The sequence below is a fragment of the Maribacter zhoushanensis genome (assembly GCF_029350975.1).
GTDB classification, from domain to species: domain Bacteria; phylum Bacteroidota; class Bacteroidia; order Flavobacteriales; family Flavobacteriaceae; genus Maribacter; species Maribacter zhoushanensis.
On record NZ_JARKMR010000003.1, the window covers coordinates 451,540 to 509,210 of the forward strand.

The 57,671-nt window shown below is 35.2% G+C and carries 51 protein-coding genes (2 of these 51 only partly in view); 24 read left to right on the forward strand and 27 right to left on the reverse strand.

The features are described 5' to 3' along the window. The 5 genes from mreC to PXD56_RS12370 form a co-directional block, all read right to left on the reverse strand. Nucleotides 1–129 carry the 5' portion of a rod shape-determining protein MreC gene (gene mreC / locus PXD56_RS12350; protein WP_276493653.1) on the reverse strand. It extends 693 nt beyond the left edge of the window, so only the first 129 of its 822 coding nucleotides appear in the window; the start codon lies at nt 127–129; the stop codon falls past the left edge of the window. A gap of 166 nt (nt 130–295) precedes the next feature. Then, nucleotides 296–1,324 (reverse strand): rod shape-determining protein, encoded by a 1,029-nt coding sequence (locus tag PXD56_RS12355; RefSeq protein WP_027066022.1) that lies wholly within the window; start codon nt 1,322–1,324, stop codon nt 296–298. Between the two features lie 56 nt (nt 1,325–1,380). Continuing rightward, nucleotides 1,381–2,913: a bifunctional phosphoribosylaminoimidazolecarboxamide formyltransferase/IMP cyclohydrolase gene (purH, locus tag PXD56_RS12360; RefSeq protein WP_276493654.1), complete on the reverse strand. Its 1,533-nt coding sequence runs from the start codon at nt 2,911–2,913 to the stop codon at nt 1,381–1,383. A 92-nt stretch (nt 2,914–3,005) separates the two neighbouring features. Next, on the reverse strand, nt 3,006–3,455 hold the full coding sequence (locus PXD56_RS12365; protein WP_276493655.1) for a GAF domain-containing protein: 450 nt from the start codon (nt 3,453–3,455) through the stop codon (nt 3,006–3,008). Between the two features lie 112 nt (nt 3,456–3,567). After that, the gene (locus tag PXD56_RS12370; RefSeq protein WP_276493656.1) at nt 3,568–4,668 is read right to left on the reverse strand and encodes a hypothetical protein; all 1,101 of its coding nucleotides are present in this window, start codon (nt 4,666–4,668) and stop codon (nt 3,568–3,570) included. Nucleotides 4,669–4,857: 189 nt separating this feature from the next. Here PXD56_RS12370 and PXD56_RS12375 point away from each other — a divergent pair, with 189 nt between their 5' ends. The 4 genes from PXD56_RS12375 to PXD56_RS12390 all read left to right on the forward strand — a co-directional run bounded on the left by PXD56_RS12375 (nt 4,858) and on the right by PXD56_RS12390 (nt 10,634). Further along, nucleotides 4,858–5,271, forward strand: a complete 414-nt coding sequence (locus tag PXD56_RS12375; RefSeq protein ID WP_276493657.1) for an HYC_CC_PP family protein — start codon at nt 4,858–4,860, stop codon at nt 5,269–5,271. Nucleotides 5,272–5,467: 196 nt separating this feature from the next. Continuing rightward, nucleotides 5,468–7,963 (forward strand): heavy metal translocating P-type ATPase, encoded by a 2,496-nt coding sequence (locus PXD56_RS12380; RefSeq protein WP_276493658.1) that lies wholly within the window; start codon nt 5,468–5,470, stop codon nt 7,961–7,963. 16 nt (nt 7,964–7,979) lie between these two features. Then, nucleotides 7,980–10,241 carry a TonB-dependent receptor gene (locus tag PXD56_RS12385; protein WP_276493659.1) on the forward strand — a complete coding sequence of 754 codons (2,262 nt, stop codon included), beginning with the start codon at nt 7,980–7,982 and terminating at the stop codon, nt 10,239–10,241. Nucleotides 10,242–10,265: 24 nt separating this feature from the next. Beyond that, nucleotides 10,266–10,634 (forward strand): heavy-metal-associated domain-containing protein, encoded by a 369-nt coding sequence (locus PXD56_RS12390; RefSeq protein ID WP_276493660.1) that lies wholly within the window; start codon nt 10,266–10,268, stop codon nt 10,632–10,634. A 231-nt stretch (nt 10,635–10,865) separates the two neighbouring features. Here the strand turns inward: PXD56_RS12390 and groL are convergent, their stop codons facing one another. From groL to miaB, 7 genes are all read right to left on the reverse strand, one after another. Next, on the reverse strand, nt 10,866–12,500 hold the full coding sequence (gene groL / locus PXD56_RS12395) for a chaperonin GroEL (RefSeq protein ID WP_276493661.1): 1,635 nt from the start codon (nt 12,498–12,500) through the stop codon (nt 10,866–10,868). A gap of 118 nt (nt 12,501–12,618) precedes the next feature. Continuing rightward, complete coding sequence (locus tag PXD56_RS12400) at nt 12,619–12,897, reverse strand: co-chaperone GroES (RefSeq protein ID WP_036156781.1); 279 nt, start codon at nt 12,895–12,897, stop codon at nt 12,619–12,621. Nucleotides 12,898–13,040: 143 nt separating this feature from the next. Beyond that, a complete protein-coding gene (gene secG, locus PXD56_RS12405) occupies nt 13,041–13,400 on the reverse strand; it encodes a preprotein translocase subunit SecG (RefSeq protein WP_276493662.1) in 360 nt (119 codons plus the stop codon). A gap of 6 nt (nt 13,401–13,406) precedes the next feature. Next, nucleotides 13,407–14,513 (reverse strand): hypothetical protein, encoded by a 1,107-nt coding sequence (locus PXD56_RS12410; RefSeq protein WP_276493663.1) that lies wholly within the window; start codon nt 14,511–14,513, stop codon nt 13,407–13,409. A 5-nt stretch (nt 14,514–14,518) separates the two neighbouring features. Beyond that, nucleotides 14,519–15,040, reverse strand: a complete 522-nt coding sequence (locus PXD56_RS12415) for an LptE family protein (RefSeq protein ID WP_276493664.1) — start codon at nt 15,038–15,040, stop codon at nt 14,519–14,521. Between the two features lie 22 nt (nt 15,041–15,062). Further along, entirely contained in the window at nt 15,063–16,349 is a 1,287-nt protein-coding gene (locus tag PXD56_RS12420; RefSeq protein ID WP_276493665.1) for a sigma-54 interaction domain-containing protein, read from the reverse strand. Nucleotides 16,350–16,369: 20 nt separating this feature from the next. Continuing rightward, a complete protein-coding gene (gene miaB, locus PXD56_RS12425) occupies nt 16,370–17,815 on the reverse strand; it encodes a tRNA (N6-isopentenyl adenosine(37)-C2)-methylthiotransferase MiaB (RefSeq protein WP_276493666.1) in 1,446 nt (481 codons plus the stop codon). Nucleotides 17,816–17,963: 148 nt separating this feature from the next. Between miaB and PXD56_RS12430 the strand changes: the two genes are divergently transcribed. The 9 genes from PXD56_RS12430 (at nt 17,964) to PXD56_RS12470 (ending at nt 29,902) form a co-directional block, all read left to right on the forward strand. Further along, the gene (locus PXD56_RS12430; RefSeq protein ID WP_276493667.1) at nt 17,964–18,707 is read left to right on the forward strand and encodes a hypothetical protein; all 744 of its coding nucleotides are present in this window, start codon (nt 17,964–17,966) and stop codon (nt 18,705–18,707) included. A gap of 58 nt (nt 18,708–18,765) precedes the next feature. Next, on the forward strand, nt 18,766–20,031 hold the full coding sequence (locus PXD56_RS12435; protein ID WP_276493668.1) for an LVIVD repeat-containing protein: 1,266 nt from the start codon (nt 18,766–18,768) through the stop codon (nt 20,029–20,031). A 212-nt stretch (nt 20,032–20,243) separates the two neighbouring features. Further along, nucleotides 20,244–22,748 carry a type I DNA topoisomerase gene (gene topA, locus PXD56_RS12440; RefSeq protein ID WP_276493669.1) on the forward strand — a complete coding sequence of 835 codons (2,505 nt, stop codon included), beginning with the start codon at nt 20,244–20,246 and terminating at the stop codon, nt 22,746–22,748. A 60-nt stretch (nt 22,749–22,808) separates the two neighbouring features. Further along, nucleotides 22,809–23,966, forward strand: coding sequence for a formimidoylglutamase (locus PXD56_RS12445; RefSeq protein ID WP_276493670.1), 1,158 nt, complete (start codon nt 22,809–22,811; stop codon nt 23,964–23,966). A gap of 121 nt (nt 23,967–24,087) precedes the next feature. Continuing rightward, nucleotides 24,088–25,452 (forward strand): T9SS ring complex lipoprotein PorK/GldK, encoded by a 1,365-nt coding sequence (gene porK, locus PXD56_RS12450; RefSeq protein WP_276493671.1) that lies wholly within the window; start codon nt 24,088–24,090, stop codon nt 25,450–25,452. 83 nt (nt 25,453–25,535) lie between these two features. Continuing rightward, nucleotides 25,536–26,192 (forward strand): type IX secretion system motor protein PorL/GldL, encoded by a 657-nt coding sequence (porL, locus tag PXD56_RS12455; protein WP_276493672.1) that lies wholly within the window; start codon nt 25,536–25,538, stop codon nt 26,190–26,192. Between the two features lie 55 nt (nt 26,193–26,247). Then, nucleotides 26,248–27,807, forward strand: coding sequence for a type IX secretion system motor protein PorM/GldM (porM, locus tag PXD56_RS12460; RefSeq protein ID WP_276493673.1), 1,560 nt, complete (start codon nt 26,248–26,250; stop codon nt 27,805–27,807). 64 nt (nt 27,808–27,871) lie between these two features. Further along, nucleotides 27,872–28,759, forward strand: coding sequence for a type IX secretion system ring subunit PorN/GldN (gene porN / locus PXD56_RS12465; RefSeq protein WP_276493674.1), 888 nt, complete (start codon nt 27,872–27,874; stop codon nt 28,757–28,759). A gap of 99 nt (nt 28,760–28,858) precedes the next feature. Next, nucleotides 28,859–29,902 carry an NAD(P)/FAD-dependent oxidoreductase gene (locus tag PXD56_RS12470; RefSeq protein WP_276493675.1) on the forward strand — a complete coding sequence of 348 codons (1,044 nt, stop codon included), beginning with the start codon at nt 28,859–28,861 and terminating at the stop codon, nt 29,900–29,902. Here PXD56_RS12470 and PXD56_RS12475 read toward each other — a convergent pair. Then, a complete protein-coding gene (locus PXD56_RS12475; protein ID WP_276493676.1) occupies nt 29,889–30,287 on the reverse strand; it encodes a DUF983 domain-containing protein in 399 nt (132 codons plus the stop codon). The two genes, PXD56_RS12470 and PXD56_RS12475, sit on opposite strands and share 14 nt — an antisense overlap. A gap of 137 nt (nt 30,288–30,424) precedes the next feature. Between PXD56_RS12475 and PXD56_RS12480 the strand changes: the two genes are divergently transcribed. From PXD56_RS12480 to PXD56_RS12515, 8 genes are all read left to right on the forward strand, one after another. Continuing rightward, nucleotides 30,425–32,335, forward strand: a complete 1,911-nt coding sequence (locus tag PXD56_RS12480) for an ABC-F family ATP-binding cassette domain-containing protein (protein ID WP_276493677.1) — start codon at nt 30,425–30,427, stop codon at nt 32,333–32,335. A gap of 160 nt (nt 32,336–32,495) precedes the next feature. Continuing rightward, nucleotides 32,496–33,371 carry a leucine-rich repeat domain-containing protein gene (locus tag PXD56_RS12485; RefSeq protein WP_276493678.1) on the forward strand — a complete coding sequence of 292 codons (876 nt, stop codon included), beginning with the start codon at nt 32,496–32,498 and terminating at the stop codon, nt 33,369–33,371. A gap of 212 nt (nt 33,372–33,583) precedes the next feature. Continuing rightward, the gene (locus PXD56_RS12490; RefSeq protein ID WP_276493679.1) at nt 33,584–34,468 is read left to right on the forward strand and encodes a leucine-rich repeat domain-containing protein; all 885 of its coding nucleotides are present in this window, start codon (nt 33,584–33,586) and stop codon (nt 34,466–34,468) included. Nucleotides 34,469–34,895: 427 nt separating this feature from the next. Next, the gene (locus tag PXD56_RS12495; RefSeq protein ID WP_276493680.1) at nt 34,896–36,026 is read left to right on the forward strand and encodes an efflux RND transporter periplasmic adaptor subunit; all 1,131 of its coding nucleotides are present in this window, start codon (nt 34,896–34,898) and stop codon (nt 36,024–36,026) included. Further along, nucleotides 36,026–39,313: an efflux RND transporter permease subunit gene (locus PXD56_RS12500; RefSeq protein WP_276493681.1), complete on the forward strand. Its 3,288-nt coding sequence runs from the start codon at nt 36,026–36,028 to the stop codon at nt 39,311–39,313. The genes PXD56_RS12495 and PXD56_RS12500 overlap by 1 nt, the downstream gene beginning before the upstream one ends. Next, nucleotides 39,313–40,677 carry a TolC family protein gene (locus PXD56_RS12505; RefSeq protein WP_276493682.1) on the forward strand — a complete coding sequence of 455 codons (1,365 nt, stop codon included), beginning with the start codon at nt 39,313–39,315 and terminating at the stop codon, nt 40,675–40,677. Before PXD56_RS12500 ends, PXD56_RS12505 begins: the two co-directional genes overlap by 1 nt. Nucleotides 40,678–40,730: 53 nt before the next feature. Continuing rightward, the gene (locus PXD56_RS12510) at nt 40,731–41,399 is read left to right on the forward strand and encodes a hypothetical protein (protein WP_276493683.1); all 669 of its coding nucleotides are present in this window, start codon (nt 40,731–40,733) and stop codon (nt 41,397–41,399) included. Between the two features lie 9 nt (nt 41,400–41,408). Continuing rightward, nucleotides 41,409–41,591, forward strand: a complete 183-nt coding sequence (locus PXD56_RS12515; RefSeq protein ID WP_276493684.1) for a CPXCG motif-containing cysteine-rich protein — start codon at nt 41,409–41,411, stop codon at nt 41,589–41,591. Here the strand turns inward: PXD56_RS12515 and PXD56_RS12520 are convergent, their stop codons facing one another. Further along, entirely contained in the window at nt 41,592–42,272 is a 681-nt protein-coding gene (locus PXD56_RS12520) for a head GIN domain-containing protein (RefSeq protein WP_276493685.1), read from the reverse strand. It lies immediately after the preceding gene. A gap of 461 nt (nt 42,273–42,733) precedes the next feature. Here PXD56_RS12520 and PXD56_RS12525 point away from each other — a divergent pair, with 461 nt between their 5' ends. The 3 genes from PXD56_RS12525 (at nt 42,734) to PXD56_RS12535 (ending at nt 47,111) form a co-directional block, all read left to right on the forward strand. Continuing rightward, on the forward strand, nt 42,734–45,049 hold the full coding sequence (locus tag PXD56_RS12525; protein ID WP_276493686.1) for a glycoside hydrolase family 113: 2,316 nt from the start codon (nt 42,734–42,736) through the stop codon (nt 45,047–45,049). A 269-nt stretch (nt 45,050–45,318) separates the two neighbouring features. Next, the gene (locus PXD56_RS12530) at nt 45,319–46,353 is read left to right on the forward strand and encodes a sensor histidine kinase (protein ID WP_276493687.1); all 1,035 of its coding nucleotides are present in this window, start codon (nt 45,319–45,321) and stop codon (nt 46,351–46,353) included. Then, on the forward strand, nt 46,350–47,111 hold the full coding sequence (locus PXD56_RS12535; RefSeq protein ID WP_276493688.1) for a LytR/AlgR family response regulator transcription factor: 762 nt from the start codon (nt 46,350–46,352) through the stop codon (nt 47,109–47,111). The genes PXD56_RS12530 and PXD56_RS12535 overlap by 4 nt, the downstream gene beginning before the upstream one ends. Nucleotides 47,112–47,122: 11 nt before the next feature. On the opposite strand, the gene PXD56_RS12540 is transcribed toward PXD56_RS12535, so the two are convergent. From PXD56_RS12540 to PXD56_RS12600, 13 genes are all read right to left on the reverse strand, one after another. Then, on the reverse strand, nt 47,123–47,644 hold the full coding sequence (locus PXD56_RS12540) for a conotoxin (RefSeq protein ID WP_276493689.1): 522 nt from the start codon (nt 47,642–47,644) through the stop codon (nt 47,123–47,125). Between the two features lie 383 nt (nt 47,645–48,027). Beyond that, nucleotides 48,028–49,266, reverse strand: coding sequence for a DUF2130 domain-containing protein (locus PXD56_RS12545; RefSeq protein WP_276493690.1), 1,239 nt, complete (start codon nt 49,264–49,266; stop codon nt 48,028–48,030). 317 nt (nt 49,267–49,583) lie between these two features. Next, nucleotides 49,584–50,120, reverse strand: coding sequence for a DinB family protein (locus PXD56_RS12550; RefSeq protein ID WP_276493691.1), 537 nt, complete (start codon nt 50,118–50,120; stop codon nt 49,584–49,586). A gap of 29 nt (nt 50,121–50,149) precedes the next feature. Continuing rightward, nucleotides 50,150–51,367 (reverse strand): alginate lyase family protein, encoded by a 1,218-nt coding sequence (locus PXD56_RS12555; RefSeq protein ID WP_276493692.1) that lies wholly within the window; start codon nt 51,365–51,367, stop codon nt 50,150–50,152. Nucleotides 51,368–51,439: 72 nt separating this feature from the next. Then, a complete protein-coding gene (locus PXD56_RS12560) occupies nt 51,440–51,625 on the reverse strand; it encodes a hypothetical protein (protein ID WP_276493693.1) in 186 nt (61 codons plus the stop codon). 137 nt (nt 51,626–51,762) lie between these two features. Beyond that, entirely contained in the window at nt 51,763–52,779 is a 1,017-nt protein-coding gene (locus PXD56_RS12565) for a tetratricopeptide repeat protein (protein ID WP_276493694.1), read from the reverse strand. A 169-nt stretch (nt 52,780–52,948) separates the two neighbouring features. Further along, entirely contained in the window at nt 52,949–53,929 is a 981-nt protein-coding gene (locus tag PXD56_RS12570; protein WP_276493695.1) for a hypothetical protein, read from the reverse strand. A 95-nt stretch (nt 53,930–54,024) separates the two neighbouring features. Further along, on the reverse strand, nt 54,025–54,543 hold the full coding sequence (locus PXD56_RS12575; RefSeq protein WP_276493696.1) for a DUF4365 domain-containing protein: 519 nt from the start codon (nt 54,541–54,543) through the stop codon (nt 54,025–54,027). 341 nt (nt 54,544–54,884) lie between these two features. Beyond that, complete coding sequence (locus PXD56_RS12580; protein ID WP_276493697.1) at nt 54,885–55,028, reverse strand: hypothetical protein; 144 nt, start codon at nt 55,026–55,028, stop codon at nt 54,885–54,887. A 110-nt stretch (nt 55,029–55,138) separates the two neighbouring features. After that, nucleotides 55,139–55,417, reverse strand: coding sequence for a membrane protein insertion efficiency factor YidD (yidD, locus tag PXD56_RS12585; protein WP_276493698.1), 279 nt, complete (start codon nt 55,415–55,417; stop codon nt 55,139–55,141). Beyond that, nucleotides 55,418–55,648 (reverse strand): hypothetical protein, encoded by a 231-nt coding sequence (locus tag PXD56_RS12590; RefSeq protein ID WP_276493699.1) that lies wholly within the window; start codon nt 55,646–55,648, stop codon nt 55,418–55,420. Nucleotides 55,649–56,236: 588 nt separating this feature from the next. Beyond that, entirely contained in the window at nt 56,237–57,601 is a 1,365-nt protein-coding gene (locus PXD56_RS12595; RefSeq protein ID WP_276493700.1) for a serine hydrolase, read from the reverse strand. Beyond that, nucleotides 57,598–57,671: the 3' end of a serine hydrolase domain-containing protein gene (locus PXD56_RS12600; protein WP_276493701.1), read on the reverse strand. It continues 328 nt past the right edge of the window; 74 of the gene's 402 nt are visible here — the last part of the coding sequence; the start codon falls outside the window, past its right edge; it ends in the stop codon at nt 57,598–57,600. Before PXD56_RS12600 ends, PXD56_RS12595 begins: the two co-directional genes overlap by 4 nt.

Sequence of the window (57,671 nt, forward strand, 5' to 3'; positions counted from 1 at the left end):
AGAAGAATTTAAAAATTTAGATTGATGGTACGAGTGCGACTGAAACGTGAAAATGCAGGAAATCAATAATAGAAAAAGGTAAAGTAAGAATATCTTATACCTAATTAAAAAATTTATGATCTGTTGCATTCACCCCTATATTTTTACTCGATAATAGTGTTTTAACAAGCCGCCTTTAGATAATTTTTTTTGAGACTAGCCCAGTAATTCTATCGATAATTATTAATAAATGGCTCTTGAATTTTATCCAAGGCTATCAATATTAAGTAAGAAGCCGTTCGTTAAAAAAAGCTTCTTACTTAATTAATATGCTCTTGTAGCGTTCTAAGTTTTTAAGTGCAATACCGGTACCACGTACTACGGCGCGTAATGGATCTTCAGCAATGTAAACTGGTAAGTCGGTTTTTTGAGACAACCTTCTGTCCAATCCGCGTAACATAGAACCACCACCTGCAAGATAGATACCTGTATTATAAATATCGGCAGCTAATTCTGGGGGAGTTTGAGATAATGTTTCCATAACCGCATCTTCAACACGCAGAATAGATTTATCTAAAGCCTTCGCTATTTCTCTATAAGATATTTGAACTTGTTTTGGTTTTCCTGTTAACAAATCACGCCCTTGTACAGATTTTTCATCTGGTGGAGATTGTAAATCTTCTGTTGCGGAACCTATTTCAATTTTAATTGCTTCAGCTGTACTCTCGCCAACATATAAGTTGTGCTGAGTACGCATGTAATAAATAATGTCATTTGTAAATACATCACCTGCAATCTTTACAGATTTATCACAAACGATACCACCTAATGCTATAACGGCAATTTCAGTAGTACCACCACCTATATCAACGATCATGTTTCCTTTTGGTTGCATAATGTCTAAACCAATACCAATAGCTGCGGCCATTGGTTCGTGAATAAGATACACCTCTTTACCGTTAACACGTTCTGCAGATTCCTTTACCGCACGCATTTCAACTTCTGTAATACCAGAAGGTATACAGATAACCAAACGCAATGCTGGTGGAAACCATTTTTTCTTTAGTGCAGGAATATTCTTGATGAACATCATCAACATCTTTTCAGATGCGTCAAAATCAGCAATTACACCATCTTTCAATGGTCTAATTGTTTTTATGTTCTCATGGGTTTTACCTTGCATCATGTTGGCTTCTTTACCAACTGCAATGATTTTTCCGCTAATTCTATCTCTGGCAACGATGGAAGGGCTATCAACAACTACCTTGTCATTATGAATGATAAGAGTGTTAGCTGTACCTAAATCTATAGCTATTTCCTCGGTCAAGAAATCAAAAAATCCCATATGTGATGTTTAAATTTTAGATAAAAGGGTGTATTTCATCGACAAAAGTAATGAAATTAATGCTTGAAATGACGTGTACCTGTCATCACCATTGAAATTTTGTGTTCGTTGCAATAATCAACACTTAATTGGTCTTTAATAGATCCGCCCGGTTGAATTACACTGGTGATACCTGCTTTGTCCGCAATCTCCACACAATCAGGGAAAGGGAAGAAAGCATCACTGGCCATAACCGCTCCTTTAAGGTCAAAATTGAAGGTTTGCGCTTTGTGTATTGCTTGGTTTAAAGCATCAACTCTACTGGTCTGCCCAGTGCCACTTGCACAAAGTTGTTTGTTTTTGGCAAGTACGATAGTGTTAGACTTTGTATGCTTACAAAGTTTAGATGCAAAAATTAGATCTTCTAATTCTTGATCTGTTGGGTTTGTGTTGGTTGCATTGGTAAGGTCGGCAACTGTATCTGTTTTATGATCTTTTTCCTGAAGAAGCATACCGTTTAAACAAGTTCTAACTTGCATCTCTGGCATTTCAACTTCATTTTGTATAAGGATAATTCTATTTTTCTTTCCTTTTAAAACCTCAAGAGCTTCAGCATTATAACTAGGTGCTATAACAACTTCACAAAATAATTTATGAATTTCTTCTGCGGTAGCCATGTCGATTTCTTTATTGCTAATTAGAACTCCACCAAAAGCAGAAACAGGATCACCGGCCAAAGCATCAACATAAGCTTGGTGTAAAGTTTCTCTTTGTGCTAAACCACAAGCATTGTTGTGTTTTAGAATAGCAAAAGTGGGAGCATCATTTTTAAATTCTAACATTAAGTTAACGGCAGCATCAACATCTAATAAATTGTTGTATGATAGTTCTTTACCGTGTAATTTTGAGAACATAGCGTCAAAATCTCCAAAGAAAAATCCTTTTTGGTGTGGATTTTCTCCGTAACGTAAAACTTTGCCTTGAGTTTCGCTTACTTTTAAAGCAGCTAATTCATGATTTTTGTTGAAGTAGTTGAAAATAGCAGTGTCATAATGAGAAGAAACGTTAAAAGACTTTGCTGCAAAACGTTTTCTGTCTTCAAGGCTAATATTACCGTTGTCTGCAGATATAACTTCAAGAAAATCTGCATAGTCTTCCATTGAAGAAACACAGGTAACATCTTTAAAGTTTTTGGCTGCGGCACGAATAAGAGAGATTCCGCCTATATCGATTTTTTCAATAATATCTTGTTCAGAAGCACCACTAGCAACCGTTTTTTCAAAAGGATATAAATCAACAATAACGATATCTATTTGTGGAATTTCAAATTCAGCTAATTGGGCAACATCGCTTTCGTTGTCCTGTCTGTTTAAAATACCGCCAAATACTTTTGGGTGTAAAGTTTTTACTCTTCCTCCTAAAATAGAAGGGTAGCTAGTAACATCTTCTACAGGAACCACGTCGATCCCTAAATCAGTTATGAATTTTTCGGTTCCTCCGGTGGAGTAAATAGTGATTCCTAATTCTTGAAATTTTCTTACTATTGGCTCTAATCCGTCTTTATGAAAAACTGAAATTAAGGCTGAAGATGCTTTTTTTACACTGCTCATTGTATGATGCTTAAATGTTTTTAATAAGCAAGCAAAAGTAATTTTTTTGCAGTTATAAAATGAGCTAGTTTATCAACAAAAAGCCTAAAGTTTTAAAGAATTTTGGCTACTTCAAAATTTACGAATTCTAAAAATGTCTCATCTGCCTTTGTAAAAGGGTCTGGAGTATTAGAATCGATATCTATTTGACCAATGTTTTCACCGTTCACGAATAAGGGCACAACAATCTCTGCTTTCACTGTAATACTACACGCTATGTAGTTGTCTTGAGCTTGAACATCTGGTACAACAAAATTCTCGTTGCTTTCCGCTACTTGTCCGCAAATGCCTTTTCCAAAGGGAATTATAGTATGGTCTGTTGGTGCACCTGCATAAGAACCTAATTTAAGTTCTCTCTTGTCGCCATTCTTAAAATAAAAACCTACCCAATCATAATGTGGTACTTCTGCTTTTAAAAGCTCGCAGATATCCTGCATTTTGGCATCTGGGGTTTTATTAGAATCAATAATAGAACTTACTTGAGGGCGTAGCGCTTCTAACATAGCTTTTTTTTACAAAAATACATATTGTTGCAATGTAACAGTGTGCGCTAAAACAAAAAAAAGAGGATGTTTTTAAACATCCTCTTTTTGTACTATATATTGTATGTTGAGATTATGGTTGAATCTTAACATCGAATTCAATAAAATCGGCATTACCAAATCCTGGTTGAATAGCGGTAACTTTAATTAAACCTTTCTTACCATAGTTGTCAACGAACTCAATAACATCACCTACGCTAAGGTTGGTTATTTTTTGTGAACTTGAACTTGCTATAAAATCTAATTCACCATTTAAGGTGATAGCATCAAAAGCAGCAACATCTATAGTTGCAGAAGTTGAAAAGAACATTTGGTTCAATGTTTCTGTTGCAGCATTTTCTTCATCTGCACCAGGCTCTAATCCTTCTACTGGAAATCCAAAAGAAGCATCATATTGTTCTGTTGAAGCAAAAGAGGCATTGTCATTTGCAGAATCACCAGAAGCGCCATAGTAATATCCAAAATCCCAGAAAGCTCTAAATTCAGGTCCTACATTAATTTTATAAACGGTTTCATTTAATAGTGAGAAGAATGTTTCCGTGTTACCATTTACATCTGGAGCAAAAAGTTTTATATCCGTAAACTCTCTAACCGCTGCGACAGGGTTGGCACCTGTACCTACGGTAACCGTAATTTGACCTACACCTAACGCCAATCTTTTTTCGCTATCTCTAAAGTCACCCTTACCGGTAGTTGTCCAAAAAGAGTATACAATTTCTCCGTTTTCAATATCCGGAACTGGAAGTGGAAAAGAAAAATCGATTTCTTTCTTAGTGGCACCATCTAAATCTATAGAACCATCAGCTTTTAAAGCTTTAGTTAAGTCGTCACTTACCAAATCAAAAGAACTAAAAGGCATTTCTCCTTGTCCTAAATAGTTTTGGGTAATGTACATTCTACGTTGTGTTGTAGCATCAGACGTAAAAATAACTCTACCTGTAACGTTCGTACCTGCTTCACCGCTTGCAGATGCCATTGTTATATTTGAAGAAGGAACAGCTTCATTGAAAACTATTGTTGCCACTTCTGGCTCATCAGAATCATCTGCACCATCATCTCCTGTGGTATCATCTGGTAATGGAGTGTCAAAAATTGACCCGTCGTCAGAACTACAACTGCCTATAAATAGGGCAATGGTGCATATTAAGAAGACCTGTTTAATTTGTTTTTTCATAATTTTTAATTTTGATGATTAGTGTTTATTAATTGCTATTTGTTAATGTGTTAACTCTTTTAACTTAAAAATTTTAAGAATCGTATATTTTATACTTTGTTTATTTTGTAGGATAATTCTTAAATAAAAATTTAGTTAAAGAAATGCACTAAACATACTTGGCTATTCAATATTTTGTAATTTTACAATGTGAAACAATTGCTACATAAACTATTTTCGGTGTTCATGGCAATGCTATTGTTACTGTCTACTATTTCTTGGACGGTAGAAAAGCATTTGTGCATGGGGCGTGTTATGGATGTAGCTTTGTTTGATCATGCCGAAGATTGTGGAATGAAGGCTGGTTTGGCTTTGTTGGAAGATGCATCTTCGGTTAAAAAACATTGTTGTGCTGATCAGGCTTTTACCATGCAGGGTCAAGATGATTTGACGCGCGATTTTTCAAAATTCGATTTTTCACAACAGGTATTTCTGGTTTCTTTTACAAATGCATACTTAGATTTATTTAAGGATTCAGTTGAAAATAATATTTCTTTTAATTCATATCCGCCGCCAACACTGGCTGAGGATTTGAATATTCTACACCAAGTTTTCTTGATTTGATTTTAGCACTGCCTACCGGCTTTAGTTCGTAAATGCAGTTTAATCAAAAACTACTTTTATTTAGTATCTCTTTTCTTTAATTCTATTGTAAACTATAAATAGCTTTTAAAAGTTTTAGTTGCGATTATAGATTTTTGAAAATATAACAAGAAAGTAGATACAGTTCTGAGTAACTGTTAGAAATTATAATCTCATAATGAAACATACATATACTATAAGTGGTATGACCTGCAATGGCTGCAGATCTCATGTGGAGCACACTTTGTCTACTGTAGAGGGAGTGTCTAATGCCACGGTGAATTTAGAGAAAGCAGAAGCGGTTTTGGAGATGGACAAAGAATTGTCATTGAAGAAGTTGCAGGATGTTATGAAAGCAGATGGCGGTCATTATTCTATTCATGAGTTAGGAGGGCATCATCACAAAGAAGTGAAACCTAAGAAAGTAGAAAATGGCAATGGTACTTTTTATTGCCCCATGCATTGCGAAGGAGATAAAACCTATACAGAGCCTGGCGATTGCCCGGTTTGTGGTATGGATTTGGTAGAAGAGGCAAGTGCCTCGATTCATAAAGGTCAGGAATATACGTGCCCAATGCATCCTGAGGTGGTTCGAGATGAACCGGGTGATTGTCCTATTTGTGGTATGGATTTAGTGCCAAAGCAAGCTGATGTTTCTGCTGAAGAGAAAAGTTATAATAAGCTTTTAAAAAAGTTTAAAATAGCGGTGGCTTTTACGTTGCCCATTTTTATTATAGCAATGTTTGAGATGATTCCTAATAATCCGCTTCATAATATTTTGAGCTTAAGAAACTGGAATTGGGTGCAGTTTGCACTATCAATTCCTGTTGTGTTTTATGCAACTTGGATGTTTTTTGAGAGAGCCTATCGTTCTGTAAAAACATGGAACTTGAATATGTTTACGTTGATTGGTATTGGAGCAGGTGTAGCGTGGTTATTTAGTGTATTTGCTATTTTGGTCCCAGATTTTTTTCCTCCACAGTTTAAGACAGACCAAGGCACGGTTCACGTGTATTTTGAGGCAGCTACGGTTATATTGACTCTAGTCTTGTTCGGGCAGTTATTAGAGGCTCGTGCACATAGTAAAACTAATTCTGCGGTAAAGGAACTTTTAAAACTAGCTCCAAATAAAGCGATTCGCATTGTTGATGGGAAAGAGGAAACAATTGCAATAGATAACATAGTAAAAGGAGATTTGCTTAGGGTAAAGCCAGGGGATAAAATACCTGTTGATGGAAGCGTGCATGAAGGCGAAAGTACGGTAGATGAATCAATGATAACGGGTGAGCCTGTTCCGGTTCAAAAAGTAGAGGGTGATACTGTAAATTCTGGGACAATTAATGGTAAGCGTTCTTTTGTGATGATAGCAGAGAAAGTTGGTTCAGATACGTTGCTCTCCCAGATTATTGACATGGTGAACAAGGCAAGTCGTAGTCAGGCACCAATTCAAAAATTAGCAGATAAAATCTCTAGTTATTTTGTACCTGCCGTGGTGTTCATTTCCGTTATAACGTTTATTGTTTGGGTCATTTTTGGTCCAGAACCTGCTTATGTATATGCTTTGGTCAATGCTATTGCTGTATTGATAATAGCATGTCCATGCGCCCTAGGTTTGGCTACGCCAATGTCCGTTATGGTGGGTGTAGGTAAAGGAGCGCAATCTGGTGTGCTGATAAAGAATGCAGAAGCTTTAGAACGAATGGATAAAATTGACACGCTAATTGTAGATAAGACTGGTACAATTACGGAAGGAAAACCATCTGTAGAAAAGGTGGGTAGTATCTCTGAGATTAATCAGGAAAAGGTATTGCAATATATTGTTTCATTAAATCAGCAAAGTGAGCACCCATTGGCAGATGCAACTGTAAAGTATGGAAAGGCGAATAATGTAAATGTTTTAAAAGTTGAAGATTTTAATTCGGTTACAGGTATGGGCGTCACTGGGAAAATAAATGGTGAATTTATTGCCTTGGGTAATGAGAAGATGATGAATGAGGTTCAAGTATCCATATTAGATAGTTTAAAGGCAGATGTAGTTTCTAATCAAAAACTTGGAAAAACAGTTTCTTACTTGGCAATTGATGATAAGGCGGTTGGTTTTGTTGCAATCGGAGATAAAATTAAGGAGACGAGCAAAAAAGCTATTGCAGAGTTGCAGAAAGCCGGTATTGCGGTGATAATGCTTACCGGAGATAATCATGATACGGCAAAAGCGGTAGCGGAACAATTAAGTCTGGCGGATTTTAAGGCAGGTATGTTACCACAGGATAAATTGGCTGAAGTAGAGCGTTTACAATCTGAAGGAAGAAAGGTTGCTGTTGCAGGAGATGGTATCAATGATGCGCCTGCTTTGGCAAAAAGTGATGTAGGTATTGCTATGGGTACGGGAACGGATGTCGCCATTGAAAGTGCTGCAATTACTTTGGTGAAAGGAGATTTACATGGAATTGTAAAAGCATATAACCTTAGTAATGCGGTTATGAAGAATATAAAACAGAATTTATTTTTCGCATTAATATATAATTCGGTAGGTATACCAATTGCGGCGGGAGTGCTGTATCCTGTTTTCGGGATGTTGCTTTCGCCTATGATAGCCGCTTTGGCTATGAGTTTTAGTTCTGTTTCGGTCATTGCAAATGCATTACGACTACGAACAGTAAATATTGATAAATAAAATTGAATAAAAATAAATGAACAAATATATAATAGTAATACTAATGACTTTGCTGTCTGGACTTGCTTTTTCGCAAGAGAAAGTAGAGGGTGTAGTGCTGGATTCTGAAGGTGCAAATGCCTTGAGTCTTTCAGGGGCAAATGTTTACTGGCAAGATTCTCAAACGGGAGTAGTTACAGATTTTGATGGTAAGTTTTCAATTCCATATCTGAAAGAGTTCAATAGATTGATCATTAGTTATGTTGGTTTTGAGTCTGATACGTTAACCATTAACGAACCTAAAACAATACGGGTTAGTCTAAAGCCATCTAATGAATTAGATGAGGTAGTTGTTCAGCAGCAAAGAGATGCTATACAAAAAACGTATTTCAGTCCGCAGAACGTGATTACGGTAAACAGTGATGAGTTGTTAAAAGCCGCTTGCTGTAATCTGGCAGAAAGTTTTGAAACCAATCCGGCAATTGATGTAAATCTTTCTGATGGATTAACAGGTACGAAACAAATACAGATGTTGGGTTTAACCAGTCCGTATTTATTAATAACTCAAGAAAACATTCCTATGGTTCGTGGGGCATCACAGGCATACGGATTAACATTTACACCTGGTACTTGGATAGAGAGTATTCAAATTACCAAAGGTGCAGGTAGTGTGGTTAACGGCTATGAAAGTATATCTGGACAAATTAATACCGAGCTAGTGAAACCATTAACGGATAATGCAGTTTTTGTAAATGGTTATGCCAACCAAAACGGGCGTTATGAGTTGAATACACATTTCAATAGAAAGTTAACGGAAAAGTGGAGTACAGGATTGTATATACACGGAAACAAACGGACGCAGATAGAAGATGATAATGAAGACGGATTTTTAGATGCGCCGTTAGGCGAGCAGTTAAATGTAATGAACCGTTGGCAATATCAAGATGCGGAAAAAGGATTTGTCAGCTTCTTTAATGTTCGTTTTTTAAATGATGAAAAACAAGTGGGGCAAGTAGATTTTAATCCTGATACATATAGAGTAGATGTAGGTAATAGGTCATTGAGCGGAGCCGAAGTGTGGGGAAGTGAAATTAATACCCGCAGGTTTGATACGTCATTGAAACTAGGTTATGTATTTCCTGAATTGCCTTTTCAGAGTTTTGGTTTTCAAACTTCTTACAGTTATCATAAGCAAGATTCTTATTTTGGTTTTAGAACCTATGATATCAATCATGAGAGTTTGTATAGTAATCTTATATTCAATTCAATCATAGGCGATACTAGAAACAAGTTTAAAACCGGAATTACTTTTGCGTATGATGGTTACGATGAAATAGTAACGGCTACTGATTATTCTCGTGTAGATAATTCTGTTGGTGCCTTTTTTGAATATAGCTATGAAAATCTGGAAAAAGTAAGTCTCACCGCTGGTTTACGGGTAGATAATCATAATAGATTGGGAACTTTTGTAACACCAAGATTCCATATTAGGTATACCCCTTGGGACAAGGGAAGTTTACGAGGTTCGTTTGGTAGAGGTAAAAGAGCTGCCAATATTTTTGCCGAGAATCAGCAGTTGTTTGCATCGGCCAGAACCATCAATATCGCAGATTCGGGTGGTAGTGTTTACGGTCTAGAACCGGAGGATGCATGGAATTACGGAGTCAGTTTTTTGCAAGGGTTTAATTTCTTGAATAGAAAAGGTGATATATCCTTAGATTATTACATTACTGATTTTGAAAACCAGATTGTAGTGGACTGGGAGACTCCTCAAGAAGTTTCGTTCTATAATTTAGATGGAGATAGTAGTGCTAAAAGTTTTCAGATAGAATTGAACTATGAGCTTTTAAAACGATTGAACTTTAGAACATCCTACAAGTTTTATGATGTATCTACAGATTACAAGAGTGGTAGTTTGCAAAAGCCTTTACTAGCGCAAGATCGGTTTTTTATTAATTTAGGGTATGAAACAGAAGCTAAGGAAAATGGTTCACAGTGGAAGTTTGATTATACCTTACACAGCATGGGAAAAAAACGGTTGCCAGATACCAGTAGTAATCCTGTTGAATATCAGCTAGCGGAGTTTTCTTCGCCATATAACCATATGAATGCTCAGATAACAAAAGTGTTCTCAAAGAATATAGAGGTTTATTTGGGAGCTGAAAACCTATCTGATATACAGCAAAGCAATCCGGTTTTAGGTGCTAACGATCCCTTTGGTCCAAATTTTGATACAACAATAGTGTTTGCGCCAATAATGGGGAGAATGTTCTATGGCGGATTCAGATTTAAAATTTAAAACATAACAATTAATATACTAAGAATGAAAACAACAATTTTATCAGTAGCTATGATGCTAATTGCGGTACTTACCTATGCGCAAGACAAGAACAAAAAAATGACTTTTGATGTAAATGGTAAATGTGCTATGTGTAAAGAGCGTATTGAGGAAGCTGCATTGAACGTTAAAGGGGTAAAGTATGCCAATTGGAGTATACCAACCCATCAGTTGGATATTATTATGGATGAAAGAAAAACCGATGCAATGAAAATTAAAATGGCTATCGTTGAAGTAGGTCATGATACTAAAGAACTAAAAGCAACAGATGAGGCTTATAATAGTGTTCATCCTTGTTGTTTATATAGGGAAGATAATTCTGATGATGGACAACATCATGGAAACAAGCAGTAATTTGATTCTGTTGTAAGCTATAGTAAAAGTTCAAGGGACTTATTGAGAAAACCTGTTGCATAATAGTCAGGTTGTAGCTTTGTAAGTTGAAACCGTTTAAAGGACAAAACCACCTTCTTTAATATTCAGAAGGTGGTTTTTTTGTTGCTCATATTTGAAATAAAAAAAACCGCTCTTGACATTTCAAGAGCGGTTTAAATTTTAAAGTCCCCTTTGGGGATTTAGGGGCTTTTACATCATGCCTGGCATACCGCCACCGCCGCCCATAGGAGGCATTGCCGGAGCATCTTCTTTAATGTCTGTTAAAGCACATTCAGTAGTTAAGATCATACCTGCAACAGAAGCTGCATTTTCCAATGCTACTCTAGTTACTTTCTTAGGATCGATAATACCGGCTTTCATCATTTCAACATACTTTTCAGACTTAGCATCGTAACCGTAGTCACCTTTACCTTCGAGTATTTTTGCGATAACTACAGAACCTTCACCACCAGCGTTAGAAACGATAGTTCTTAAAGGCGCTTCAATAGCACGGGCAACAATTTGTAGACCTGTACCTTCATCTTCATTTTCAGTAGTAACTTTTGCAAGAACAGATTTAGCTCTTACCAATGCCACGCCACCACCAGCAACGATACCTTCTTCAACGGCAGCTCTTGTAGCGTGTAATGCATCATCAACACGATCTTTTTTCTCTTTCATTTCAACTTCAGAAGCTGCGCCTACGTAAAGAACTGCAACACCACCGGCTAATTTAGCCAAACGCTCTTGAAGTTTTTCTTTGTCATAGTCAGACGTTGTAGTCTCAATTTGAGATTTGATCTGGTTAACTCTTGTTTTTATGTCTTTAGCAACACCACCACCGTTAACAACAGTAGTATTGTCTTTGTCTATTTGTACTTTTTCACAAGTACCTAACATGTCTAAAGTAGTGTTATCTAAAGAGAAACCTCTTTCTTCAGAAATAACGGTACCACCAGTTAAGATTGCGATATCTTCTAACATTGCTTTTCTACGGTCACCAAAACCTGGAGCCTTAACAGCAGCAATTTTTAAGGAACCTCTTAATTTGTTTACTACCAATGTAGCCAATGCTTCACCATCAACATCTTCAGCAATAATCAATAAAGGTTTGCCTGACTGAGCAACTGGCTCTAATACAGGAAGTAAATCTTTCATTGAAGAGATTTTCTTGTCAAATAACAAGATATATGGGCTTTCTAATTCAGAAACCATCTTTTCAGAATCGGTAACGAAATATGGAGAAAGGTAACCTCTGTCAAACTGCATACCTTCAACAACGTCAACGTACGTATCGGTACCTTTAGCTTCTTCAACGGTGATAACACCTTCTTTACCAACTTTACCGAAAGCTTGAGCGATTAAATCACCAATAGTTTCGTCGTTGTTAGCAGAGATAGAAGCAACTTGCTTAATTTTCTCAGAAGAATCACCTACTTTTTTAGCTTGTTTAGCTAAATCCGCAACGATAGCTTCAACAGCTTTGTCGATACCTCTTTTTAAATCCATTGGGTTTGCACCAGCAGCAACGTTTTTCAAACCTTCTTTTACGATAGCTTGAGCTAGAACAGTAGCTGTAGTAGTACCGTCACCTGCAAGATCATTGGTTTTAGAAGCAACTTCTTTCACCATTTGTGCGCCCATGTTTTCTAATGGGTTCTCTAATTCAATTTCTTTTGCAACGGTAACACCATCTTTAGTTACTTGTGGAGCACCAAATGATTTGCTGATGATTACGTTTCTACCTTTTGGTCCTAATGTTACTTTTACAGCATTTGCCAATGCGTCAACACCTCTTTTAAGGCCGTCTCTTGCATCTATATCAAACTTAATATCTTTTGCCATTTTTAATTTTATTTTGATTTATGACTTTTTACACTGAGTATAAAGTCAAGAAGATTATTAATTTTTAAATAAAAACTTATAAGCTAATGGCTAAAAGCCAGCAGCTAATTGCTAGTTATTAGATAATAGCAAGAATATCACTTTCTCTCATCATCAAATAATCGGTACCTTCTAATTTTAATTCAGTACCAGCATACTTTCCGTAAAGAACTGTATCACCAACTTTAACGGTAACACTGTCATCTTTTGTTCCAGGACCTACGGCAACAACTTTACCTTTCTGAGGTTTCTCTTTTGCGGTATCAGGAATATATAGTCCAGATGCAGTTTTAGTTTCAGCTGCCATTGGCTCGATAAGAACTCGGTCTGCCAATGGTTTGATATTAACTTTAGCCATAATTATTAATTTTTAAAATTGATTTTTAGTTTCGTGGGTATGCAAAGGCAGAAATTATGCCATTGCCTATTTCCTGACAAATTGTAAACAAAAAATGCCAGCTTATGACAAGCTGGCATTTAAAATATATTGTAGTAGTATTTTTATAAACTATCCGACGGTGTAGCCTCGTTAGTTACAGGTGGTGTTACTGTTTCTGGCAGAGCTTCTGGTACTACGGTTTCAATATCATCACCTTGTAATAATTTTGAATCTGCATCACCAAAGTTACCTTTAAGGGCAACGTTAGATGCTAAGATTAAAACTATTAACAAACCTGCAAGAGTCCACGTACTTTTATCTAAAAAGTCACCTGTTTTTTTAACGCCACCAACAACTTGGTTGCCTCCTCCACCAAAAGAAGAAGAAAGTCCGCCACCTTTTGGATTTTGTACCATGATCACTAATACTAACAATAAGCAAACGACAATGATAAGTATTAGGAAAATTGAAAATGTACTCATTCTAAATTATTTATTATCTTTTCGTAATTTTTCTACCGTCTTAATTCGGTCTGCAAAGAAACTACTTTTTTCTGGATATTTCAAACTTAAAATTTTGTAAGCTTGAATTGCATTTTTATACTTTTTTTGTTCCAGGTAAACCCTTGCTAAAGTCTCTGTCATCAGCTCGTTATGGTCAATTTTAGAAGAGCTTGAGATATCTATGACCGCACTCTGTTCTGTCGGTACAATTTTAGGGTTAGAAGCTATAAACTTATCTATACGGTCGTATTTCTTTTTAATTGCTTCACTTTTAACCTTGGGTTCTCTAATTGGTTTTGGGGTAACTTTTTGTTCTTGTGACTTAGAGATGGATTTTTCAATTTTGCTTTCTTTTACCTCAGCTTCGGTCTCAATAATTTCTTCGTGAACTTCCTCTGCAATATTATCTTCAGATTTTTCTAAAGGTTTCTTTGATGCGAGACTAAGCCATTCAGAAAAAGAATATTTTTCTTTAGCATCAAAAGTTAATGGTTTGCCTATGTCAAGAGCATTTTCATCTTCGGTATTGGCAGGGTTTTTAGATTGAAATAATGCTGGGTCTAGAATTTTGTCGGCATCTTCTTCGTTTTGTGGTAATGGTTTATCATCAGATGGAGCTATAAGAGAGGCAGTAGTAGCTGCAACAATAATATCTGATACATCAGGTTCTAAAGTTTCAATTTCTTGAACTTCTACTGCTTCAGTAGATTTATCTGTTGTAATAGGAGATTCCTCTTTTTCAACAATTTCAATTTGGTCTGCCGTAGGTGTTTCTTCAATCTCCTCTGTTATTTCAATTTCTTTGCTTTCTTCAATTTCGGCAATGGTACTTTTGGTAGGGTCAAATTGTAAGAAATCTTTAGATGTTATAAATTCAAAAAGAACATCTCTATCTGTAGTATAAGCTGCAGTTGCTTTAAGCGCCTTGTTGTATTTATAGCTATTTAGATTTTTTAATCCTTTTAAGTGTAATGCTCGTGCAGCTTGAAAATAAGGATATTCATCAATAATATCTTCTAGATGTTTTGTATGTATGGGTTCTACCACTTTGGTAGGATGTTCTAGAAAATATGTAAAGTCCTTAACGTTCATGTCATTTACCAATCTGCCAATGAGGCGTTGAAAATATCTTGAGTCAATCGTTCAAAAATGATTTCATGAGCTTCGCTCTTTACGGTTGCTAACTGTGTATCCGCATCATAATCGTAGAAGAAAGAAAAACTCTGGTCAAAAGCGGCATCTTCTTTTAATTGATTGTAAAATCGTACTTTAACTCTAATAGATAATCTGTTCTGGGCAGCTGTTTGAGCTGCTGTTGCAGACATAGGGGAAATTTTATATTCGGTTATTTCACCTTCATATAATAAATCTGGATTACCGGAACTAATTAAATCTAGGCTAGTCTGGTTTTGAATTCTGTCTTGTAATGCCAATGTAAAATCTCTGTCAACGCCAGGCTCGAAAGTAGAACCCGGACTCTGGGTTGCATAGTTTTGAAAATAGCTTACTTTAAAAGTTTTGGCTTCACCAACATTACCACCAGTAAAATTATATGCACCGCAACTAAATAGAAAGATAACGGGCAATATAAATAATATAGATTTTTTAAGGTATTTCATTGAAATGAGGTTCATGTTTAGATTAAAGGTCGTACTGTTTTATTTTACGGTAAAGTGTTCGTTCAGAAATACCTAATTCTGTTGCTGCAGCCTTTCTTTTTCCGCGGTTACGTTCTAAAGATTTTTTGATCAACTCTACTTCCTTCTCCTGTAAAGATAGGGTTTCTTCTTCTTGAATTTCTTCGGCAAAATGATATTTGTCTTCGTAAGATTCTTGAATGATAGAAGCTTCTTCTTGTTTAGGTTCAGGTAAGTGTAAGAGGTTCATTGAAGAATCTTCTTGTGTATCATGTTCAATATCGGCATCTTCTTCATCGTCAGTTCCATAAATTTTACGAATCAGGTTTTCGTTGTCTTTTTGAACCTTTTCAGAATCATTGTTTTTCAACAATTCCATCGTCAACTTTTTAAGGTCGTTGAGGTCACCTTTCATATCGAACAATACCTTGTATAATATTTCTCTTTCGTTACTGAAATCGCTTTCAGATTTAGTGCTGGAGACTACTGCGGGTAAATTGTTTGTAGTGTTATGCGGCAGGTAACCATTTAAAGTAGCAGCGGTAATAGCTCTGTTTTCTTCCAAGACCGAAACCTGCTCAGCTATATTTCTTAACTGACGAATGTTACCTGGCCATCTATACTTTGTTAACAACGATACAGCTTGCTCATCTAATCGAATAGTAGGCATTTTGTATTTCTGACTAAAGTCAGATGCAAATTTTCTGAACAATAAATGAATATCACCTTGGCGTTCACGTAATGGCGGTATGTTAATTTCAACTGTACTTAGCCTGTAATAAAGATCTTCTCTAAAACGCTCTTTTTTAATCGCTTCGAACATATTTACATTCGTAGCGGCAACAATACGAACATCAGTTTTTTGTACTTGTGAAGAACCTACTTTTAAGAACTCACCGTTTTCGAGTACACGTAAAAGGCGTACTTGAGTAGTCAATGGCAATTCACCTACTTCATCTAAAAATATGGTACCACCATCGGCAACTTCAAAATAACCACTTCTTGTTTGTGTAGCCCCTGTAAAAGCACCTTTCTCGTGACCGAAAAGTTCACTGTCAATAGTACCCTCAGGTATGGCGCCACAGTTAACGGCAATATATTTTGCATGTTTTCTATGAGAAAGAGAATGAATGATTTTTGGAATAGACTCTTTTCCAACACCACTTTCACCAGTAACCAGAACAGAAATGTCTGTTGCGGCAACTTGCATTGCTTTTTCTAGCGCACGATTTAATTTTGGGTCTTGCCCAATAATTTCAAAACGTTGTTTTATGCTTTGTATACTTTCCATATAAAATGGCTACTATAAAGTTAGTTATTGTCAGAATACCCAACTGCAACACCTTTTAAAGTAGCAGAAGTGCAATCGTTAATTTGTACGTTTACAAAGTCGCCCACCTTGTAATTTTCTTTTGGGAACACCACAACGGTACTTTGGCTATTTCTGCCCATCCATTCCTGTTCAGATTTTTTTGAGGTTCCTTCAATTAAGACCTCTTGTACCTTGCCAACATGTTTTTCGGTTCTATATTGACAGTGGCTTCTCTGTAAGGCAATAATTTCAGAAAGGCGTCTCTTTTTTGTAGCCTCTGGTACATCATCTTCCATTTTTCTACCGGCCATAGTTCCCGGTCTTTCTGAATATGCGTACATATAACCGAAATCATATTTTACATGTTCTAAGGCTCTAAGCGTAGCAGCGTGGTCTTCTTCTGTTTCTGTAGGGAAACCCGTTATGATATCTTGAGAAATAGAGCAGCCAGGTAAAATTTTTCTAATTTCATCCGTCAGTTCAAAATACTCTTCAATAGTGTGTAGACGATTCATTTCCTTTAAAATGCGATTGCTTCCGCTTTGCACAGGTAAATGTATGTGATTACAGATATTCTTGTGCTTGGCCATGGTTCTGATCACGTCCAAGGTCATGTCTTGCGGGTTAGATGTTGAAAACCGAATACGCATTTTAGGATTTGCCAGAGCTACCATTTCTAATAATTTAGAAAAATTGGTAGCGGTTGCTTTTTGCATATCCGTAGCGTTTACGAAATTTTTCTTCAATCCGCCGCCATACCATAGGTAACTGTCTACATTCTGCCCAAGTAGTGTAATTTCTTTAAATCCTTTTTCAGAAAGTTCGCTGATCTCTGCTAAAATAGATTGTGGGTCTCTACTACGTTCACGACCTCTTGTAAAAGGCACAACGCAAAATGTACACATATTGTCACAACCTCTGGTAATAGAAACAAATGCGGTTACCCCGTTAGTATTTAATCGTACGGGCGCAATATCACCGTAAGTTTCATCTTTTGATAAAATTACGTTTACGGCATCTCTACCAGAATCTACTTCTTTAATTAAATTGGGTAAATCTTTATAGGCATCTGGTCCAACGACCATATCCACTATTTTTTCCTCGTCTAAAAGTTTGTCTTTCAGGCGTTCTGCCATACAGCCAAGAACACCAACCTTTAAATGCGGTCTAGATTTTTTTACCTTATTATATTCGGTTAATCTTTTACGAATGGTCTGTTCGGCTTTATCACGAATAGAACATGTGTTTACAAGTACTAAATCAGCATCTTCTAACGTTTGGGTGGTTTTAAAACCTTCGGTCGCTAAGATAGATGCAACAATTTCACTGTCGGCAAAGTTCATGGCGCAACCGTAACTCTCTATATAAAGATTACGCTTGTTCATCTCTTTACCTTCAACTACCAAAGTTGTGCCCTGCACATTTTCGTCTATGGTTTTCTCCATTTTGTAATACGTTGCAATAAAATATTTTGGATGGCAAAGATACTATTATAATCAAAAATATGACAAGATGACATGATTATTTAGGGTTTGTTTAGGCTTTACACATTAAAATTATTTAGATTTATCACCAATTATAACCACCATACTTATGAACTTAGAAAACTTAACACAACACATTAAAACGAAACCAGATTTAGATTTTGGTGCCATTTTCAGTAGGTCAATAGAACTATTTAAAAAAGTATGGTTGCAGGGCTTTATCATTTTGCTCTTGACCTTCGTTCTAATGCTGCCGTTTTATATTGTTTTGTATATACCTATGATTGCTTTGGGTATAACAGATCCAGATTCGCTCCAACATAATGAGTTACCGCCTATGGCCGCTATTGCTATGACTATTCTTATGCCGGTTTTTATAATAGGGGTAACTACATTTGCTTTGGGATTAAATGCCGCGTTCCTGAAAATATGTAGAGAAAAAGATTTAGGAAAAGAATCTAGTGATGACTACTTCTTTTTCTTTAAAGAAGGGCGTTTAGGTAAGGTGTTCATTCTTGCTTTGTATACATTTGGGCTCTCAATTGCAGGGGCTATGGCATGTGGTGTGGGTATGTTCTATGTCATGGTGCCGGTTTCGTTGATTCCTGCTTTTTTGGCTTTTTCAAATCATTTGTCTCCACTGGAAATGGTGAAGGCTAGCTTTACGCTAGGTAATAAAAACTGGTTGGTCATATTTGGTTTAATACTGGTTTCTGCTTTTGTTGCGCAACTTGGCTTTATTTTGTGTTGTGTAGGTGTATTATTTACTGCTATGTTAGGTAAAGTTCCTGTATATTATATGTATAAAGATGGTGTAGGTTTCAATGAAGTGGAAGAAATTTCAAGCTTTTGATTACGCAACTATTATGTAATTCTTCATCTTATAGTTGCAACCAATAAAATTATAGACCATGAAGAAGTTTGCTTTTCTTTTAAGCGCCATTTTGTTGGCTTTATTTGTATCCTGTAATGACGATGGCCCGTATGAAGATTACCAAGTGGCAAGACCTATTTTGCAAGATGCAATTACGTTTAAGGCAGAAGCTGTTTCTATAACAGAACCCGTGCCAATTGAATCATCGGGTAAAATATATGCTTATGGTAATTATATTTTTGTGAATGATGTAAATAAAGGTTTTCATGTTATCGATAATCAGAATCCTTCAGCTCCAAAAAGTATTGCATTTATCAAGTTAGAAGGTAATAACGATATTTCTGTTAAAGACGATAAAATTTATGCCGATAGTTATGGAGATTTAGTCATTTTCGATATATCGGATATTAATAATATTTCTATTTCTGGCCGTATTGTAAATGCCATATATAATAATGATGTTTGGGCAACAAATATTGAATATCCTCAGGCAGATTTTTATGTGTACGGAGATATTGATTATGATAGGGATATTGTAATTGGTTGGGAAGTTGTAACTGAAAGAAGATCGGTAGAAGAGTACGAATCTAGATATAACTGTGATGTTTGTGCCGTAGATGCTTTAGAAAGTTTTAGTGATGGTCCGCAGCCAAATATTGGTCAAGGTGGTTCCTTGGCTCGGTTTAAGATAATTGATGATTATCTGTATGTTGTAGATTATAGTAATATCAATATTTTCAACATCACAGATGTAGAAGATGTAAAAGTTTTAGATGATGTTCAAGTAGCTTGGGATATTGAAACCATTTATAGTCAAGGCGATATTTTATTTATAGGAGGTGCTCAAGGCATGTATATTTATGGAATTGAGAACCCTGAAAAACCAAAATTTATATCAGAATTTAGGCATGGTACCGCTTGCGATCCTGTTTTAGTTGATGGTGATTATGCGTATGTAACTTTAAAAGGTGGTAATTTCTGCGGTAATTCAGAAAGTGGACTTTATGTTATAGATATATCTAATCTTGAAAATCCCGATTTAAAAGTAATTTATCCGATGGATGGTCCAAATGGACTAGGGATTAAGGACAATACATTATTTGTGTGTGACGGAGATTCGGGCTTAAAAGTCTATGATAAAACAAGTGCGCCAAATGTTACGCTGATCAATACTTTTGAAAATATTATAGCGTATGACGTTATACCGTTGCAATCATCTTTATTAATGATCGGTGATCGTACATTGTATCAATATGAATATGTGGAAAATGATATTCGGTTGCTGAGTACATTTGAATTATAAAATTAATATTAGGTTAAAAAAAGGGAAGCTAGTTTAGCTTCCCTTTTTTTATTTCAGTCTCTAATTAGTTTATGTCTTGTGATATAGCGGCGAGAATAACCATTATTTTAATGACGTAATAGGCTAAACTCTGTTGAAATATGGTGAAAAATAAATTCCTGAAATTCCAAAGTTTAATTTTTAGTATACATTTGTAAGTATAAACAAGGTTGATGGCGAAAAATTTAGTAATTGTTGAGTCTCCTGCAAAGGCCAAAACTATAGAGAAGTTTTTGGGAAAAGATTTTAAGGTTGAATCGAGCTTTGGTCACATTGCAGATTTACCTTCAAAGGAGCTAGGAGTAGATGTTGAAGGAGATTTTACACCGAAGTATATAGTTGATAAAGACAAACAGGCTTTAGTGAAAAAGCTTAAAAGTCTAGCGAATAAAGCAGAAACTATATGGCTAGCGAGTGATGAGGATCGAGAGGGAGAGGCTATTTCTTGGCACTTGGCCGAAGAGCTAGGTTTAGACAAGAAGAAGACAAAACGTATTGTTTTTAACTCAGTTACAAAAGCAGCTATTCAAAAAGCAATTGAGAACCCAAGAGAAATTAATTTTAATCTTGTTAATGCACAACAAGCTAGACGGGTTTTAGATCGTTTGGTGGGATATCAATTATCACCTGTACTTTGGAAAAAAATTAAACCGGGTCTTTCTGCCGGTCGTGTTCAGTCGGTAGCCGTAAGGTTAATCGTTGAAAGAGAAAGAGATATTGAAGGATTTGAGCCACAGGCTTCATTTAAGATTGCGGCAGAATTTAAAACTGAAGCAGGAAGTATATTTTCAGCCAAGTTGAATAAAACCTTTTCAACAGAAGAAGAGGCAAAGGCATTTTTAGAAAAAAATAAAGCTGCTGATTTTTCAGTAAGTAAGTTAGATAAAAAACCGGCCAAGAAATCGCCATCTGCACCGTTTACCACTTCTACATTACAGCAAGAGGCATCAAGAAAATTATATTTTTCTGTAGGTAGAACCATGCAGGTAGCCCAACGTTTATATGAAGCGGGTTTAATAACCTACATGAGAACGGATAGTGTCAACCTATCTAACGAGGCATTGGCATCTGCAAAAGAAGCCATAGAGAAAAACTACGGTAAAGAATACAGCGAAACACGAAACTTTAAAGGGAAGTCTAAAGGTGCTCAAGAGGCGCACGAAGCCATTAGACCAACAGATATGGGTAATCAATCTCCATCATTGGAGCGCGATCAATCTAAATTATACGACTTAATATGGAAACGTACCGTTGCATCTCAAATGAGCGATGCACAATTGGAACGTACCAATGTCAGAATTAAGGCAAACAAACATACAGAAGAATTTACAGCAAACGGTGAGGTAATAAAGTTTGACGGTTTCTTGAAAGTTTACATGGAAGGTGTAGATGATGAAGATGTTGCCGAAGAACAAGAAGGTATGTTGCCGGCAATGAAGCAGGGTGAGCGTTTGTTGAATAACTTTATTTCAGCGACAGAACGTTTTACAAGAGCACCATATAGATTTACTGAAGCATCTTTAGTTAAGAAATTAGAAGAGTTGGGTATTGGTAGACCATCTACATATGCGCCTACAATTTCTACTATTCTTAATAGAGGTTACGTTGAAAAAGGTACTGTTGAAGGTACTGAGCGTAAATATCAACAATTGATATTGGCATCTGATGTAATAGAAACTAAGAACCTAACTGAGAATGTTGGGTCAGATAAAGGTAAAATGGTACCAACGGATATTGGTATGATCGTTACCGATTTCTTGGTAAGTAATTTTGCCAATATATTAGATTACAATTTTACCGCCCAGGTAGAAGAAGATTTTGATGAGATAGCTTCAGGTGATGAAGATTGGAAGAAAATGATGAAAGAGTTCTACAAAGACTTTCATCCTAATGTAGTAGATGTAGAAGAAAATGCAGACCGTGCCAGCGGCGAAAGAATATTAGGTAAAGATCCTAAGTCTGGAAAACAAGTATCTGTGCGTTTAGGTAGATTTGGGCCAATGGTGCAAATTGGTACTGTAGATGACGAAGAGAAACCAACATTTGCAAGTTTGTTGCCAGAACAATCTTTAAATACCATTACTTATGAAGAGGCAATGGATCTTTTTAAGCTTCCTAGAAAATTAGGAGTGTATGAAGGAGAAGAAGTATTGGCCAATGTAGGTAGATTTGGACCCTATGTAAAATTCGGAGAAAAATTTATTTCTATGGATAAAGGCGAAAGCGCTTTTGAAATTGAAATGGATAGAGCAATAGAGCTTATCGTAGCTAAGCAGAAGGCAGATGCCCCAATTGCCATGTACGAAGATTTAGAAGTTACAAAAGGTACAGGTAGATTTGGACCGTTCATTAAATGGAACGGTATGTTTATAAATGTCAACAAAAAGTACGATTTTGATAATTTGTCAAATGATGACATTATAGAGCTTATCGAAGTCAAAAAGCAAAAAGAGATTGACAAGGTTATTCATAACTGGGAAGAAGAAGGCATTCGCATAGAAAAAGCTAGATGGGGTCGTCACAATGTTATAAAAGGCAAGATTAAAGTAGAATTGGCTAAAACTGTCGATGTAGTTAATATGTCTTTAGAAGAAGCCCAAAAGTTGATCGAGGCAAAGACGCCGAAGAAAAAAGCTCCAAAGAAAAAGGCAAAAGCTAAACCTAAAACAAAAAAGTAATTTAATTTTAGGTCAAAAGATTAGTGTAATATTTTTATGATTTCTAAAAACCTTTAATAAATGGCCTTTGATTTTCTAGTTCCGGTTTCGGATAAAGTTTTAGCTCATAATGAGTTGTTACCTAGTCAGGCTATTGGTAAAAACACCTATATACACACCGAAAATGATGGTTTGCCGGTTTTGGCAAATGCCACGGTAGCAATTGTAGGGGTAAGGGAGTCAAGAAATGCTTATGAAAAGAAGCATGAGAAGTTAGATGTCTCTGCTATACGATTACAATTCTACAAACTTCTAGTAGGTAATTGGAATGCTACCATAGTAGATTTAGGTGATATTGAAGAAGGCGCTACCGTAAATGATACTTATTTTGTGGTCAAAGAAGTTGTTGCCGGTTTATTGGAAGAAGATATTATACCTATAATTTTAGGAGCAACACAAGATATTACTTATCCTGCATACCGCGCTTTTGATGGTATTAGAGATATGATCAACCTGGTAGCGATCGATAGTAGATTTGATTTTGGAATAGAAGATGAGCTTATTTCATCACATTCTTATATGAGTAAAATCATAACCGATAAGCCAAATAATCTGTTTAATTTCTCAAATATTGGCTATCAGAGTTATTTTAATGCCCAAGAAGAGATAGATTTAATGGAGCGTTTATTTTTTGACGCCTATAGACTTGGAGAAGTTGCAAATGATATTTCTTTGGCAGAACCAGTGCTTAGAAATGCACATATGGTTAGTTTAGACTTAAGATCTGTTAAGGCAAGCGAAATATCTTTGTCCGCTAATTTTTCTCCTAACGGATTTAATGGTAGAGAGATCTGTGCTATTTCTAGATATGCCGGTATAAGTGATAAAGTATCAGTATTTGGTTTGTATGAAATGGAGAACACCGTACAGTCGCAACAGCTGATAGCTCAGATAATATGGTACTTCATAGAAGGTGTCAATTTTAGAATTAAAGAATCTCCATATACCAAAACAGATGACTTTGTAAAGTACAATGTACCTAGCGAAGATGAAGAATTGGTATTCTACAAAAGTTTATTAACAGAAAGATGGTGGACAGAAGTCCCATCTATTTTCACTTCACATACTAAAGCCCATACACCTGCGTTATTACCTTGCACCGAGAAGGATTATTTAGATGCATGTAATCAACAAATTCCTGAAAGGTGGTTTAAGGCCTACAAGAAAGGCTTTAATTAACATTATTTTTTTTAAAGCATAAAAAGACTTTGATACAATATTTTATATAAAACCTAGTTTTAGTTGTTAGAATAAATTATTGTATTCTGAGTTTAACCATAATCGAAATTTAACCTAAAGTATGAAGAAGCTATTGTTATCCTCTATAGCGTTTGTTTTTTTACTCACAAGTTGTGGGTCTAAACAGAAAGGTGAGCTAACTGGAGTCCAGGGAAAAAAATGGTATCCGGAAAAACCATATGGAATGGAACTTATCCCAAGGGGTTCTTTCATAATGGGTAAGAGTGAAGAAGACCAAGGAAAATTATTGAATGCGCCGACCAAGACGGTTACGGTACGTTCTTTTTACATGGATGATACCGAAATCACGAATAGTGAGTATCGTCAGTTTGTAGAATGGGTAAAGGATTCTATCGTTAGAACCAAACTAGCCATTTTAGCTGATGAATTAGGTATTGGTCCAGAAGAAGGAGGTATTGGTGACTATGCTTTTAAAGATGCAGATACTACAAGAGCATCTGTATACGATAAGTATATGTTGGACAATTACTCTGGCATGGGTGAAACGGGTTACGAAGGTAGAGCGTTGAGCAAAGATGAAGACCTAGTTTGGAACACATCAGATTACCCAGATGAGTATTATACAGAAATTATGGATTCTATCTATCTATCTGAAGAAGAATCTTATAACGGTCAACGTACTATTGATGTTAAGACATTAAAGTATAAGTATAGCTGGATGGATATTGAGGCAGCTGCACGTGCTTCTGTAAAAGGAAACAAGAGCCGTAAAGACTTTATTCGTACAGAAGAAGTTGAGATATACCCAGATACAACAGTATGGATCAGAGATTTCTCTTATTCTTACAACGAACCAATGCATAACGATTATTTCTGGCACGATGCTTACAGTGAATATCCTGTAGTAGGTATTAGCTGGAAACAGGCAAAAGCATTCTGTAACTGGAGAACGAAATTCAAAAACGATGATAACAAGAGTCGTGGTAGACAATTCGTTAATCAATTTAGACTTCCAACAGAAGCTGAATGGGAATATGCTGCAAGAGGTGGTATTGAAGGAGGTACGTACCCATGGGGTGGACCATACGTAATCAGTGATACTGGTTGTTTTATGGCAAACTTTAAACCACAACGTGGAGATTATGCTGCAGATGCTGCTTTATATACAGTAGAAGCTAAATCTTACGAGCCTAATGACTTTAATATGTACAACATGGCTGGTAACGTTTCTGAGTGGACAAATTCAAGCTACGATCCTAGTGCATACGATTATGTATCAACAATGAACCCTAATGGAGGTGATTCTTCTAATACTAGAAAAGTAATTAGAGGAGGATCTTGGAAAGATGTAGCTTACTTCTTACAAGTGAGTACAAGAGATTACGAATACGCTGATTCAGCCCGTAGTTACATCGGTTTCAGAACAGTACAAGATTATATGGGTGAGGAAGATTCCACACAATAAATAATAATATTAACAGTTTTAATATAAATTCAAATTCATTTTTTAACCAAATCTTTTTTTTTAAACCTTAAATTAAATTAAACATGGCACAGTCAAAATCCACAAAAAAATTATTTAACATGGCCTACGGGCTAGGAGCATCAGTCGTAATTATTGGTGCATTATTTAAAATTCTTCACTGGGAGTTAGGACCATTAAATGGTGGTATTCTTTTAGCGATAGGTCTTATTACAGAAGCATTAATTTTCGCGATCAGTGCATTTGAACCTGTAGATGACGATTTAGATTGGGCATTAGTATACCCAGAGTTAGCTGGCGGTGAAAGTAAAGCACCAAAGAAAGCACAAGCTGCAACTGAAGTAAAAGAAGCTGAAGCATCTTTATCTAAGAAATTAGATGATTTATTAAAAGAAGCTGGTGTAGACGCAAGTCTTATGGAAAGCTTAGGTTCAAGCATTAAAAACTTTGAAGGTGCTGCTAAAGGTATTGCTCCAACAGTTGATGCAATGGAATCTACTAAGAAATATTCAAGTGAAATGGTTCAGGCTGCTTCTCAAATGGAGTCTTTGAACAGTCTTTATAAAGTACAATTAGAAAGTGCTAGCAAGCAAGCTTCAGTAAATGAAGAAGTTGTTCAAAATGCAAGTGCACTTAAAGATCAAATGGCATCTTTGTCTACAAACCTTTCTTCATTGAATGGTGTATATGGTGGTATGTTATCTGCAATGAACAAAAACTAGTTTGGATTTTTACCAACCCGAATCAATTATTAATAAAAATCTAAATTAAAAATCCATGGCAGGAGGAAAACAATCACCACGTCAGAAGATGGTCAACTTAATGTATTTGATCTTCATCGCAATGTTGGCGTTAAACATGAGTAAAGAAGTATTAGCGGCATTCGGTATTATGAATGAAAAGCTAGAGACTTCTAACCAAAAGACAACTGCAAGTAACGATGCGTTCTTGGAAAGTCTTGGAACTAAAGCATCTGAAGATGCTGCAAAGTATGATAAGTTATATAAGAATGCTCAGCAGATCAAAGCAATGTCTCAAGAGTATTATGATTACTTAGAAGGACTTAAGACAGGTATGATGGAAGGGATCGAAGATCCAAAAGATTATGCTCGTATGGATATGGCAGATTACTTAGATCAGAAATTATTTCAAGGTGAAACTTTATCTGAAGACGGTAAAAAGTTCATGAGTAACCTAACAGGTTATAGAGATCAAGTTGCTGCAATAGTACCAGCTGCTTTAAAGCAATCTGTTATCGATCGTTTCCAAACAGGAGATGAAAACGGTAAAGTTGAAAAAAGAGACGGTACCAAGCAAGATTGGATCAACTATCATTACGAAGGGTATCCTTTAGTAGCATCTTTGGCAAAATTAACGCAGTTACAAGCTGATGTTAAGATAACTGAAGAAGCAGCTTTGAAATCTATGTTAGCAGGTGAGTTAACGGAACAAGTTTCTTTAAAGAACTTTGCTACATCTCTTTTAGCTTCTAAATCTGCATACTATTCAGGTGAGAAGTATGATGGTAAGATCATTATCAGCAAAACTGATAACTCTTCTACTCCGGTAAGAGCTGAGTTAACGTTAGATGGTAGAAAATTATCTGAAGGTTCTGACTATAAATTAGAAGCTGGTGGTGTTAAAATGTTGATTGGTTCTGGTTCTGCTGGTGATCATGAAGTAAAAGGTACTATCTACTTTAAGCAAGACGGTGAAGAAATTCCTGTTGAGGTTAAAAATTCTTTCGCAACAATATCTAAGCCTAATGCTGCTTTGATTGCTGCTGATAAAATGAATGTAGTATATAGAGGTGTTGCTAACCCAATGTCTATCTCTATACCAGGTATACCTAATAACAAAGTAAGAGCATCTGCTCCAGGTCTTAAGGCTGTAAGTGGTAGTAAGTATGTTATGACTCCTGGTAAAGGAAGAAACGTAACTATTACAGCTTCTGGTACTTTACCTGACGGTCAGTCTGTATCTTCTAAATCTGAATTCAGAATTAAAGATATTCCAAGACCAGAAGGTAGTGTAAGTAAGCAAACAGGTAGTATTAAACTTCCAAAAAGGAATGTTGAGATTGCTACTGTAGGTGCTGGCTTGGAAGATTTCGATTTTGATTTAAACCTTGCAGTAAGCGGATTTAAATTCAAAGTACCAGGTCAACCAACTGTTTCTGTAAGAGGAAATAAAATGAATGCTAAGGCTAAGCAAGCTTTATCACGTGCTAAAAGAGGAGATATCGTACAAATATTTGATATCGAAGCTTATATCACAAACAATAAGAGTTACAAGTTGAAGAAAGTATCTCCAGTAGTTGTGGAGATTACAAACTAAATAAATAGAATGATACCGGGTAAGCCCTTAGTTCTTGCCCGGTTAATTTTAAAGTGAAGCAAACATGAATTGGAAAAATGTTTTAGTAATGGGAGCGGTAACCATGTTACCTTTATCAATGATGGCCCAAGCAAATGTATTGAATGCAAAGAAACCGGATGAGGTTGGTATTCGTACAGAAGCACAGAAAGCTGTTGATAATGATGCTCCGTTAGAATATGGTTATGTAGATGATAGGGATATCCTTTGGTCTAAAACCTTATGGGAAACTATTGATTTAGATGAGAGAGTTAATTTCCCATTGTATTACCCAACAGATACTATGGATATTGGACCGGATAGAAGGTCTTTATACCATGTACTGGTTAAAAATTTAAAAAGTGGAAAATTAGATACTTATACAGATTCTTATTTTACACAAAAAAGGACTTTTGGCGATTTAAAAGATGCCTTGCAAATGGTTGATACTCTAGATTATGGGTATGAGCAAATGAATGCAGGTGAAGCTGTTTCTGAAGAGTATATAACTCGTAGAACTATTTCTGCAGCTGACATTGAAGAATATCATATTAAAGGAATATGGTATTTTGATAAAAGACAAGGAGAATTGAAATACCGTCTTTTAGGTATTGCTCCAGTTGCGCCAGATGTAAACTTTATGGATGATGAAAATCCAGATATGGTAGAGCTTTTCTGGGTATGGTATCCAGATGCACGTGAAATGTTACACGAGGCAAAAGTTTTCAACCAACAAAATTCAGCACAGCCTATCTCTTTTGACATGCTGTTAAATGCAAGAAGATTCGATGCTGTTATCTATAAAGAAGATAACGTACAAGGTGATAGAAAAGTAGATGATTACATTTCTGACAATGCTTTGTTCCAATTATTGGAAGCGAAACGAATTAAAGAAACAATTAGAGATAAGGAACAAGACATGTGGGCTTACTAAGCTTACTGAAAATCCAATTCACTTAAAAAAGACCCGATCGAAAGATTGGGTCTTTTGTTTTTATATCATGTTTTATGCAATTGTCATTACATTTGTGCCATGGTAGATTATATAGTAGTAGGCTTAGGGTTGGCGGGTATCGCATTTTGCGAAACCTTGCGTAAAAACGATAAAACTTTCGTTGTTTTTAATGACCGATCGCAAACATCCTCTCGTGTTGCGGGCGGTTTATATAATCCCGTTATTTTAAAACGATTTACCCTTTCTTGGCGAGCGGATGAACAATTACCTGTTGCTACCGATTTTTATACACAATTAGAGCAGTTTTTGAATGTTAAGTTTGATAAAAAATTGAACGTTTTGCGAAAATTTGCTTCAATAGAAGAGCAGAACCTTTGGTTTGAAGCTGCTGATAAAGCTAAGCTTAAGCCGTTTCTAGATACAAAGCTGGTGAATAATGAAAATGTCGGACTTAAAGTTCCTTTTCAATTTGGTAAAGTTTTAGAAACAGGCAGGTTAGACACTAAATTTCTTTTTGATAGCTATGAGAATTGGCTAGAAGAAGAAAGTAAATTATATGCGGACACCTTTAATTATAACGAGCTCAAAATAGAACAAGATTTTGTGGGCTACAAAGATATAAAGGCGAAACATGTAGTATTTACCGAAGGATATGGAATGATGCAGAATCCGTATTTCAATTATCTGCCAATGCAAGGTTCAAAGGGAGAGTATATCGTAATAGAATCAAAAGGTTTAAATGAATCCAATGTTATTAAATCTTCTATATTTTTAATTCCTCTTGGTAATGATTTATATAAAGTAGGTGCTACATATCATAGAAAAGACAAAGACAATATAACTACTGAAGAAGCAAAGAATGAGCTTTTAAAGAAGTTAGATACTCTTTTAGATAGTTCGTATAAAGTAGTTGATCACGTGGCTGGTATGCGCCCTACGGTAAAGGATAGAAGACCTTTATTGGGTCAACATCCAAAGTATGATAATTTATGGCTGTTGAATGGTTTTGGGTCTCATGGAATAACTATTGCTCCTTGGGCGGCAACATCACTCTATAATCGTATAGAAAAAGAAATACCCTTATTGGCTGAAATGAATATTGCGCGTTTTATTGAAGATTAGTTTTCTTAAGAGTAGCCTTAGCATCATATTTAACGAACATATTTATCCAGATATTTCTAGATAACCTCATAATAATTGGCATAAAAACGACTAAGGTTATAATGATGGCAATAAAAGTTTCTTTGAGGTCCGCTCCAATAAATAGATTGGCAATAACAAAGGCTGCAACGGCAAATGCAATACCTACTCCATAACTAACATACATGGCGCCATAAAAGAAAGATGGCTCAATTTTATATTTTAGATCACAATGGCTACATCTTTCGTGCATTTTAAAGATTTTGCCCATATGGTATGGGTTTTTATCCAAATACATGCTTTCTTCGTGACATCTAGGACAACTTCCTGTTAAAATACTGTAGAGTTTGTTTCCTTTTTTTAACATTTGCAAAACTTTACACTAAGGTACGATTTTATGATATTTTATATATCAAATATCTACTGTAAGAAAGATAATTTAACTTAAAAATTATTGGTATTTATTGTATCGATTTTTAGGTAAAAAAAGAAGAATCAGAATTTATGTTAAACGTTCACAACCTATCGGTCTCATTTGGAGGAGAATATCTATTTGAAGAAATATCATTTCGTTTAAATGGAGGTAACAGAGTAGGACTAGTAGGTAAAAACGGAGCGGGAAAATCCACTTTATTAAAACTGCTGAATAAGGATATGCCTTTGGATACCGGAGTAATTGCCGTAGAAAAGGATATTAAAATTGGTTTTCTTAGACAAGACATTGATTTCGTTGAAGGTAGATCGGTTTTAGAAGAAGCCTATCAAGCTTTTGAAGAGATTAAGGCTTTAGAATTAAAATTAGATGAAATCAATCATCAATTGGCAGAACGAACCGATTATGAATCAGATTCGTATAGTCAGCTTATAGTAGACTTAAGTGATATTACCCATCATTACGAAATTTTAGGAGGTTACAACTACCAAGGCGAAACAGAAAAAATACTACAAGGACTAGGTTTTAAAAGAGAAGACTTTGATAAAAAGACAGAGACCTTTTCAGGAGGTTGGCGTATGCGTATAGAACTTGCAAAATTATTATTGCAAACTAATGACGTATTGTTACTGGATGAGCCTACCAACCACTTGGATATTGAATCTATTATTTGGTTTGAACAATTTTTGAACAATTATACCGGTGGGGTTGTCATAGTATCTCACGATAAAATGTTTTTGGACAATGTTACCAATAGGACCATTGAAATTTCATTGGGTCGTATTTACGATTATAATAAACCCTATACGGAGTACTTAGTGCTTAGAAATGAAATTAAACAGCAACAGGTAAATGCCCAAAAGAACCAAGAAAAAGAAATACAACAAGCAGAACGCTTAATAGAAAAATTTAGGGCTAAGTCCACAAAAGCATCAATGGCGCAGTCTTTGATCAAGAAATTAGACAAGATAGAGCGTATAGAGGTAGATGAAGATGATAATAGTGTAATGAGCCTTCGTTTCCCTATTTCGGTTACACCAGGTAAGGTAGTGGTAGAGATAGAGGAACTTTCAAAGGCATACGGGGATAATTTAGTCTTAAATGATATTAATCTGCTTATAGAAAGAGATAGCAAAACCGCTTTTGTTGGTCAAAACGGTCAAGGTAAGTCAACTTTGGCTAAAATTATAGTTGGCGAACTTGAGCATGAAGGTCATCTTAAGCTGGGACATAATGTTCAAATAGGATATTTTGCACAGAACCAAGCAGAGTACTTAGATGGTAATAAGACCATTTTAGATACTATGATAGATGCTGCCAATGAAAAGAACAGAAGTAAGGTTAGAGATATTTTAGGGTCGTTTTTGTTTAGGGGAGATGAAGTAGATAAGTATGTAAAAGTACTTTCTGGTGGTGAACGTAATCGTTTGGCATTGGCGAAAATGTTACTACAGCCCTTTAATGTTCTGGTTATGGATGAGCCTACCAACCACTTGGATATTAAATCTAAAAATGTATTAAAACAAGCTTGTTTAAATTTTGAAGGTACATTGATATTGGTTTCTCACGATAGGGACTTTCTACAAGGGCTAACCAATAAGGTGTATGAATTTAAAGATCAGAATATAAGAGAGTATTTAGGTGATGTAGATTACTATTTAGAGCAACGTAAAGTAGAAGATTTTAGGGCTATTGAAAAAAAGCAGACAGTTACTGCGGTAAAGGATAAGCCCAAAACATCTAATTCCTTTCAAGATCAGAAGAAACTAAAAAGTTTAAAGAACCAATTAAGCTCAGTTGAAAGCAAGATCAGTTCGCTTGAAAAAGAGATTAAGAATATTGACCATGACTTGTTGGTAGATTATGATGCTACCATAGCCAAACCTAATTTCTTTGATGGTTACCAAGCTAAAAAGAAGAAATTAGAAACGTTAATGCAGAACTGGGAAACTCTTACAATTGATATTGAGGAATTAGGATAAACGAATATTGTCATACATACAATTTTGATGGTTTCACAACATATCTAGCTACTTTCACAACAAACAGCTGTCAATCAACGATAAAATTTTAGTTTTCAGCGTTATTAGTTCAAATTTGTAGGAGAATTCTTAGTATAAGGATTTTTCAAACCACCATCTTATGAAAAAATTATATTATTTAAGTTTCAGCCTATTATTTTTAACAACTGTTTGTTTTGCAGAAGTTTCTAAAAAGGAGAAGAAAGCCTTAATTGATTTTTATGAAACCGCAAATGGTACTCATTGGATAAAAAAATGGGATTTAAAGACTCCAGTTTCTCAATGGCACGGTGTTACAGTAGAAAATGATAAAGTAGTAGAAATTAATTTGTTCCATAATAACCTTATGGGTCCAATTTCTTCAGAAATAGGAAATTTACAAAACCTTCGACTATTGAATTTAGCATTCAATTCACTAACAGGGACTTTACCTGCTGAGATAACAAATCTTTCTGATTTAAAGGTATTAAAGTTAGAAATGAACAGGCTTAACGGTGAATTGCCAGAGGGTATTGGGAGTTTGTTACAGTTAGAAGAGCTTTCTGCTTTCAATAATTTTTTTACAGGTGAAATTCCGGCTACGGTGGGTAATTTAACAGGTTTAAAAGTATTGAATCTTTCAAGTAATGAGTTTAAAGGTGATATACCAAAATCATTAGGTGCATTAACTCAATTAGAAACTTTAGGTCTTTTTGAAAATAGATTAGAAGGAGCTATACCAAGAGATATGGGTAAGCTTACAAAGTTGAAAGAATTGGTGTTGGCAAATAATAGACTAATAGGAGATATTCCTAATGAGTTTTCAGATTTGGCAAGCTTAGAAGTATTACAAATTCAGAATAACAATTTCAATTCATTCAAAGCTTTAGAGTTTTTAGAAACGAAAGAGTATTTGGTGTTTGATTATGATAAGGAAGATAAAAAATTAGAGTTTAAAGATATCAACTTTAGTAAAACCAGAATGGCAGATACAAAGTTTGAAGATATAGAAGAGTAAGAGTAGTTTACACTTTTAGTTAGTTTGGTGAAAAAAAGAGATGTTGAACAGCATCTCTTTTTTGTTTTAAGTATATTAATATCAGTGGTGTATCATAAATGTATTTTTTGCACGTTATAATAAAAGTACTTTTTACACTAGTAATGCTTTATAGTAGAATTGTTAAGTAAGAGGTATGAGTAAAGTCCCCCAAATCAATTAATTTTTTCAGTATGAAAAATGTTATAACCTATGGCTGTTTAGTAGTTTTTCTATTTTTTAGTTTTAATGTCAATGCTCAAATATCATCGAGCGAAAAACAATATTTATTAGCATTAAATAAAAGTACCAATGGTGAGCAATGGCAGCATAAATGGGATGTTAAAGCAGACCCGTCTTCATGGTATGGTGTAGAGGTAAAAGATGGCCATGTAACGGCATTAAAACTCTATCGTAATAATCTTACCGGGTCAATACCTGAAGGAATTTCAAAACTCGCACATTTAAAAACATTGAACCTTGCTTTCAATGTACTAGAGGGTAACTTGCCCCAAGATATGTTTCAGTTAGAAAAGTTAACCGTTATACGTTTAGAAATGAATAAATTATCGGGTAATTTACCTCAAGACTATTCTAAAATGAAGCAATTAGAAGAGTTGTCCGTATTTAATAATTTATTGCAAGGAACAATCCCTGATGGAATAGGAGAAATATCCAATTTAAAATCATTGAATCTTTCAAGTAATTACCTGGAAGGTAGCTTGCCTAAATCAATTGAAAAGTTGAATAAGTTAGAAAGGCTTGAACTTTTTGGAAATAAGTTGGCAGGTGCTATAGAAGTAGATTTGGGGCGCTTGGTAAACTTAAAAGAATTGATTCTCTCATATAACAAGTTTCAAGGTGATTTGCCAAGTGGTATGGCTACTTTAAGCAATCTTGAGTTTGTGCAGTTGCAAGGTAATGACTTTAGATCATTGAATTCATTGTTAAGAATGCAGAGTTCTAAATTAGCCGTTTTTGATAGTGACGATGAATTTTTGAATATGAAGTTTGGTGGTACGGAAGCTAGTAGAACACGTCTTGTGGATACCAAATATGAAGATTCGAAACGAAATTAAATTATTATAGAATAGATATGAAAGGGATGCTTATGCATCCCTTTTTTTGTTTTAGACCCTGTAGTACAAGCACTTTTTTATGATTACTTTAACCATAAAGGCTTTCAATGCCAGATATGTTTTTTTGTAGCTTCGCCATTGATTAATTGATATCCAAAAATTTCACGTTAAAATCTATTTAAAAGACCGCTGTTTTTTAACAATACTTTGGTTGTTGTAATAGATGTAAAATGAGAGTTAGACGTTAGCAATAGATGTTCTTTTAAAAGAAATACCTTTAAGAATACTAGTGCTTTAAGCTGAAATAGAATCAAAGTCGTTTCACTACTAAATTTGGTCGTTTCATTTAATTACGATAATCCTAAGGGATATTAAAAAGTATTTTTGATCCTGTGTTTTTTGAAATGCGCTTATAAATTAAAATAAAATGCGAAAAATTATTTTTACCGTACTAGGTATTTTACTAATTGTGGTATCCTTTTTCTTAGCAGGATATATTATTGATAGTAAGAAAACATTTAAACCCAAATCTGAAAAAGTAGTAAAAACTGTTTTTACAGAGGTTGTAAAAAATGGTACAGTACCTATTGTAGTATCTGCAAACGGTAATTTAACAGCTAAGCAACGTGTAGAATTATATGCTGAGGTTCAGGGTGTATTCAAAAAAGGGAGCAAGTTGTTCAAAGAAGGTCAGGCTTTTCGTCAAGGTGAGACCATTATTAGTATAGATGCTAATGAATATGCTGCAAGCGTACAATCCGCAAAAAGTAACCTCTTTAATCAACTTACGGCAGTAATGCCAGATTTAAGATTAGACTATCCAGATATCTATTCTAAGTGGCAAGATTACCTTTCTAACTTTGATATGTCTAAAAGTACTCCTGCATTGCCTGAACTGGCTACTGAAAAAGAAAAGTTTTTTATATCTGGTAGAGGTATTTTAACCAGCTACTATAACGTAAAGAATTTAGAGCAACGATTATCAAAGTATCGTATTACTGCACCCTTTTCAGGTGTTCTTACAGAGACATTGGTAACAGAGGGGACTTTGGTTAGATCAGGTCAGAAGTTAGGGGAGTTCATTAATACGGAAGTATATGAGCTAGAAGTTGCTATTAGCAAACGATATACGGATTTATTGAAAGTTGGCGAATCTGTAGAATTGACCAATTTAGATGATAACACTACTTATAAAGGAAAGGTAACTAGAATTAACGGTAGTATAGATCAGTTGACACAATCTGTAAATGCCTATATAGAAGTTGCTGATAAGAACTTAAGAGAGGGTATGTACTTAGAGGCAGATTTAGATGCCAAGAAAGAAGAAAATGCTATAGAGGTAGATAGAGGGTTGTTATTAGACGGCAATCAAATATTCGTGGTTAGAGATTCGGTACTGGATAAAATAGATGTAGAGCCTGTTTATTTTTCTGATAAGCGTGTTGTGCTAAAGAATGTACCAGATGGTCTAACCATAGTTTCTAAACCAATTAGTGGGGCGTTTACGGGAATGTCTGTAAAAATTTACTCTGAACAACCAGAAAATACGAAAGAATAATGCGTAAACTGATAGAATATTTTATTCGGTATCATGTTGCCGTAAATGTTGTAGTAATCTCCTTTGGGCTTTTCGGTATCGTTGGTGCCAAAGCATTAAAGTCCTCTTATTTTCCGTTGACGGATTCTAAGAACATAGCTATCACCATTACTTATCCTGGTGCCTCTCCACAAGAAGTGGAAGAAGGGATTGTTCTTAAAATTGAAGATAATTTAAAAGGGTTGGAAGGTGTTGATCGTGTAACTTCTACTTCTAGGGAGAACAGCGGTACAATTAACGTAGAAATAGAAAAAGGAGAGAATATTGACTTCATGCTTCTAGAAGTTAAGAATGCAGTAGATAGGGTACCTACTTTTCCTACGGGAATGGAGCCATTGATTGTGTCTATTCTAGAAACTGTACGTCAAACCATATCATTTGCTATTAGTGGTGAAGATATTCCCTTAGCGACCTTAAAGAGTGTTGGTAGGGATATTGAAAATGATTTAAGGGCAATGGACGGAATTTCTCAAATAGAAATTTCAGGTTTCCCGGATGAGGAGATTGAAATTGCCGTTAATGAAAATGATCTTTTGGCATATGGCTTATCATTTGCTGAAGTGGCTAGCTCTGTATCAAATGCCAACATCTTAGTAACAGGTGGTAATATTAAGACCGATGCCGAAGAGTATTTAATACGTGCCAATAACCGCTCTTATTACGGTAGTGAATTGGGTAATCTAGTAGTACGTGCAGATCAATCTGGTAATGTAATTCGTTTAAAGGATGTAGCTATTGTAAGAGACCGTTTTTCAGAAACGCCAAATGCTACCTATTTTAATGGTAATTTATCTGTAAGCACAACGATTACTAGTACCAATAATGAAGATTTAATTGCTGCGGCAGATCAAGTGAACGAATACATTGGTGAATTCAATGAAAAGTATAATAACATAAAGTTAGACGTTGTTTCGGATCAATCTACAACGTTAAACCAAAGAACACAGTTGTTAACTGAAAACGCCATTATGGGTATGGTGTTGGTATTGATATTTTTATCATTATTCTTGAATACAAGATTAGCGTTCTGGGTAGCATTTGGTTTACCTGTTGCATTCTTGGGTATGTTCGTTTTTGCAGGTTTCTTTGATGTGACCATTAATGTACTTTCATTGTTCGGTATGATTATCGTTATCGGTATTTTAGTAGATGATGGTATCGTAATCGCAGAGAATATTTACCAGCATTATGAAAAAGGAAAATCTCCTGTTCAAGCTGCGGTAGATGGTACTATGGAGGTTTTGCCACCAATTATATCTGCAATTATTACAACAATACTGGCTTTTTCAATCTTTTTGTTCTTAGATAGTAGAATAGGGGAATTCTTTGGTGAGGTATCGGTAATTGTAATCTTAACATTGGTAGTTTCTTTGGTAGAGGCATTAGTAATTTTGCCAGCTCACTTGGCGCATTCAAAAGCGTTACAGCCAATTGATAATAAGCCTAAAAGCGGATTTGCAAATGCATTTGCAAAACTTAGGGTGATCAATGAATTTGGCGATAGACTAATGGTCTGGATGCGTGATAAATTGTATACCCCGGTTTTACGTTTTTCAATGAATCATAAGATATTCATGTTTGCGGTTTTTGCTTCTGCCTTCATGTTAACCTTAGGTTCTGTAGGCGGTGGTATTATTAGAACGGCATTCTTTCCAAGAATTGCTAGTGATAGGGTAGGTATAGAATTAGAGATGCCAAATGGTACCAATGAAAAAATTACAGACTCTATAATATCATTAATAGAGGAGAAAGCCGTGATTGTCAATCAAGAATTGACAGAAGAATATATGGTGGGGTCCGATAAAAAGGTTTTTGAAAATGTAATCAAAAGACTTGGTCCAGGTTCATCTTCAGCGGTATTGACTATCAACTTGTTGCCAGGTGAAGAAAGACCAAATGAAATTTCTGCAGATTTGGTTACTAGAAGATTAGAAGAACTAGTGGGGCCGGTAGTAGGTGTAGAAAGCCTAATTTATGGTTCTGGTGGTAACTTTGGTGGTTCACCGGTTTCGGTATCATTACTAGGTAACAATATTGAGCAATTAAAAGCTGCAAAGGCAGAGTTGAAAGGTATATTGACTAAAAACCCGAGGTTAAAAGATATTTCTGATAATGACCCGGCAGGTATTAAAGAAATCAGACTAACGTTAAAAGAGAATGCCTATCTATTAGGGTTGGATCTACAAACATTAATGACACAGGTACGTGCAGGTTTCTTTGGCGTACAGGCACAGCGTTTTCAAAGATCGCAAGATGAGATTAGGGTTTGGGTACGTTATGACAGAAATGAGCGCTCATCGATTTCTAATTTAGATGATATGCGAATTATTACGCCTACTGGTGAAAGAGTTCCGTTGAGTGAAATTGCAGATTATACTATTGAACGTGGAGATGTTGCTATCAATCGTTTAGAAGGTAGACGTGAAATTCAGGTGTCTGCAGATATGAAAGACGTTAAGGATAGTCCAACAGAGATTATGACAGAAATTCAGAATGTTCACATGCCAGAGATACAATCAAAGTATCCAACGGTAAGTGCATCATATGAAGGTCAAAATAGGGAGCTAGAGAAATTAACAGGCTCGTTGAAGTTGGTTGGTTTTACGGTAATTCTATTGATATACATCACCATTGCCTTTACATTTAGAAGTTTCAGTCAGCCATTAATGCTATTGTTATTAGTACCGTTTAGCTTCACGGCGGTGGCTTGGGGTCACTGGGTTCATGATTTTCCTATCAACGTACTTTCCATATTAGGTATTATTGCATTGATCGGTATTATGGTGAATGATGGTCTGGTGCTTATTGGTAAATTCAATTCTAATTTGCGTGAAGGTATGACCTTTGATAATGCCATTTTTGAAGCAGGAAAATCAAGGTTTAGAGCTATTTTCTTAACGTCGATAACTACTATCGCAGGTTTGGCTCCTTTAATGTTAGAGACCAGTAGACAGGCACAGTTCTTAAAACCAATGGCTATTTCTATTGCTTATGGTATTGGTATAGCCACGGTACTTACTCTGTTAATGTTACCGTTGTTCTTGTCGTTCAGTAACAACTTAAAAGCACAGAATTTATCTTTCGCTTCGGGTCATAAGATTACTAAGGAAGAAGTAGAAAGGGCTATTAAGGAAAGAAAAGATGCCGATCATTTAGAAGGTCATACGCAAGAAGCTATTGAAGGTAGCGAACATCAAGAGCAAATAGAAGGTGGTTCACATCCATATAAGAATATAGATAAGTTATAATGAGTAAAGTAAGATTCATCATATTATTGGCATTTCTCCCAGTTTGTGCAATTTTCGCACAAGAGAAAACCCTCTCAAAAGAAGAAGCTGTTGTAAGGGCTTTAGAGAGTAATTATGGAATAGTGATAGCTAATGGTCAAGTTGATATTGCAGAAAATAATGCCAGCATTTTAAATTCTGGATATTTACCAACTTTAACTGGTACGGCAAGTGCTACATACAACAATAACAATACAACTACTGAGTTTCCGGGGCAATTTAATGAAGACGGTACTGAAAGGGATGATATTTCTATAGACGGCGCGGAAAGCCAAAGATATAGTACGGCATTAAACTTAAACTATACGTTGTTTGATGGTATGGGCAGGTTCTATAATTACAAAAGGCTAAAAGAACAGTACCAGTTAAGTACATTACAGGCCCGTGAGACTATAGAAAATACCATGATCCAAATGTTTACGGTATATTTTGAAATTGCTAGACTAACGGAGAATAAAAACGTACAAAAGCAGGCATTGGAAATTTCTAGGGATAGAATTACCAGATCAGAGTATTCCTTTGAATATGGTCAAAATACGAAGTTGGATATCTTGAACGCTCAAGTAGATATGACCAATGATAGCATTAATCTCTTGAATACAGAACAGCAATTGGCAAATGCAAAGCGCGATTTAAATGTGGTGCTAAATCAAGATTTAAGTGCGCAATATGAAGTAGATACAACCATTGTTTTTATACCAAAGTTTCAGATTATGGAATTTATGGATAAGGCAATTGCCAATAACGTAGCGGTGTTACAGACCGAAACTAATTTGAATATCAATTCATATGATATCAAGGTGAGTAAGTCTGGTTATTTGCCAACGATAGGTTTAACGGGTTCTTATGGTTGGAACCGAAACCAAAATGCACCATCGGCTTTCTTAACAGGAGCGGTTTTTCCAGGTACCAATTCTAATGTAGGCAACTATTCTTTAGGTGCAAGTCTTACGTGGAACTTGTTTGATGGTGGTAGTACTACGGTTAGTGTTAAGAATGCTAAGATTACCTATGCCAATCAAGAATTATTGCGCAAGCAGGTAGAGTTAGAAGTTAGTAGAGATATGCAGAATGCTATGGCATTGTACGAGAATTTGCTGAAAATATATCAAATTCAAGAACAGAACGTATTTACCAACCAAAACAATTTTGAGCGTTCAAAAGAGCAGTTTCAATTGGGTAGTATAACATCGTTAGAGTTTAGACAGGCACAGATTAATTTATTGAATGCCCAGACCAATAAGAATTTGGCTAAGTATGATGCAAAATTGGCGGAGCTTCAATTACTGCAACTTACGGGACAATTACTGAATATAGAACTATAAGTAAAGCTTGAAGTTTTAACCTCGAATGATCGAGTAAATTAATTAGGGAAAAAATGTATAGCGATAGAACAAATAGCGAGCTCATAGAGATAATGGATCAACATTCATTACTCACTTTTGAAGCGCAGTTAAGTTTACATGAAGAGTTAGAGAAACGTGCTGTTGTTGTAGATTTAAGTGAATTGGAAAATACCATTGCCCATAAGCGTGCTGAAATAAATAACCTTGATTATTTAAAGGATTTCGGCTTTAGAGCAGATAAAACTGCGGAAGGTTTGGTAGTGACCAGAACCACAAAAGCATTACTTACAGATGTATTGGCTGTAATAGTAGGTCTATTGGTATTTATGCTAGGTATTTATGGTTGTATCAACTTGGTATATACTTTTATAAATGGAGATGAGCTAGATGTATTTACCTTAGCATATAAGTTTGCAATGGCGGCTTTAATTTATATAGGATTTAGCTTTTTCAGCGGCTTGCAACGTTTGTTTGATTTCTACGGTTTTGAATTAAGTAAAATCAATGGCTCTGTAACTTTGAAAAAACGTTTTGATGTAAAGTTAGAGGAGATTAAAGTAAATCCGTCAGACATTCATTTAGATGCTGATGAAGATATTCTCGCTTTGAAATTGGGTCATGATACTATTTTTACATCCAATGGCGGTAATTTAATACAGTCCTTAACTTTGAAGGAGCTAGCTAAAGAATTGAAAGCATAATCAGTTGCTATGTATGAGCACTATTTTCAATGTCCGTATTGCTGGGAACAAGTTTCTATGTTACTTGATCCTTCCGTTTCACAACAGACTTATGTAGAAGATTGTGAAGTTTGCTGTAACCCAATTGAGGTGACGCCGCAATTTCAGGATAATGAACTCATAGGTTTTGATGTTCAGAGTATAGAACAGTAGCTATTCTAGTATTGCAATTTTACCACCAAACGTATCATCCTTATCCACAGATTTGGGGTTGCCGTAAATATTAATGGTGCCGCCGGCTTTTACTTTGGCAATGACAGATTCACTGGCATAAACTTCAGCGCTACCACCAGAGAGAACGATTACGGTACTATTTTTTGTTTTTAAACCTTTATTTAAAAGTTTACCACCGGTATTGATCATCACTTCTTGATCACTGCTAGTGCCAGATAGCTTTATTTCACTACCACTAACACTTTTAGACGATACATTGTTATACGCAATATTTAAGGTGATGGTACTGGCATCCTGGGCTTCTATTTCTAAATCGGTACCAATGACCAATCCTGTAGAAATAATTCTAGAATTTTTGTTCGCATCTATGACAGATAGTGCTTCTGTATAATAAAGTTTAAGATTTAAAATCGTGTTTAACACAGATTCACCAGAGCACATTTTTAATCTTAATCTGCCATCATTTTCTGTAATACTAAGTTCTTTCTTATCGGCAGTGGCTATTTCAATTTTATTTTCCTCTCCTTTTACAAGGGTAACACTGATTCTGTCATACACTCTTAGTTCCGTATATTTTTCCAGAGGTATAGTTGTGTTACCTTGTGCAACAACGGTCAAGATAGAAAGTAAGGTCAGTGTAAAGAATAAAAAAAATTTCATGTTGTAATGACTATTTGATAGTACAAAGTTAAGGTACAAATGGCTTTCTATCACAAATGGGCATTAGTAGATTTTACGGATGATATTTTATTCGATTTTAAACTTATATGTTCAAGCAAAACGTATTGTCGGTTCAGGTGTTTTCTGCAAGAAAATACCTGTCTACCGGTAGGCGGGCAGAGAGAACAGGTCTGGAACATGCGATTTTCTCGATACAAATTTCTTCGTTCCTTGAAATTCACTCGAAGTGACATTTAAGATATACATGAAAGAAAAGCTGAATCGGAAACAAATTGTCGGTTCAGGTGTTTTTAAAAGGAGCATGGCGTATTTTGAAAATGTATCGAGAACAAGTTTGGAACACGCCACAAACTCCTTATTAAAAGTTAAATAACACCGTAAACCAATATAGGTTTTGCAGTTTTGTTATCTTAAACAAGAGTTTGTCTATTGCTGAATTTATGAAGAAGAAATATCTCGTAGTTGCTTTATTTGTTATTGGTGGTATTGTCGGTTTTGCCGGTGTAAAATACTTGCCAACGGCAGAAAATGAGATAATGCCTACAACGTTAGATACCATCGCTACGCGAAGAGACCTGCGTAGAAGTTTTTTTGATAAGCGGGAAATATTGGTTGTCTACGGGGCAAAAGACACGGCGTTGCAGCAGCAATACAAGAACATACTCCATGAACTTTCTTTACTAGAAGTAACGCGTTCATGGCGCAGTGCCAAGGTGAGTTACAAAAGCGTTGATGAAGTTACGGCAGAATCATTGAAAAATTCAATTCTATATTTAGTGGGTTCTGTAGATGAGAATCCGCTGATAAAAGAATATATGGGGAATACGCCTTTTAAGGTATCACCGTCAGAAATTAAAATTGGAGCCAAAGATATACCTAATAATAATTCTATTTTAGGAGTTTGTTTTTACCCTAATCCCAAGGATCCTAAAGTCCCTTTTAGTTTTTTGACAGGTACAGATGCGCAAGAAGTATTTTCCCTATTTGCTAAAAAAGTGTTGGATCAAGGTCAGTTATTTTACCGTCAGAATTTAGAGTACGAGGTGTATGAGAATAATGAGCGATTGGTCATGGGAGATTTTAATGTAAACTGGGGTATTGAAGGATCCACCTTTTTTAATTTTGCCACAGGTACCCGGGTGTTGCTAGATACTGATGACGTTAAGTTTATAGATCACCAAAAAGCCATTCAAGAAATAGATGTTCCTGCTTGGCAGGCTGCGGTGACCAAATCAAAAGCGAAGATTGTCAATTTTGTAGGTAAAAAAAGCGTGCCTAAAATCACCTATAATTTTTATACTTGTACAGAAGAAAAAGGTTTAATGACGGGCAATACCGATCATTCTACGTATGACACCATTACAAATTCTGTTCACACCATAGTCAATAAAATCTATGCGAATAATAATATTGGTAGAGATAATGCCTTGTTATTGCACCACCTGATTGGGGAGAGTAATAAGAATATCATCACATTAGGATTGCCAATTTATTTTACCGATACCTGGCAAATGAAAGGCTACAAGTATTGGGCTGCAAGATTGGTAGAATCTGAGAATACCTTTACGGTGGCAGAGCTTTTAAGTAACTCTTTTTTAGAGATGGAATCTTCGTTAATACGAGATTGTATGGCAGGTGCGTTTACAGACTTTTTAATAAAAACATGGGACAAAGATGTTTATCTAATACGATATAATAAGTTATCGTTAACGCAGCAAGAAGAAAGAGCTCTTGAAATTAAGTGGCAGAAGTATTTGGCGGAATTACCTACTGAATATCCTAAGAAAAGAACACAAAAGAAAAAATTACCCTATGTAAAAGGCTTCAATTTTGCACATGAAGGATATAGTATTTATAATGGCTACGGTTCCAAAAAAGCAACGGAATCTTTGTTGAAGCAAAAGAATATGGGTAGTAATGCAATGGCAATAGTACCGTATACGGGTATTAATGATATCAATACACCAAAACCATTACATTTTAGTGATAATGCTGGTAGTGAGAATGATGATGCTGTAGTACATGCTGTTTCAATGGCTAGTGATATGGGCATGTATACCCTGCTGAAACCTCAAATTTATGTAGGTGGTAGCTGGCCTGGTGGTATAGATATGCCTACGGATGCCCAATGGGATAAATTTCATGATTATTATTATCGATGGATTCGCCACTACGCATTCTTGGCAGAAATTCATGATATGGATGCTTTGTGTATAGGTGTGGAGTTTACCAAAGCAACATTGTCCCAACCCGATGCTTGGCGTGCGATGATAAAGAAGACTAGAGCATTGTATTCTGGGCAAATTACCTATGCCGCCAATTGGGGCACTGAATTTGAGAAATTAGAATTTTGGGACGATTTAGATTTTATAGGATTGAATTCTTACTATCCGTTGAGTAAAAAAGACAATCCTACAGATGAGGAGTTAAGTCTCCAATTTGATACGGTAAAAACAAAGATTAAAAAGGTATATGACAAGTTTAAAAAGCCTATCATTTTTACGGAAATAGGCTTTAGAAGTGTAGATACTCCTTGGAAAAACCCGCATGCAGAGGCAGACGATACTATAAATGAAGAGGCACAGCGTAGGTCTTATGAAATTATCTTTGAAGGCATTAAAGATGAACCTTGGTGTCAAGGTATTTTATGGTGGAAATTTCCTAGCTATATAGAATATCGTGGCGAACATAACAATGCCTTTACGCCTAACAACAAATTAGCGGAAGAAACTGTACGAGATTGGTTCACTGAATAACAAGTATCAGATTTTGAAGTACATAAACGATCCGTTCCTATGTATCTGTTTTCATGCGTTTGTAATTATTAATCGTTGTTTCTTTTCATTTTTCAATGCGTTTGCACCCTACATTAAAATTTCAGAATTCTCTAAGGTTGTTTTACATGGTATTATAGACGTTTGGGCTATTTATACTATTAATTTGCCATGTTGCGTAATATCTTTGTGGGTAATGTTGCATAGGTTTATTACGGTATATTTATGTAGCACCAATAGAATTAAGTTAAATGGCAATAACAAAAGTAAAGCAGGGCGAAGTAATTAAGACCGCTCTTCTAATTGGAATTCTGGTGTCGTTACCAAAAACCATCTATTTATACAATGGTATAATGGAGGGTAATTTAAATTTCTCTATGTCTTGGGTGGTCGATTTTATGTATCGTTACCTGTTTTTCTTTTGCTATTCATGGTCCGTAATTCAGTTAAACGCCAATATTGATTACGACGAATATAAATGGTCGCCACTTTTAAAATGGATCGTAATACTGATCATCAATATAGTGTTGGCAATCTCTGTGGTTAAAATATTTAAAATTTGCTATCCTTTAATAAGTGGTAGGTCGCTGAAATCTAATGAAACGGGCTGGGTCAATTTTACCTTCATCAACTTATCAATAGTTTTATTTTTTATAGCACGTTTATTAAGGGTAAGTACTGATAAGCAAGAAAGTAGAATTGAGAACGAACAGTTAAAACAGCAGAATCTAGAGAATGAGTTGGCGGCATTAAAGAACCAGATCGATCCACATTTCCTGTTCAATTCACTTAATTCTTTATCTTCATTAATTCGTGAAAATGAAAATGCCACAAAGTTCGTAAACAAGCTTTCTTATATGTACCGCTATATTTTGCAGAGTGGCGAAACTAACTTGGTGCCGGTAAAAGATGAATTAAAATTTTTGGAGAGTTATATTTTTTTAATGAAAACGCGGTATAGAGACCGTATAGAAATACAGGTAGATATAACCGATAGTTTTTTTGATCGTAAAATACCACCATTGGCTTTGCAGTCTTTAGTTGAGAATTCTGTAAAGCATAATGAAATATCATCTACCAACCCATTGACCGTAAAGGTATATGCTAGCGGAGATTCATTAATTGTAGAAAACCCTATTCGTACCAGAAGTACATTGGCAGAAGGCATGGGGACAGGGTTGTATAACCTTAAAAAAAGGTATTTACTTTTATTGAAAAAAGAAGTTTTGGTAAGTACTGATAATGATATATTTAAAGTAGAACTACCTTTAAAAGAAGTGGCATGAAAGTAATATTGGTTGAAGATGAACTTGCTGCAAGTGATAACCTTTCTTATTTATTGACGAAAATCAACCCTACAATTGAGGTCATTGTGGTATTGGACACCGTAAAGGCTACTGTAGACTATTTTTCAAATCCGCATGAGGGTGTTTTGGTATTTATGGATATTCATTTGGCAGACGGTATTTCATTTGAGATTTTTGACCAGGTAGAAATTGATATACCTATCATATTTACTACTGCCTATGACCAATATGCATTAAAGGCATTTAAGGTAAACAGTATTGATTATCTACTAAAACCAATTGATCAAGAAGAGCTTTCAAGTGCATTAGAGCGCTTTACGTCACAGAACCAACGTAACGGAATAGACGAGCAACAAATGCAAAGTCTGCTACATTTAATTCAGAATAAATCTACAAATTATAAGCAAACGTTTTTGGTAGGTGTTGGTGATCAGTTGTTACCTATTAAAACTGCCGATATTGCCTATTTTTATATAGATACTGGGCTTGTTAAAGCTGTAACGGTACAAGAGCGTTCTTATGTGTTAGACATAAAATTAGAAGATATAGAAGACGCTTTGGATCCTCAGCTATTCTACAGGGCCAATAGACAGTTCATTGTGCGTAGAGAAGCTATTACCGCTATTAAATTCCATTTTAATAGTAAGTTATTGGTAGATGTTCATCCACCGTGTAATGAACGCATTGTGGTAAGTAAGGCAAAGGCATCAGATTTTAAAAATTGGGTGGGAGCCTAGTACTATAGTAGTTATGGTATGGTACTGATTTCATTAAATTTCCATTGACCATTTTTATCCTTAAAGAAAGTAAAACTGTGTTGACTACCTTCAAATTCTAATGTAGGCGGTGTAGTCGTTACCAGGATATGGGCAAAGATGCTGTCATTGCTTTCATCTTTTATTATTATAGTTTCATTTTTCTGAAGGATTTTAATGAATTCCTGATTAAATAGGATATTGTAATCATTGGCTATAAAACTATCTGTAGGAATGTTGATGAGGTCATCATAAATTTTGTCGTACCAAAGCGAATCTTGTTCTCTTAAAATGCTCATTTGCTCAGCTTCAAATGGTGTATTTTCTAAACAGTCATAGCAGCGTATTGTTTTGTAGGATGCTTTTTTAAAAGCCAAGGTATCATGGGTCTCTAAGATATTCAGGAATTGAGACCACATTTTTGAAACTTCATTATCTGGCAGTTGCTTTTTTTGTTTACACGAGAAGGTAAAGATTAGAAGTAGAAAAACAAGTAAATTAATCGTCAATTTCATAAAGTACTCTTTTTAATTTTTTGCTAAAACATGTAACAATTGGCATAAAAATGCAACATATAGATGGATTTGGCTGTCAATTTGGTTCAAAATGCCTAAAAAAGTCAAACGAACTTAAAATCATTACTATGAAATACTTGAAACATTTTTTACTCCTTATTGGAATATTAGGTTTAGTGGCAACACTTTTAAATGTCTTTTATTTTAAAGATGCATCAAGCAGTAATATCGGAAGCTTCATTGGTTGTATCTACCTAATAATTGTTTCTTTCAGATTCGAAAAAATGATTACATGGCTTAATTCAAAAACCAAAAGCGTTTAGCGCATATCACGCAGCAAAAATCCTCTAACCCACTAGCAAACTAGTTCACTAACTAACTGACTAATCATCAATCTCCGCATCCGGTAAATCAAGAATAGTCGAAGTAGATAAGGCGTTACCCGCAATCCCCTTAATGGATCCAAAGAGCACGTTTATATTTTCTTGAACACCCCAAATTTGCTTCTCGCGAACTGCAAAATTCTTGTAAGCCGCTTTCTTTTCGTAATTCAATTGCTTAATCATAGAATCATAATTTTCTATAATTCTATTGATATTTTGTACAAACTCGTTACTGGTTAGGTAAGAATAGAGCAGCTCCATCTTATCGCCTTTGTTTTCGTCAGATGATTTTATAGATTGTGTTTTTAAAAGTAGTTCACGAAGAACGAGAGATACACTTTTTACCTCATTGAATCCGCAGATCCACACGCCATTTTTCTCACCAAAGCGATCCATATCTGACGGAAAAGTCTCCGTTACAATTACTGCAATATCAGCCTTGCAATTAATCTGGTCTTGCTTAAGTTTATTGATCCAATCGTTAGAGAAGTTTTTGGTACGCTTACTTTCATAAACGATAGAACCACAAGTCTGCTGAAGAGAGTTGATTACCGTTTGTATACAATCTGCACCACGAATACCCTTGCCAACCTCATCAATATTATCAAAAGGGTAGGTGTTACGTAACAATTCTTCAAGAGCCAATTCTTGTATTTCGCCCTGCATTTGCATAGAACCCTGTTCTGCCTTGCGTTTCATTTCATCAATCAACTTCTTTTGGTCGTCAAGTTGCTTTTGGTATTCTTTTTCTTTTAAGGCCATAGCCTCACGCTCTTTTGCCTTTGCCTTTTCTTCAATGACAGATTGTTTCTCCAACAACTCTTTTTGCACGTTCATTTTAAGCTCTTCAGCTTTTTCTTTTAATTCGTTCTCACGTTTTAAAAGGTCTATTTCTTGTGCGCGCAAGGTTCTGTTTTCCTCTTTCTTTTTTTCGTTCTCCTGTTGTAGGGCACGTAGCTGTTGCTCAAAAGATTCGTTAGTCTGCTTTTGTATTTTTTCAGATTCTTTGGCAATACGTTGCGCTAGCTTCTCTTTAAAAAGTTCGTTCTCCTTTTCTTTCTTCTTCTCAAATTCTTCTACCTCAACTTCAAGTTTTCTACGTTCCTTATTGAATATTTCTGCCTGCTCAGCTACCTTACGTTCATATTCAGCCTTAAAATGCGCTTGCATTTTACCAGAAAGTGCCTCTTCAACATCAAACTCATGAGCACAATTGGGGCATTTAATCTTATCTACCATTTTCAAATTTCATTTGTAACTATAAAAATACAGAACCCAAATATGGCAAACAATCTTTGAGCGATAATCACTATATAAAATATGCTTGACTATTTCTGCGAACTGACAATTGTCATAGAATAAAAAGCCGTTAGAATTTATTTTTACATCAAATTAAATGACCAACTTATGACGTTATTAAATCTTCCTTTGGTTAACTGGGGGTACGGTGTTATTTTGATTGCCATTTTTGCGGCGGTTTGTCTTGGGCTAGTACTTGTGGTATATAGTTTAATGAAAAACGACAAGAAGAAGCAGGAGTAGTTTTTATAGGCTATTTATTGAAATAGTACATAACGTGGTGGCGTAAGTCCGTTAAGGCGTAAGGCAACTAACATTTGCCCTCTATGGTGTGTAATGTGGTCTGCTAAAAGCATGCATATTTGCCGTTTAGAACGCTCCAGACCAAAATAATCTAAATGATTATCTAATTCTTTGGGGTCAAATTCCTGTAGTAATTTAATGGCTTCAGTGAATGTTTGGTCTATTTGTGCCATCATTTCAGCTTTTGTTTTATTCGCAGGTTTAAAAACAGTGTCCGTTTGGTACACTCGTGCCTCACGACCACCTATGAGCGACTGACTATGCCAGTCTAGCGCAAAACCAATGTGCATTAAATTTTCAGAAAAGCTTAAAGACTCGGGCGTAACCTTATAATCATAATGCTCTTCTGGCATCATTTCGGCAACTAATTGTAAGTACTTATTAGAGTTCTCTAATCGCTCTATAAAATCCGATAAAAATTTATCCTCCTGCGCTAAAAGAGGGGTAATTGTCATTAAGATGAAATAGGTGAAAATAAAGCGTTTTTTCATTTGATTTTTTTGATTGATGAATAACTAATTTACCAGCCTTTGGGTAATGGGTCAAGTAATTGAATAATGGGTGATGGCAATGCATCTCCCGGAAGTTTATTTGGAATATTGGCAAACTCACGCTCCTGAAATCCGAGGGCGGCATTCCAATACAACTCGTTGGCTCTACTGGTGCTGACAGGTTTAACTTGTTCACCTGGCCATTCTTCTTCACCTAGAATAAATGGCGTTATGTAATCTATAGCAAGTCGTATACTTCGTCCTTCAGTACTACGATAAGCAAATAGCTCAACATCAAGATGACGACCAAGGCGGGCAACACCCACTAGCGCACGTGCACCATAAATACTATAGCTTAATGCATTGGTGCGGATAAGTTCTTGCGGCTGGCGACCATCAATGAAGACCTGCCCAAAAATACGTGCGGGCATAAGGTCTAGATGATTGCGTGCAATTTCGGGTTTTTCACCATAGAGCGAATAGAGAATTAAATGATAATTATACCAAGCACCATGGTTGTTGGGCTGCATAGCCTCCTCTATACCTTCCGGACTTTCCACCATCCAAGTGGCTAGTTCACCAAACCAACTGCGTAGGTTTTTTTGGTCTTTTTCTGTCCAGCCAGAATAGTCTTCAAGTAGAATTGCGCAATCAACGACCCAGTCCATTCTATTAGATTCTAGAATACCTCCACTACTATTATAATCATGACCACGGCGCTTTTGACCGAAACGGAAATTAGGGTTCATTCTAGTTTCAGGGTCAAGATACCAGATACGAATTTGCTGCACGGCACGTTCTGCATAACGTTCATCTCCCGTAAAGTACCAAGCAGGAACCAACGAACTAACCGCTCTGCCCATAGCCTCAAGTCTAGAAACATCAGAAGTGCGGCGATCAGGATTTGTAACCCCGTCACGCCAAATGTACGGACCATCGGGATTTTCAGCATCTGGCCACCAATAAGGGCTATAGCTAAAGTAGTCGTGTGCATCGCCACTAGGTGGTAATGCACCTTTAGTAACAACATTAACAATGGGTTGTTCAAGTGCAGCATCGGCTTTTTCAACGATTATTTTTAAGGCGGCAACCAAATCAGAATTGCCCGCTGCAAGTTCTTTTTTTATTCTTGGTAGTTGATCTCCTTGACCAATGAGTAGAGCTGGTGTGGTATTGGTTTTAATATTTTGTGAAAAAACTAAAAGGAATGAAAATAGGAAAATCGTAGTTATTGCAAATTGTCTCATAATAGTTCAGTAGTAATAGATTTTTATAGCAATACTTAATATTTGATGCTAATGAAGTTAAGCATTCATTTTTTATGCTTTCTTTTTTCTTAGATATGTGCTTACAGCAGAAAAAAGTAGTGCAGCTACTAATAATAGCATTCCATAAAATGTCAAATCACCAGATTTACCTTCGCTTTCTCGTCCATAAATTGCCAGCGCTAGTCCAGTAATAGATAGTATGATTGAGATAATGTTTAGTAGTTTATGGTTTTTCATGCAGTTAAATTTTGATAACTAGTTTAAAATGAAAATTCTTGGGAATACTACAGTTAAGGTTTCATTTTGAACTTAATACTTGCAGCCTATTCTATATATGTAATTAATATAAAGAAAAAGCTGTTTTCAATAAGATGCTATTGCTCTCTTCTCAACCATTGATCAAACGCTACTAATTTATCATTGTTTACGGCTAACCATTTTAAGGCCTCTTCGTTTTCGATTTGGCTTATGTAATTGCAATATGTTTCTAAATGATCACTTTTAGCTAGATCATAAAAGAAGGGGATGTAGAATTTCCACCAAACTTTTTTATTATTGTCCTCCTTTAATTCACCTAATATTTTAAAGAATGATTCTGTATTTTTAATAAACATTTCATCCTTTGTTTTGTCTTTATTTTCTTCAAGAGATTTTGAAGCTTCTAACATAGAAATCATTAATTCTGCCGCACCAAACTGTTTGTCATTGTTTATGGACAGTAGAATATTAATATTATTTGGTTTTTCTGGATCTTTAGTAACATTGCCACCAAAATTATTTTGCAAATTTTGATATGCAATTTTTGACCTTTCACTATCTGGTTCTAGAAATAGAAAATAATGTGATGCTAGTAAGGTTTGAACCGTATTACCTTTTTGATTATGAATGTATGAGAGTATCAAATGACTACTTGAATGATTAGGATTTAGTTCAATTGCCTTAAGTAGTTGCTCTTCTGCTTTATCTAAATCATTAAGCTTGTAGTAGTTTATACCTAAATTAAAATGAAGCAAATAATGGATACGTTTTTGTTTGATTGCTTTTTCAAAAAGCTTGATTGACTCTTTTGTTTTACCTAACATATCTAAAGATGATCCTTTTGTTAGAGTGGCTTCTAACAAATAATCTTCATTTTGCTTTAGAACAAAATCTGAGTACTTGACAGCTTCTTCATAATTCCCTTTTGAGAAGTAGCTCAAAGACATTTCATAATGGGCCAGAGTAGATTTTGGGTCTACATCAAGCGCTTTAGAATAAGAAGCAATGGCATTGTCATAATCTCCATTATCATGGTGTTCAATACCTTCTTTTACATAGTCTTCTAGGTTATTTTGAGAAAAAAGAGATAGAAAAGAAAATAAAAATAGGGCTGTTATGGTTGATTGTCTCATGGTTTGTTAATATACACTTTTTAATTTTACATGATGTTGTTGTATAAGGTTTATTACGAATTTTAAGCACCTAATTTAGCAAGTCAAATCGAACAAAACATTAAAAAGGATTTCCGTAAGTAGGCTAGAAATAGCAATAAATTATACACGGTTTTGTGCATAGTGATTTTTATTCCGGAATTTGAAATTCTTGTACTTCAATAAACTTGTACATAGTTTTCAGTTTTTTCAAGACGCCTGTTATTTGAATATTTCTTTTATCCTTGTGTGCATCAACAGCTTCTTGATAATTTTCTCTACTTAAGCTAGCTTTTACTTTAATTGGCATATTGTCTAAAAGACTACCAAATGTAATTTCATTTCTTTCTCCTTCTGGGTCAGCAGACTTTAAAGTAATAATTCGACCGACTAAAGTTCTTTGATTTTCTTCACTTAAACTTTCATTAATACTTTCTATTAAGTTTGTAAGTTTTATAAGATTATCATTATAGATATTTTCTGTATTTATTTTTACAGAATCTTGGATATCACTAAAATAGAATTCAATATTTCTACTTTCAGTTTTATCATAAATCTTTTCAATATCCTTTAATAGATTGAGATTGATATTTTCTTGATTTTCTTCTAGATGATTTTCATCAAATTGTCCGTTAGAGTTAAAAACGGAATTCTGAACATAAGAAAGGACAGATTTTAATTTGGTGTTTATTTGATTTGCAATAATCGGTGCATCAAACAATTGTGGTTCTCTTATAATTTCATCCGAAGGCAGTTCTATTTTAGCAATAAAGCTTCCTACTTCCGTTTGAAGAAACTTACAATAGTTCAAATATCTATATGCTTCTGCTGGTTTTGAATTAATCTGAATGTCAGGATTCATAACAAATGAAGCTGTGTCAACTAATAAATCTTTTAAACCTTCAATTAATTCCTCAAACCTCTTAAATCCAATTTTTCCGTCTTCAGTTTGATTATCGTGAATTCTAATAGATAAAATTGCATTATCTTCTTCAATTATAACTTCAAGTTCTTCGATAGAAATTTCATAAATGTCTGCTAAAAGATTTAAAGTATTTTTTAAAAACTTTGTATAATCAGAACTTTCAGGGTTTTTTGGTATTGGAAGTAAATATTCCTCTTCAAATCCCAAAGAATTAGGTGCACGAAAAAATTGAAACTTGTCAGTTTCTTTATTTAGAATCCATTCCCGATTCGTAATGTATGATATTATTTTCGTGTTTGTTATCATCCGTAATGTTCCGCAAATAAGGTTTGAAAAAAGTCCATTCCAATTTTATTTTCAAACGGAATATTTATTCTTATGGTATTTTGATTTTGTGTTTGTACCATTCCTACCTGTGGGTAAAAATAGTAAACACGCTGATTCATATTTAAATTTATTTCTCCAATTTCAGCCCATTGGTTTTTGTTATCTGGTAGTATAGCTAAAATTAAAACAAGTGGTGCATTTCCATCGTTAAATCTTTCTATTAAGTCGTTATATGTTTTAGCTTCTAAATCATATTTCAAATGGTCATCTTCAAAAATAATTCTATGTTCTTCAGTAGATTTAAGCTGTAACTCAACATATTGTCCTGAATGAATATGTCTTGTTTTACCATTTCTAGTTAAAATTTTGTCATAAGTAACAGAAAAGTCAACTCCACCTGTATCATCAGGAACCTGCAATTTGTAACCATTGTAGTTGGCTACAACAGCTACAAAAGCATTTGAAAGTTTTTCTTTTATCTGTTCTTCTGTCATTAAGAGTTCAGTTTCGTCATTATGCACAACAATTGTGTTTGTGCACAATTACACATATTCGTAAATAGTATGGTATATGTGCAATATTTCAGCTAAAGTGGTAGGGGAGAGTACTTTGCTTGGTACTGCAATATAAAGAAGTTTACGGTATATTTTCTTACGGGTTTCCGTAAAACTGTCAGAAAAATAAAAGAGGTGTAAAGAGAATAAAACGAGCTGGGTTTGTAATTAAAATTAGTGCACCGTAGCACCCACCCCTCAATCCCCTCCCAAGAGGGGAGAATTTCGTTTTTGGTTAGGAGTGATTTCACATCAAATTCAAAATTAGTTTTTAACTGGTTTTATTCAATTTTTTGGTTTTCAGATTCTTTAACTCGTTTTATATATCCAGCTTTTTTCCCCATAGTATAGCCTAGAAAAAAAACTGCTACTGGAACTAGAAGAATTAGTATTACTTGTGGTGCTCCTATTGCTAATGTAATCATAGTTGATATTTTTTATAAAAGTTAGTATTCAATTTAAAAGAATGGTTTAAAGTTTATTTACGGGTTTCCGTATGCTTAGGCAGTAGTAGTCGGTTTATTCAGATATGTAATTATTTTAATCTTTCAGCTATTTCATGTTCGTCGACTATAATTCCTGTTCTTAAGATCATTTTTCTTTTTCCAGTTGTATCATCTCTAAAAATATCAAATACAGGTTGACAATTTTTAATTCTAAAATTCAATTCCTTTAATCCGATAATTAGACCATGTGCTATGGTTTCATCATAAACATGATTGGAGCAAGATTTATTGAAAATGCATTTTCTGCGCTTATTTTTTGGAATGATTATCCAGTAAGTTTTAATTATTAATATGAGTAGGTATTTCATTTATTTGCTAAAAACAACCATTTGTTTTGTTGTTGAATAACCGGGTTTTCCACCAAAACCAAAACATCCATTATCAGGTCCGACATATGTAGAGACTCCCTCAAGTCTTATGTAGTTCCAACCTTCTAACGCGTATTTGTTTATTAAAGCTTCTAATTGTTGTGCTACGTGGTCAGATGTGCCATTTTTGAATTCTATAGCTGCTACAAAGGGTACTACTTTATACTTCATATTTTTTATTTTTATTACTGCTAACAAATTAAAGAAGCTTAAAGTTCATTTGCTTACGGGTTTCCGTAATACTGTCAGAAAAATAAAAAAGGTGTAAAGAGAATATACCGAGCTGCGTTTTTAATTAAAATTAGTACACCGTAGCACCCACCCCTCAATCCCCTCCCAGGAGGGGAGGATTTCGTTTTTATTTGCGAATTTTTGGTTGGTTGGGAGCTTTTGTTTCTATAATTACTATTTCTTCTTATGTTTCTAAAAAGTTTAATCACAGTCACTATCTGTTCCCCTCTTGGGAGGGGCTAGGGGTGGGTATTTTGGGGTTGGAATAGTGAATGATTACTTGGTATTGGAATTAGGTTACAGTGGCGTTTGATGTTTAACATTGTACACCATAGCACCCACCCCTTAATCCCCTCTCAAGAGGGGAGGATTTCGTTTTTATTTGCGAATTTTCTGTTCGTTGGGAGCTTCTGTTTCTAGAACTACTAGTTTTTCTTATTTATCTAAAAGGCTAAATAACAATCACTATCTGTTCCCCTCTTGGGAGGGGCTAGGGGTGGGTAGTACAATAGACATATTAAACTCACATTACTCTACCTTTTTACCGTTCATTTCCTGACCGTTTTGAAATAGGGTCAAGCTTCCTATATTCCCATTTTCATCATTTATAAACTGAATTTGAGCACCTACCTCTTTTATGTAAAAAGTATCGTTCGATTTGGCGAGAATATCCATTATAGGTTGCCCAGTTGCTTGTGCCTTCAATTGATTTCCTTCTTTGATAATTGTAATTTTAAAAGTGGGCATTAATTCATAAACACCTACGTAGCTTTCTAATAGTGCTCCTGGTACTTCAAACTCTTTTGTTAAGTTACTGGTGTCAACACCTAATTTAGTAAGCATATCTATCGCATTTTGATTGCCAGGGTTCAGTTCTACCGCTTTTGTGTAATTCTCTATAGCTCCTTTATTATCACCTGATATCATTAATGCTTCGGCATAACTGTCATATGCATTAGATGATTTTGGATACGCACCTACGTTCAGTTTAAAAACTTGAATAGCTTCTTTTGTTTTGTCAGACCCCAATAGTTGATACCCCGCGTTGTTCATATCATTTTCATTGACATCGAAATCTTTATTATCCTTATTCTTTTTAAAATATGCAACTCCTTCATCTATACCTTTCGTTTCTATAACCTTTAAAAGTTTAGATGCTAATGGAGCTTTTAGGTGGTTATAACTTTTATTGTTTATAATACCAAGTATAGATTGTGTAATTTGACCTAAGGGCGCACCACCTGTATTATTTAAAAGCACAATTAATGACTTGTCTGAGAGCGACCTTGAAATTTGTGTATTGAATCCGTTAATACCACCACCATGGGAAATTACCGCAATACTATCGGTTGTGTTACCTATGGCTTCATTACCAACCATCCATCCGTAGGCATAATGAAAACTACCAAATGCAGGTATGAACGGTTTAAAATACATATCCATATATTTTTGGGATAACAATTTGTTGGTGTATAAAGCTTGGTCCCACAGATATAAATCTTCAACGGTAGAATAAAGAGAACCTGCCGCATATGGGATAGACATATCTAAGTAAGGAGAATTGATGAACTCGTTGCCATTTTTCTCATAACCTGTAGCTCTATTTTTTAGGATGGCAGAATGATGGTCAAATCCCGATTCTTTCATTCCTAATGGAAGAAATATCTTCTCTTCTAGCATTTCTTCATACGTTTTACCGGATATTTTTTCAACTAGAAATCCCAATAAAAAATAACCGGAATTACTGTAGTTAAACATTTCACCGGGAGTAAATTCCAGCTCCATATCTTGAAACTTTTCGGTAAACTCTTCTGGGGTATAAGGGTTGCGACTATCCTCTTCAAAAAATTTAGGGAATGCCGTGTAATTAGGTACGCCGGCAGTGTGGGTCAATAAATGATGGGTGGTAATTTGGTCTCCGTTTTTTTTTTTGGGTAATTAGGTAAGTAGGTGGTTATGGGTG

What these genes read in the sequence shown, in the direction of transcription:
- PXD56_RS12505 (WP_276493682.1), top strand. Translation starts at nt 39,313, where the DNA reads ATGAGTAAAGTAAGATTCATCATATTATTGGCATTTCTCCCAGTTTGT.
- secG (WP_276493662.1), bottom strand. Translation starts at nt 13,400, where the DNA reads ATGAGTACATTTTCAATTTTCCTAATACTTATCATTGTCGTTTGCTTA.
- PXD56_RS12555 (WP_276493692.1), bottom strand. Translation starts at nt 51,367, where the DNA reads ATGAGACAATTTGCAATAACTACGATTTTCCTATTTTCATTCCTTTTA.
- groL (WP_276493661.1), bottom strand. Translation starts at nt 12,500, where the DNA reads ATGGCAAAAGATATTAAGTTTGATATAGATGCAAGAGACGGCCTTAAA.
- PXD56_RS12355 (WP_027066022.1), bottom strand. Translation starts at nt 1,324, where the DNA reads ATGGGATTTTTTGATTTCTTGACCGAGGAAATAGCTATAGATTTAGGT.
- PXD56_RS12385 (WP_276493659.1), top strand. Translation starts at nt 7,980, where the DNA reads ATGAACAAATATATAATAGTAATACTAATGACTTTGCTGTCTGGACTT.
- PXD56_RS12485 (WP_276493678.1), top strand. Translation starts at nt 32,496, where the DNA reads ATGAAAAAATTATATTATTTAAGTTTCAGCCTATTATTTTTAACAACT.
- topA (WP_276493669.1), top strand. Translation starts at nt 20,244, where the DNA reads ATGGCGAAAAATTTAGTAATTGTTGAGTCTCCTGCAAAGGCCAAAACT.
- PXD56_RS12400 (WP_036156781.1), bottom strand. Translation starts at nt 12,897, where the DNA reads ATGGCTAAAGTTAATATCAAACCATTGGCAGACCGAGTTCTTATCGAG.
- porM (WP_276493673.1), top strand. Translation starts at nt 26,248, where the DNA reads ATGGCAGGAGGAAAACAATCACCACGTCAGAAGATGGTCAACTTAATG.
- PXD56_RS12545 (WP_276493690.1), bottom strand. Translation starts at nt 49,266, where the DNA reads ATGGTAGATAAGATTAAATGCCCCAATTGTGCTCATGAGTTTGATGTT.
- PXD56_RS12475 (WP_276493676.1), bottom strand. Translation starts at nt 30,287, where the DNA reads ATGTTAAAAAAAGGAAACAAACTCTACAGTATTTTAACAGGAAGTTGT.
- PXD56_RS12430 (WP_276493667.1), top strand. Translation starts at nt 17,964, where the DNA reads ATGAACTTAGAAAACTTAACACAACACATTAAAACGAAACCAGATTTA.
- PXD56_RS12500 (WP_276493681.1), top strand. Translation starts at nt 36,026, where the DNA reads ATGCGTAAACTGATAGAATATTTTATTCGGTATCATGTTGCCGTAAAT.
- PXD56_RS12490 (WP_276493679.1), top strand. Translation starts at nt 33,584, where the DNA reads ATGAAAAATGTTATAACCTATGGCTGTTTAGTAGTTTTTCTATTTTTT.
- porL (WP_276493672.1), top strand. Translation starts at nt 25,536, where the DNA reads ATGGCACAGTCAAAATCCACAAAAAAATTATTTAACATGGCCTACGGG.
- miaB (WP_276493666.1), bottom strand. Translation starts at nt 17,815, where the DNA reads ATGGAGAAAACCATAGACGAAAATGTGCAGGGCACAACTTTGGTAGTT.
- PXD56_RS12470 (WP_276493675.1), top strand. Translation starts at nt 28,859, where the DNA reads ATGGTAGATTATATAGTAGTAGGCTTAGGGTTGGCGGGTATCGCATTT.
- PXD56_RS12535 (WP_276493688.1), top strand. Translation starts at nt 46,350, where the DNA reads ATGAAAGTAATATTGGTTGAAGATGAACTTGCTGCAAGTGATAACCTT.
- PXD56_RS12520 (WP_276493685.1), bottom strand. Translation starts at nt 42,272, where the DNA reads ATGAAATTTTTTTTATTCTTTACACTGACCTTACTTTCTATCTTGACC.
- PXD56_RS12480 (WP_276493677.1), top strand. Translation starts at nt 30,425, where the DNA reads ATGTTAAACGTTCACAACCTATCGGTCTCATTTGGAGGAGAATATCTA.
- PXD56_RS12525 (WP_276493686.1), top strand. Translation starts at nt 42,734, where the DNA reads ATGAAGAAGAAATATCTCGTAGTTGCTTTATTTGTTATTGGTGGTATT.
- porK (WP_276493671.1), top strand. Translation starts at nt 24,088, where the DNA reads ATGAAGAAGCTATTGTTATCCTCTATAGCGTTTGTTTTTTTACTCACA.
- PXD56_RS12420 (WP_276493665.1), bottom strand. Translation starts at nt 16,349, where the DNA reads ATGGAAAGTATACAAAGCATAAAACAACGTTTTGAAATTATTGGGCAA.
- PXD56_RS12530 (WP_276493687.1), top strand. Translation starts at nt 45,319, where the DNA reads ATGGCAATAACAAAAGTAAAGCAGGGCGAAGTAATTAAGACCGCTCTT.
- PXD56_RS12435 (WP_276493668.1), top strand. Translation starts at nt 18,766, where the DNA reads ATGAAGAAGTTTGCTTTTCTTTTAAGCGCCATTTTGTTGGCTTTATTT.
- PXD56_RS12415 (WP_276493664.1), bottom strand. Translation starts at nt 15,040, where the DNA reads ATGAAATACCTTAAAAAATCTATATTATTTATATTGCCCGTTATCTTT.
- purH (WP_276493654.1), bottom strand. Translation starts at nt 2,913, where the DNA reads ATGAGCAGTGTAAAAAAAGCATCTTCAGCCTTAATTTCAGTTTTTCAT.
- PXD56_RS12590 (WP_276493699.1), bottom strand. Translation starts at nt 55,648, where the DNA reads ATGAAGTATAAAGTAGTACCCTTTGTAGCAGCTATAGAATTCAAAAAT.
- PXD56_RS12575 (WP_276493696.1), bottom strand. Translation starts at nt 54,543, where the DNA reads ATGACAGAAGAACAGATAAAAGAAAAACTTTCAAATGCTTTTGTAGCT.
- yidD (WP_276493698.1), bottom strand. Translation starts at nt 55,417, where the DNA reads ATGAAATACCTACTCATATTAATAATTAAAACTTACTGGATAATCATT.
- PXD56_RS12370 (WP_276493656.1), bottom strand. Translation starts at nt 4,668, where the DNA reads ATGAAAAAACAAATTAAACAGGTCTTCTTAATATGCACCATTGCCCTA.
- PXD56_RS12495 (WP_276493680.1), top strand. Translation starts at nt 34,896, where the DNA reads ATGCGAAAAATTATTTTTACCGTACTAGGTATTTTACTAATTGTGGTA.
- porN (WP_276493674.1), top strand. Translation starts at nt 27,872, where the DNA reads ATGAATTGGAAAAATGTTTTAGTAATGGGAGCGGTAACCATGTTACCT.
- PXD56_RS12410 (WP_276493663.1), bottom strand. Translation starts at nt 14,513, where the DNA reads ATGAACGTTAAGGACTTTACATATTTTCTAGAACATCCTACCAAAGTG.
- PXD56_RS12380 (WP_276493658.1), top strand. Translation starts at nt 5,468, where the DNA reads ATGAAACATACATATACTATAAGTGGTATGACCTGCAATGGCTGCAGA.
- PXD56_RS12550 (WP_276493691.1), bottom strand. Translation starts at nt 50,120, where the DNA reads ATGAAAAAACGCTTTATTTTCACCTATTTCATCTTAATGACAATTACC.
- PXD56_RS12580 (WP_276493697.1), bottom strand. Translation starts at nt 55,028, where the DNA reads ATGATTACATTAGCAATAGGAGCACCACAAGTAATACTAATTCTTCTA.
- PXD56_RS12365 (WP_276493655.1), bottom strand. Translation starts at nt 3,455, where the DNA reads ATGTTAGAAGCGCTACGCCCTCAAGTAAGTTCTATTATTGATTCTAAT.
- PXD56_RS12565 (WP_276493694.1), bottom strand. Translation starts at nt 52,779, where the DNA reads ATGAGACAATCAACCATAACAGCCCTATTTTTATTTTCTTTTCTATCT.
- PXD56_RS12445 (WP_276493670.1), top strand. Translation starts at nt 22,809, where the DNA reads ATGGCCTTTGATTTTCTAGTTCCGGTTTCGGATAAAGTTTTAGCTCAT.
- PXD56_RS12510 (WP_276493683.1), top strand. Translation starts at nt 40,731, where the DNA reads ATGTATAGCGATAGAACAAATAGCGAGCTCATAGAGATAATGGATCAA.
- PXD56_RS12390 (WP_276493660.1), top strand. Translation starts at nt 10,266, where the DNA reads ATGAAAACAACAATTTTATCAGTAGCTATGATGCTAATTGCGGTACTT.
- PXD56_RS12540 (WP_276493689.1), bottom strand. Translation starts at nt 47,644, where the DNA reads ATGAAATTGACGATTAATTTACTTGTTTTTCTACTTCTAATCTTTACC.
- PXD56_RS12515 (WP_276493684.1), top strand. Translation starts at nt 41,409, where the DNA reads ATGTATGAGCACTATTTTCAATGTCCGTATTGCTGGGAACAAGTTTCT.
- PXD56_RS12560 (WP_276493693.1), bottom strand. Translation starts at nt 51,625, where the DNA reads ATGAAAAACCATAAACTACTAAACATTATCTCAATCATACTATCTATT.